Here is a 57,671-nt window from a genome sequence, read left to right on the forward strand (position 1 = left end):
GAAGATTTAACTGACCTGTAGTGCGCGAAGAGTGTGACGGAGTGCGCGATAACTGTGGCGGAGTGCGCGATAACGCAAAAACCACTCTCATTATCAAAATAACGGAACCCGGCTAAGCGCCGGGTTCCGTTATTTAATCCAATAGTATCCATTTGGATCATTGGTGGTTGAAGGATAGGTAAATGGTTGCAGCAGCCGGCGGCATGTATGTCGGGAGCTCACGCCTAGGTATACTCTCGCTTCGCGGTTGGATATACGGGGACCGAACATTAGTTTATAATCTGTTAAAGCAAAAGCGTGAGCAAGCTTATGCCGCCCGCCACAATGCGGACAATGCCAATTTTTTCTGGTACGATGCATCTTTTGCTTTCCGCAGTAAGGACAGTTCACACCGGAGATGATGTCGTTTTGTGTGATGCCATGTACAGCTGTATAGTTGTAGTTTGACGTTTGGTTATGGATATGCAAAAGTTGGATTTCTTTTTGTAAGTCGCAGGTGGAATTTTGTGGTGATGCATCAGTAGTTAGTAGGTGCCGGAGCTGGCGGGGCAATGTGTCACGAGTGAGCAGATTACGATATAGGGAATTGGTTGGAAGTGGGTGAAGCTTTACGTGACGGTGACTAAAGACAACGAGTGGATGAATTGAAAGCGGCGGGAACCCTTGATCAGCGCGCCAATGTTGGAATTGAGCGGCCTGTTCTTCTGCTTGATGAAGCGGATTGGAAAATAGTTGTTCTTTATGCTCGTAACTTCGTAGCACGGGGCCGTCAGGAGAAGAAAAGTGAAGGTCTCCACGCCAATGCTTAATTTCAATAATGATGGCACATGTGTCGGTTAATAGCAGCACATCCATTTGCACATGCTCGCCGCGAACCGGCAGGCGCACATTTTGAAACACGTAAGCTTGATCGGCAAAACGCGCTAGCAAGCGGGTCAAAGACATTTCACCATAATAACCGGCTTGGCAGCGTCCGTGCTCCGCTTCAATTTCGTCGTAGGCAGGGTGTGAGCGGGGTAGTCGTCGGTGCAATGCTTCTAATTGCAGCAAATCACGAGGTTTAAACAATGTTTTCTGAAACATGCGAGGCCTCCTTGAAAGTGGTTAGTGATCCGAGGAATACTGAAATTTTAGCATAAGCAAAAATAAAAGTCTCTTTATACCACTTGGCTGAAAGAAGGGGGGACAGTTGGAGTGCGCGAAGAGTGTGACAGAGTGCGCGAAGAGTGTGACAGAGTGCGCGAAGAGTGTGACAGAGTGCGCGAAGAGTGTGACAGAGTGCGCGAAGAGTGTGACAGAGTGCGCGAAGAGTGTGACAGAGTGCGCGAAGAGTGTGACAGAGTGCGCGAAGAGTGTGACAGAGTGCGCGAAGAGTGTGACGGAGTGCGCGATAACTGTGACGGAGTGCGCGATAACTGTGGCGGAGTGCGCGATAACTGTGACGAAGTGCGCGATAAAGTAGATCACTCGACACCACCTTCCAACATTCCTTATTGACCAGAAAAAGGAATCCGAGTAAAATTAAAATTGTTAGAATTTTTAAACAAAAAATCGATTGAATAAGCAGGTTGAAAGCGTTTGGGGGTGAGCACGTGAGCATGTTGGACGGGGTAAAGGTGCTTGATTTCACGTCGCTTCTGCCAGGGCCGTTTGCGACAAAGTTTCTCGCGGATTGGGGTGCGGAGGTGGTGCGGATTGAATCGCCACACCGTACGGATCTTTTAAAAGAGGTGCCGCCGAAAGTTGATGGCACGTCGGTCTTCTATCAGGAGATGAATCGCTCCAAGACCTTGGCGTATCTCGATTTTACGAAAGAGTCGGACCTAGACGTGATTAAGCGCTGGGCTGCGGATGCAGATGTGGTTATCGAGCAGTTCCGGCCGGGGGTGATGGCGAAGTATGGGCTCGATTATGAATCTTTGAAACAAATCAATTCAGCTGTTATCTATTGTTCGCTTACCGGTTACGGTCAAACCGGCCCGGAGCGTGATACCGCGGGTCATGATATTAATTACATCGCTCGCTCTGGTCTTGCATCGTACAGCGGAACGAAACAAAGCGGTCCGATGCTTTCCGGCACGCCGTGGGCTGATGTGGCCGGCGGGGCGCACCATAGTGTGATGGCGATTTTAATGGCGCTCTATCAACGGACCGTTTCCGGCGAAGGCGATTATTTGGACATCAGCATGACTGATGCGGTGTTTAGCATGCAGCCGCTTGCCAACCAGCGCTACCTGCATGAGCAAACGTTACCCGGTTACGAATCAGAGCCGCTAAACGGCGGAAGTTTTTATCAGTTTTATGAAACGAGCGACGAAAGGTATATGGCCGTCGGAAGCCTGGAGGGCGTCTTTTTCAAGCGGCTTTGCGAAACCATCGGACGTGAAGATTTACTCGATACGTCTACCAGCACAGAAGCGATCACCGAAGCGTTGACAGAAGTTTTTCAAACGAAGTCACTGGTGGCGTGGAAGGAGATTTTTGCTGAAGTTGATGCGTGTGTAGAACCTGTAGCAACGCTTGCTGAAGCGCATGAGGATCCGCTCTTTCAGGCGCGCGGTATGTTTGTCGAAGTTACTGATCCTGATTCAAGCCATGCACAAACCCAAGTTGCAAATGCGGTCCAATCAAAGCATCATGAGCCGGTCTACCGCTTTATCGGTGGGACGCAAACCATTGCGCAGCCTGAAAGCGTTCAGTCGCCGTTTCAAAACAACAATAATTTTGAAAGCGCTAACAAAAAGTGAGGTTTTTCGATGTATAACGAAGAGCATGACATGTTTCGTAAAAGTTTCCGCCGCTTTTTAGAAAAAGAAGCTGTACCTTTTTTTGAGCAATGGGAGAAAGACGGCATCATTCCCCGCGCGTTTTGGGAGAAGGCCGGCGCGCAAGGATTTTTATGTCCGTGGGCGGACGAAGCGTATGGTGGCTCCGGCGCTGACTTTTTATATTCAGCTGTGATCTCTGAAGAAATTGAACGCGTTGGCACAGGACTGATGGGGCTCAACTTACATAACGACATTGCAGCCCCGTATCTCAAGCATTACGGCACAGAAGCACAGAAAGCGAAGTGGCTCCCGGCCTGCGTGACCGGCAAGGCAGTTACAGCCATTGCGATGACAGAGCCCCATACCGGTTCGGACCTTGCCTCCATTCAAACGAAGGCTGAAAAAGCAGGCGACCATTATATCATCAATGGCGAGAAAACGTTCATTACAAACGGCATTCACGCTGATCTCATCATTGTCGTCTGCCGGACAAACCCGGAGGCTGCAGCGCCGCATAAAGGGATCAGTCTTTTCGTCGTTGAAAGAGATACACCTGGATTTAAACGCGGCAAAAAACTGGATAAAGTCGGGCTGCACAGCCAGGATACCGCCGAGCTCATTTTTGAAGATGCTAAAGTGCCGGCGGAAAATATGCTTGGTCATGAGAACGAAGGCTTCTATTATTTAATGAAGCAGTTGCAGCAGGAGCGGTTAATTCTTGCGATTGGATCGATTGCCGGGAGCCGGCGGATGCTGGAGTTGACGCAAAGTTATGTCAAGGAACGGAAAGCTTTCGGGCAGTCGTTGTCCTCGTTTCAGCACGTGCAGTTTCAGCTGGCGGAGCTGCATACAGAAATTACGATCGGTGAGACGTTTGTGAACAACGTAATTGCACGGCACGCAGCCGGTGAGCAGTTAACTGAAGAAGTCTCGATGGCGAAATGGTGGATCACAGCCCTTGCTAAGCGGACAGCGGATACGTGCATGCAGCTGCACGGCGGCTATGGATTTATTGAAGAATACGAGATTGCCCGCAGGTACCGGGATGTGCCGGTGCAGACCATTTATGCCGGCAGCAATGAAATGATGAAACAGATTATTGCAAAAGAGATGAATTTATAAACAAAGTAAAAAGGAGGAATCGTGCGTGCAGGTTCATAATAAACATATCATCGTAACAGGTGGTGCGTCCGGGCTTGGCGGGGCGTGTGCCGCGCTCTTTCAATCTCACGGCGCAAACGTTACTGTGTTTGATCAAAAGCCGGAAGCAGAGGTCGAAGCAAAACGCGGGCAGTTGTACAAGCAGGTAGATATAACGAAGGAAGCTGAAGTGGCAGAAGCTTTACTTGAGGCAGAAGAGACAAACGGTGATCTCTATGGGTTGGTGAACTGTGCCGGGATCGGCAGTGCGAAAAAAGTGCTGAGCAGCAAGGGACCGCACGATTTAGAGACGTTTCAAAAGGTGATCGAAGTTAATCTTGTCGGCACGTTTAATATGCTGCGGCTTGCTGCTGAAAAGATGAAATCTCATGAGCCGGAAGAAACAGGCGAGCGCGGGGTGATCATTAATACAGCGTCGATCGCAGCTTACGACGGTCAAATCGGACAAGCAGCTTATAGTGCATCGAAAGGAGGGATTGCATCACTCACATTACCAGCAGCAAGGGAGCTTGCAACAGCAGGCATACGGGTGGTAGCCGTTGCCCCCGGTGTGTTTGAGACGCCGCTCTTTGCTTCTGTACCTGAAGAAGCAAGACAGCAGTTAGAAGCGTTAACGCCGTTTCCAAAACGGCTCGGAGACCCGCAGGAGTTTGCGGAGCTCGCTTTGCATATTTTCCAAAATACGATGATGAACGGAGAGACGATCCGGCTTGACGGCGCGATCCGCATGCCGTAAAAACAACCATTCTTGAGGAGGTTATGCACGATGATGAATGTACCTTTGAATGTCCCGGCCATGATGGAGCGGGCGGCTGAATTATATAGCAAAAAAGAAGTCGTTTCACGAACGCTGACCGGTGTGCAGCGCTTGAATTACGAAGAAATTGCAGGGCGCACTAAAAAGCTGGCCGGACAGCTTCAAGCTCTCGGCGTCCGGCAGGGAGACCGTGTCGGGACCATCGCTTGGAATCATCACCGCCATTTAGAAAGCTACTTCGCGATCCCGGGTGCAGGCGGTGTACTTCATACCATTAACTTGCGACTTTCACCGGAGCATTTACGTTACGTCATTAACCACGCTGAAGATAAGCTGCTCCTTATTGATGAAGACCTGCTCCCATTAATTGAGCCGATTCAAGACCAGCTCTCTACCGTAGAAGGCTATATCGTCATGTCTGACACAAAAGAATACAGCACGACCCTTTCACCTGTGTATGATTACGAAACACTGATCGAAAACGGTGATGCTCATTTCTCTTTATTAACGGATGTCAGTGAGGAAGCGCCGGCCGGCATCTGCTACACGTCAGCAACGACAGGAAACCCAAAAGGGGTTGTTTACTCTCATCGCGCGATCGCTTTGCACAGTTATGCGTTAGGCTTGGCCGATACGGCGGCTCTTTCAGAAAGGGACCGGTGCATGCCGGTTGTGCCGATGTTTCACGCCAATGCGTGGGGTCTTCCGTTTGCAGCCACTTGGTTTGGCACAACGCAAGTCCTTCCGGGACCACAGTTTACCCCGGATTTACTTGCAGAGCTGATTGAACAGGAGAATGTCACGTTAACAGCCGGCGTGCCGACGATCTGGATGGGACTGCTGCAGGCGTGGGAGAAAGGCAACTATGATACAAGCTCACTGCGCGCAGTGTTGTGCGGTGGTTCAGCAGCGCCGGCGGCGATGATCGAAGCGTTTGAAGTGAAGTATAACGTACCATTTTTACACGCCTACGGGATGACAGAAACGAGCCCGCTTGCGTCTGTGGCTACACTGAAGAGTTATCAATATGACTTGCCGAAAGAAGAACAGCTTGAAATTCGAGCCACACAAGGGCTGCCGGCACCTGGCGTAGAGATGAAAGTTGTCAATGCAGACGGAGATGTTGCGTGGGGCAGCGGTGAGATGGGAGAACTCCTCATCCGCGGGCCGTGGATCGCTGATGAATATGATCAGGATGAACGAAGTGCAGAAGCTTTCCAGGATGGCTGGCTGTATACAGGGGATGTGGCTACCCGGGATGAAGAAGGGAACATCCGCTTGGTCGACCGTACGAAAGACCTTGTTAAAAGCGGTGGCGAGTGGATTTCTTCAGTCGACTTGGAAAACGCCATTATGGCACACGACGGCGTACTAGAAGCAGCAGTGATTGCGGTACCGCACCCTGACTGGCAGGAGCGTCCAGTCGCCTGTGTTGTAAAAAAAGAAGGCTTTGAGGCGTTACGTGACCAGGATATTCTCGATTCGATCCGTCCACAGTTTGCCAAATGGTGGCTCCCGGATGACGTCGTCTTTCTTGATGAACTACCAAAAACATCGGTCGGAAAATTTCTCAAACGCTCCCTGCGTGAACAATTCAGCGAACATTTGATGAAAGCTTAGGCCCGCTGAAGAGATGAGCCGCTCCATTGTACCTTAAAGACTTTCTCTGAAATCAATGAATGAAAGGTGACTCCGGCAGGAATGCGGAGTCATCTTTTTGTATTTTCATAGTTCGTTACATACGTATACACCCATTTACCGATGACTGCCATGTTCTTATCAGCTTATGATAAATCTTGCTTCGATCTATGACATTTCAAGGTTTTAACACGTTCGAGCAGGGAAAAGCCTAATAAAGGACGGAGCGATAAAAAAGGAGACGATAGATATGAAGCGAGAACTGATCGGGGTTGGAGCAGTAAGCACCCTCTTACTTTTCGGCGGTGCAGCTGCGGCTGGTGCTGCGTTTGATGATGTGAATGATGATCACTGGGCAGCTGATGAGATTGAAGAATTAACAGAAGCCGGGTACATCGAAGGCTACGGAAATGGAGCGTTTGCGCCGAATGAAGCAATCACCCGTGCAGAGGCATCCGCTATGCTTGCTCGCGGATTTGGACTTGAAGGTGGTTATGAACAAGCATCCAGCTACACAGACGTGGACCCTGAACATCCGCTGAAAAATTACATATCCGCAGTCACGGAAGTAGAGATGTTTGAAGGAACAGGGGATCAGCAGTTTGAACCAGAGCGCGAGATTACCCGTGCCGAAGTTGCAACGAGTCTTGAGCGAGAGGTTAACTTTGATGTGAATGAGACAGCCACATTCAATGACACAACCGGTCATTGGGCAGAGCCAAGCGTCGAGGTACTAGCCGGCAATAATATCATTACAGGTTATGATGAAGATACATTTGCGCCTAATGATGCTGTCACCCGTGCTGAATTTGCAGCAATGCTCTCCCGTACGCTTAACCATATGGAAAGCAATGGCGATGATCAACTGCCGGAAAAAGAACTTGAAACACTTGTGGTGGAAGAAGACGGAGCAGAAGTAACCCTTGAGGAAAATACCGATGCTGTAGAAGTACTTGCTGATGATGTCACCTTGCAGGGCGGACATTTGCATCAGCTTGAAGTAAGTGAAGATATCGACAGTCTTGCAATTGACGGAGTACTCATAGAAGATCCAGTGAAGTTCTCTGGAGGCGCGTTAACACTCTCTAACGGCACAGTACTGCAGGAGCTCATTTATGATCGTGACGTTGGTGTCTATCTCGATGATACCATTACTGAAGACGAACTTACCCTTACGCCCGCTTCTGAAGAGGCTGTTGTTGAAGTGATTGATGAGTAAGTATAAGTTTATAGCAGGGTGTGGTGTAAGTCGCACGTAGGGTAATGCGCATGCTTACTCCCTCACTCATTAAACAAATTTATCCAAAAGTGTGTTTTATCACCTGAAAAAGTGGTAATATAAAAGAAATAAAGCTTGATGTTATACATCACGCACGGAAAAGAGAGATGAGCCGCTGGAGATAATCGTTCTCCGGCGGCTTTTAATATATCAAGGTGGTTTTTGCGTTACTGACTTACTGATCAAGTGTGACACTTGTTCTTATTAAGTAAACATTGTTCGTTTGTTTTAAACAACATCTTTTTGCGAAAGAATAGTTTTTTTGTTGAAGGGAAATGAATATTCATTCATAGTTTGGCAAACTCGTTGTTTGGCGGTACAAACTTCATGTTTCTGAAGCAAAAGTGAACTTTTGCCTATAACATTATTCTCATGTTTAACTATAAGTAAGCCCCGCCGGCCCGGTTGCCTGCATTTTGACTGAATGCAGCCCGGCGCTGCCTTTGACTTCAAAAAAATGAGTGGCTTTGGCTGATAAATGACCCCGGCCAAAGTCATTTCAAATAATCATGAGGCGAAAAATCTATGAAAATGTATCTTTTTATTAAAATTGCGAAAATAAATCGTTTATCTTAAAATAAAATGGGAATAATGAAGGAGGAACAATTATTCAAGTCTCAAAGTTTTGATGTTTGACCTGGAGGAGGAGCACATATGTGTGGACGATTTACACTGCACACGGATTTAGCTGCACTGGAGACACAGTTCGGCTTGCGGATTCCACCGGTAACTGCCAGATATAATATTTCACCGACCCAGTACGTCCTCGCCGCTGTCAGCGGAGACGGTAAACGCTGGGCGGGATTTTTTCATTGGGGTTTAATTCCTTCTGAAGCAGATGATATGCGGGTTGGCGCGCGTATGATCAACGTAGAAGCTGAAAAGTTGGAAGACAACCCTGCATTTGTGAAGCTGCTGCGCCGGCAGCGCTGCATTATCGCAGCGGATGGTTTTTATAAGTGGGGAATGGAAAACGGGGTAAAGCAGCCTTATTATATGCAGCTTGCATCAGGTGAACCGTTTGCCTTTGCTGGATTGTGGGATCAATGGCAGAGTAGAGATGAAACGATTTTATCGTGTACGATCATAACGACGAAAGCCAACCGGTTGATTGCGCCAATCCATGACCGGATGCCTGTACTATTGAATGATACGGCCCAGCAAGCCTGGTTAGACCAGAATTTAACGGGGTACAAAGAGCTCGCACCTTTATTAACACCGTACCCATCGGAAGAAATGAAAGTCCGTCCGGTAACTTCTGATGTGAACAGCCCGATGAATGATCATAAGGCGCTGCTTGCAAAAGTATAACCGAGCGGCAAATGCGTCCTTTTTTGTAAGGGCGTGTTTTTTGTTTGACCGAAAATCAAAAGTAAGCTATACTCACGAACAGATAGAATGTGTAGCAACTAATTTTGGGGGCATTGGATTGAATCTCCGTCTGGAAGATTATATCAGCATTTTTATTCATGAAACGGACCTTACGCTGACAAGTGAGATTAAAAAAAAGCTTGAGCCGCACAATTTAGCACCGGAGCAGAATTTAGTCATGATGGTTCTTTGGGAGTCGGATGGCTGGACACAGAATGAGATTGCTGCCCGTTTGAATAAAGATAAAACGAATGTAGCCCGGATGGCGGCAAACCTTGCGGATAAGGGTTTTTTAACCAGGGTGCCGCGTACTGAAGACCGGCGTTCGCTGCAGTTGTTTTTAACGGAGAAAGGCCGGGAGCTAGGTGAGGAAGTGGTGCCGCTTGCTGAGCGGTTTCATAATCAGGTCGTATCCGGGATTACTGAAGAAGAGCAGGCTGTTGTGCGACAGGTGCTACAGCGTATGCAGAGGAATGTGCAATAGTTCCTTTGTTTCCAGAAGTTGCTACGACAACTAATTTCCAAAACACACCAAATTACTGAAGGAGGACCACCCAATGGCAAATGTACTTTTTATTAAAGCGAATGGACGGCCGGATGATCAGGCGGTCAGCCTGCAGCTTTTCAATACATTTAAAGCGCAGTACGTTGAGAATCACCCGGAAGATCACATTGAGGAGATTGACTTATTTGCGGAGAACCTGCCGTATTACGATAATGATAAAATTACGGCGATGTTTAAAGCGGGTAAAGGCATGGAGCTGACAGAGGAAGAAGAAAAGGAAGCAGCATATGTTAAAAGTTATGTAGATCAATTTATGCGCGCTGACAAAATCGTTCTTGCTTTCCCACTCTGGAACTTCAGCGTGCCGGCCGTACTGCACACGTACTTTGATTACTTGTGCCAAGCTGGAACAACCTTCCGTTATACAGCCAACGGTCCAGAAGGTTTGCTGAATGGCAAGCAGGCTTTCCTATTGAATGCCCGTGGTGGCGTTTATTCAGAAGGACCGGCAGCCGGTATGGAAATGGCCGTAACGTACGTGACAAAAATTATGAACTTCCTCGGCATCGAGGATACGCAGGAAGTCATTGTGGAAGGACACAACCAGTTCCCGGATAAAGCCGAAGAAATTATCGAAGCCGGGCTCGAAGAAGCAAAAGAAGCCGCAGTTACATTTTAATAACCTAAGCAGCCGTCCGCCAAGCGCGGGCGGTTTTTTTGTGTGGTGGAGAGGATTTGTGCGCGGAGGCAGATTTGAACAAAGTATATGAACGGTTGAAAGTATTCGGTGCATTTTTGGCTCGAGCGCAGAGTTTAACAACATGTTTGATATTCGTGCGCGAATATCACGCTAATAAATTCGGGGTTGAAACAATTTCAGATTTAGCTGATTATAATATTAATGAAGAGTTGCTTCACTGCGTTTCGATGCTGATTTTTACTCATAGGATGATAGCTTAAGTGGTTAGGAAAGTTGTTATGGCTTTGCAAACTATTGCAGAATGAACGACGAAGTGGATGTGGAGCATCTGAGCGCTACAGGAGTCACGCGGGAGTGGTTGAGTGAGAAAGGTAGAATGGAGTAAGTGAATGATAAAGAGGTGACATCATGAAGTTAAAGTTAGCACAAACCCAGCCGGTACTTGGAGATCCGGCGCGAAACGCTGAGCGGGTGGTAGAAGATCTTTACCGCTTGGATGAACATGTGGAGCTGCTTGTTTATCCGGAATTGTCGTTGACGGGCTATGTATTGAAAGATCAAGTGTTTGATGTAGCTTTGACACTTAAATCCCCGGAAATTGAGCGCATACGACACGCTACAGCCGATACAGGCAAAAGTGTAATGTTCGGCTTTGTGGAAGAGCATTCAATTGACCGGGTGTATAATGCCGCTGTTTATATGAAAGCCGGCGAAGTGCAGATGGTACAGCGAAAAATTTACCCAACGACTTATGGTATGTTCGAAGAAGGGAAATATTTTTCCGGTGCTCGTGTTGTGAAATCAGGCTTTGCAGGCGATTTTAAGAGCACAATGCTGATTTGTAATGACATGTGGCATCCATCGCTTACGCATATTGCGGCTCATCAACAGACAACACTTCTAATCGGCATGATAAACAGCCCATCAGCCGGCTTAGGAGAGTATTATTCGAGTGCTGCCGGCTGGGAACGTGTAGGTCGATTTTACGCTGAAATCTACGGCTCATATGTAGCGCTTGCCAACCGTGTAGGTATAGAAGAAGGCGTCCCGTTTTTCGGCGGATCAAAAATCATTAATCCGTACGGCGAAGTGATCGCAGAAGCGCCGCTTGATAAGGAAGCAGAAATTGAAGCTGAACTAGACTTAGCACTAGTGAAGCGCCGACGCCGTGAACTGCCAATTATGCGAGATGAAAACTTGGATGTGACTGTGCGGCATTTAGAAGCAGCTGCTCTGGAACAAAATAATAGTCACGAGTAGGATAACTTTAAAGCTCCTTTCTTATCTAGAAGAAACCGTCCGTCGCGTGCGGGCGGTTTTTTGCGCGGTTGATGCGCGGCAGGAAAGGATTGATGCGCGGGAAGGTGCGATTGGTGCGCGGCGGTGAGCGGTTAGTGCGCGGGAAGGTGCGATTGATGCGCGGGAAGGTGCGATTGGTGCGCGGCGGTGAGCGGTTAGTGCGCGGGAAGGTGCGATTGGTGCGCGGGAAGGTGCGATTCGTGCGCGGGCTGGTGCGATTAGTGCGCGGCAGGGAGCGATTAGTGCGCGGCAGGGAGCGATTAGTGCGCGGGCAGGTGCGATTAATGCGCGGGCAGGAGCGATTAATGCGCGGCAGGGAGCGATTGGTGCGCGGCAGGGAGCGATTGGTGCGCGGCAGGGAGCGATTAGTGCGCGGCCACTACCGATTTATTAACAGCACATATAAGGATTAATTTGTAAAATATCAACTTCTTTTTAACCATAAATAAATTCAGAAAAATTTAAGTATTGAAATATGGTTATCATATTGTATACTTGTATTACAAATTTGATAACGGTTACATAAAGCCCGTTAAACAGAGGAGGTACACCTTATGGAATTTACAGCTTGGAGCCTTGTCAACGACGTAGCGATCATTTCAGCGTTGTTGTTGGTCGGCACCATTTTACGTGCAAAAGTAAGGGCCATTCAATCATTGTTTCTACCTGCAAGTATGATCGCCGGCTTTCTCGGTTTAATGCTCGGACCGCAGGTATTAGGACTTCTGCCATTTTCAGAGCAGGCAGCTACCTATCCTGGCGTGTTAATTGCTGTTATTTTTGCGGCGATTCCGCTCGGTGCAAAAGCAGTTCCGTGGAAACAGATGGCAACCCGGGTTCGAAATATGTGGTCTTACGCTATGATTTTAACAGTGTTGATGTGGGGCGGCGGTTCTTTATTTGCACTTTTAACATTAAATCAATTTCTGCCTGAACTCCACTTAGGTTTCGGATTGGTACTTGGTGCCGGCTTTCTCGGCGGTCACGGTACAGCTGCAGCCATTGGTGAAAGTTTCGAAATGTATGGTTGGGAAGATGCCATGAGCCTTGGTATGACAGCTGCGACGATCGGCTTGTTAGTGGCTGTACTAGTTGGTCTTTTGCTCATTAAACACGCAACAGAAAAAGGCCATACGTCTTTCATTTCAGACTTTAAAAGCCTGCCGAATGAGCTGAAAACGGGCATGGTGAAATCAGAAAATCGAAAGTCGATGGGGGACGATACGGTTTCAAACATTTCGGTGGACCCTCTCATTTTACACCTTGCCTTAGTGGCGGCGGTTGTAGGTGGAGGTTATTACTTAACCGAAATTGGAAACGATCTCATTCCGCATGTAGCTCTTCCATTGTTTAGTATTGCCTTTTTAGTCGCGCTTTTTGCTAAATTTGTCATGCGTAAAACAGGCGCAGAGGACTACATTGACGGCCGGATCATCGGGCGGATCGGCGGCGGTGCTACAGATTTTCTCGTTGCCTTTGGTATCGCAACGATTAACTTGTCCATTGTAGCTGATTACTTAACGCCGCTTGCAATTCTACTTGTCTTCGGCTTGTTCTGGGCTTGGTTTATTTACCGGTTTATCGGGCCGCGCATGTTCCGTGAATACTGGATGGAGCGCAGCTTATTCGGCTGGGGCTGGAGTACAGGAACCGTGGCAATGGGACTTGCACTGCTACGGATTGTGGATCCTAAGATGGAGAGTAAAACAGCTGAAGACTATGCGATCGCTTATATCGGGATGGTTCCGCCTGAACTCATTATCGTAACGTTTGCGCCGCTTCTGATGGTCAGCGGGCTGCATTGGGTATTTCCACTGGCAACGCTGGGTGTAGGCTTAATCATCATCATCGTTTACGTGAAAAAAGGCTGGTGGGTGTCAGACGGCGAGATGAAACAGCGGCATAGCGCCTAAGGCACGTCCTAAATGAAGTACGATGATGCAGCTTCGAGCAGCAAGAAAACGAGCATTGGTGGATAAGGCATAAAAGCATAGCATTGGCGAGCCGATACCCAAAAATGCGAACTTTTATGAAGTGCCCTGTTTATGCAGGGTGCTTTTTTGCGAGCATGTGCTTCCCGGGTGCGCCGGAGCCTGTGTTATAATACAAGCATACAAATTTATGAGACGCAGCAATGTCAGGAGGACCTTTGCATGATTGAACGCCGGAAAGTGTCGCACCAAGTGCTCGATGAAATTAAAAAGCGGATTAAATCTGGGGAGTTTCCGGTGAATGAAAAGCTTCCATCGGAAACTGAGCTGGCCGAAATATTCGGAGTGAGCCGTTCACCCGTCCGTGAAGCGTTAAGTGTACTTGCAGCAACAGGTGTAGTCGAATCTAAGCAAGGTGGTGGCAGCTGGGTGCGCCCGCTTCAAATCACCGACTTTCTAGAAAAAACAACGCTTGAAGTGATGACACCGGCTGAAATGATTCAACTACTTGAAACACGGATGATTTTAGAAACAGAAGCGGCTGCTTTGGCTGCTGAGCGGGCAACAGAGGCAGAGCGTAAAGCGATGGCTGAAGCGCAGAAAGATTTAGAAAAACTCATTGATGATGATGAACAGATCGGTGACGAGGCGGATTTTGCTTTTCATCAAGCGGTGATGAAAGGTGCGAAGAACCCGATTCTGCTTTCGACATTTACAAATATCTCAGACTTATATAATAAGGCTATGAAAATCTCATTAGAAATTAACCGGATGATCCGCGGGAAGAAACAACAAGTGTATGATGAACATAACAAAGTATATGAAGCCATCGTTGCTGGTGATCCAGAAGCTGCCAGAGAAGCGATGCATATTCATTTATCAAATAGTAAAGAAAAGCTTGAGACCTTGCTCGTCTAAAAACGACGGCTTTTCTTCTAGTTTCATCCGGTATAAATTAGGAAATCAATCTGCAGCACTTCATTAGTCAAAGCTGCAGATTTTTTTGTGGCTTAAATTGTCTGAAGGTTATTGCAAAAATTTTGTCATGTTGTATACTTGTATTACAAGTTAACTACAGCGCTTTCATTACGAAATTTCGAGGAGGAACATTACAATGAGAGAAGAAAATGTTCAGTTTTATAGCGAAGGACACAAGCTGCAGGCAACCATTTATTACCCGGATGAAATGACACCAGGTGAGAAGTATCCGGCGATCGTGCCGAATTCAGGTTACCAAGGGTTTAACGAGTTTTATCCACGGATGTTTGCAAAAACGTGTACGGATGCCGGCTACATATGCCTCGGTTTTGATTACCGCGGTTTTGCAGAAAGCGAAGGCATGAAAGGGCACGTCATTTTAGATGAGCAGGTTGCTGACATTTATAATGCCGTTACGTTTATTTCCGCACAAAACGAAGTCGACGAAGACCGTGTTGCATTGATCGGCTGGGGCATGGGCGCTTCAAATGTGATCCGCGAAGCAGCCAATGATACCCGGGTTAAAGCCGTAGGCGCTTTAAACGGATTTTACGACGGTGAACGCTGGCTGCGGGCGATTCACACGTATCCGCAGTTTGTAGAACTTTGCGAAATGGTGGAAGCTGACCGGACCGAGCGCGTCTTAACAGGCGAATCAAAAAAAGAAGATCCATTTATTCATTACCCGCTGGACCCAGCCACTGCTGACTACGTGAAAAACGAGCTTGAAGCAATTGACGGTTTTGGCAACTTAACGACGCTGCAGTTTACTGAATCTATCTTACGGACAAATGCTGAAGTCGAAGCGCTTGAGCTTGAAGATACCCCGGTATTTGTCGGTCACGGAAAAGATAATTTGCTGCACCCTGTAGAAGAAGCACTCTCTCTTTACGAAGTACTCCCGGGTCCTGCGAAGTTATCAATCATTGACGGTAAGCATAACGACTTTATGTACCAGGAGCATCCCGTGTACACCGCTTTAATGGAAGAACTTTTAAGTTTCTTTGCAGAAGCATTGGCCGATGAAAAAACAGTCACTGCCCATTCGCGCCTGCGCTAGGAGGTTTGTCGATGAAAACAACGTATCCGTTTTTACAAGGCGGCTTTGAACTTCACGTGCATAGTGCACCAAGTTTATTTCCAAGAGTGCAAAACGACTGGGAACTGCTTGAAGATGCCCGCGAAGCAGGAATGGCCGGGGTCGTGATTAAGTCGCACGAAGCGCAAACGTATGACCGGGCTTCGATTGTGCAGGCGAAAACACCGGACCTTGCTGTGCGCGGCGGGGTGGCGTTAAACGAATCCAACGGCGGTTTGTCGCCTGCGGTTGTTGATATGGCGCTGCGCCTCGGAGCTGCTGTCATTTGGATGCCGACCACATCTGCCGCCCAGCATAAACATTATTACAATCAAGGTGCGATGCAGCTGGGCCCTGGTGCACGCCCGCTTGCTGAGTCTGATGAAGGTTTAACGATTCTTGATGAACATGACCGGGTGAAGCCTGAAGTGTATACAATTTTAGAATTGATTGCCCAGCAGGATGCGGTACTTGCGACAGGTCACCTCTCTTTTCATGAAGTTGAGCGATTAGTTGAAGCGGCTCAAGGGAAAGGAGTAAAAAAGATTTTAATTCAACATACGGACCTTGGCATTGCACGGGTACCGAAAGATTTAGAAGCTACGCTTGTGAAAAAAGGCTGCTGGGTGGAAAAGTGTTATTTAGCTGCGAGCCCTGACTTTCAAGACACGACAGTTGAAGCGATGGCAGCTTCAATTCAAGATCTCGGTCGTGATAATTGTGTGCTTGTAACAGATTACGGGCAGGCGCATAATCTGCCGCCGGTAAAAGCGTTAGGTGAATTTACAAACGCTTTACACACTGCCGGGGTTCCTGAACAAGATATTGAGCACATGATGAAACATAACCCGCGTCACTTGCTAGGGTTATCATAGAAAGGAAGATGCTGTATGGCGGAAGCATATGTCGAAGCGCTGCGCGGCATTGTACCGGATGAGCGGCTGCGGGTGGATTTAGCGGAACGCTACTCCTACAGCTTCGACGCTTCATTTGGTGAGTATTTGCCGGATGTTGTCGTGCGGCCGGACAGTGATGAAGAAGTTAGTGAGATTGTCAAACTAGCAAATGAATACAACGTGCCCGTTTATCCACGTGGATCAGCAACATCGTTAAGCGGCGGTCCACTTCCGGTTCACGGCGGAATTGTTCTGGATATGTCTCAATTTAAACATAAGCTTGAAATTGATAAAGAAAATATGATTGCCATCGTTTCACCTGGAGTTTTAACATCAGACATTCACGAAGCAGCAGCTGAATATGGGCTGTTTTATCCGCCTGATCCAAGCAGTGCCCACGTTTCAACGATTGGCGGCAACATTCTTGAGAACTCAAGTGGACCTAAAGGTTTGAAATACGGCACAACGAAAGAGTACGTCATTGGTATGAACGTTGTTACGCCTACAGGTGAGAGGGTGCGGACCGGAGGCCGTACCGTTAAAAATGTCACCGGCTTTGATTTAACCCGGCTGATCGTCGGTTCGGAAGGGATGCTTGGGATTGTGACCGAAGTGACACTCCGGTTAATTCCAGAGGTGAAGGCACGCAAGACGATGCTTGCAACGTTTGAAACGAGTGTGGACTGCGGCCGGGCGATTACAAATGTGCTCTCAAAAGGCATCCTGCCGGCAGCGATGGAATTTATGGACAACGCCTGCATCCGGGCGGTCGAACACTTTAAGCCGGTCGGCCTGCCGGTGGATGCCGGTGCACTCTTAATTTTAGAAGTAGATGGTCATCCCTACAGTGTGGATGATGAAATGAAAGAAGCAAGCGAAGTGTGTGAGTCCGCCGGGGCGATGACGGTGGAAGTGGCAGAAACGGAAGAGCAGCGGGCAAATATTTGGAAGTCGCGGAAAATGGTATCACCGGCCGTAACGGAAATGGGGCCGACCAAGATTTCTGAGGATGCGACTGTACCTAGAGGTAAAATCCCGGATATGATGGAGCGTCTTGCTGAGATTCGTGAGAAGTACAATTTAAACTTGGTCGTCTTTGGTCATGCAGGTGACGGCAATCTGCACCCAAACATTATTACCGATAAGCGCAACACTGAGGAAATGAAGCGGGCTGAAGATGCAGTGAGCGAGATTTTTGAAGCTGCCGTTGAGCTTGGCGGCACACTTTCAGGTGAGCACGGCATCGGTACGTTGAAAGCGCCGTATATGGTGATGGAATACGGTGAGGCCGGCGTTGAATTGATGAAAACGATTAAAGCGGCGTGGGATCCAAACAACATCTTGAACCCTGGAAAAATGTTTGCTGAAAACGGGCAGACGAAGGTGGAATTAACATGACGCACACAACAGGAGCAGAGCGGCTTTATGAAATGAGCTATGATGCGACCAATCAGTGCATTCAGTGCGGTTATTGTCTTCCCGCATGTCCGACGTATTTTTCGATGGGGTCAGAAACTCACTCGCCGCGCGGCCGGATTAACTTAGTGAAGATGGCGGCAGAAGGAAAAATTGATCTGCAAAGTGATCTGCAGGAGCCAATTGATTTTTGTCTCGGCTGCCGGGCTTGTGAAACGGCCTGTCCCGTGGATGTGCCGTATGGTGAAATTTTAGAAGCAGCCAAAGAAACATTGGCTGAAGAAGTACCGCCGGTCAATAAGCGTGCTGCGGCTTTTAAATCATTTATGCTGCGGAAGGTGTTTACCCGTCCCGGCTTGATGCGTGCCGGTGGTTCAATGACTTGGCTGTATCAAAAAACGGGTATGGGTAAAGCGGCACGTAAGCTGAAATTGATTCATAAAGTTTCTGAGCCGCTCGGTAACTTAGAAGCAGTGATGCCGCCGGTAGAACGTCCTGGACGCCGCCCGTCGCGGGGGACGGTACTTGCGCCTTATATTGAGAAGCAGGCAACTGTCGCATTTTTTACCGGTTGTATTAGTGATGCAGTTATGAACCGGACGAACCGTCTTACTGTTGAGCTTTTGCGTCACGTTGGCTGCGAAGTTGTCATTCCAAAGCAGCAAAACTGCTGCGGTGCGCTGCACTCACACCAAGGAGATGCAAAAACATCGAAGAGCCTTGCTCAAGAAAACATTGCAGCTTTTGAAGCAACCGGGGCAGATTATTACGTGAACAATGCCGGCGGGTGTGGTGCCAGCTTAAAAGAGTACCCGCACATTTTAGCAGGAGACCCGGCGTGGAAAGAGCGCGCCAAACATTTCAGCGCTTCTTCAAAAGATATAAGTGAACTGCTCGTATTATTCGGTCCCCTTCCGTTTACGAAAGAAGGACCGGCTGTGGTTACGTATCAGCCATCCTGCCACTTACGCAACGTTCAGCTGATCAGTGAAGCACCGCGTGAGCTGCTCCGTTCAATACCAGGTTCGACGTATATTGAGATGGAGAACAGCGAGGACTGCTGTGCTTCCGGTGGAATTTATAATATTCTGCATCACGAAGAAGCAAACAAAATCTTGGATGAAAAGATGAAGTATGCAGAAAAGACTGAAGCGAAAGTGATGACCGCAAGCAACCCCGGCTGTCTTTTGCAGATGCGGCTTGGCATACAGCGCGCTGGTCTTGAAGACGAAATGGAAGGCAAGCATTTGATTGATGTACTCGCAGAAGCTTGCGGCATCGAATAATAAGTAAAAAGATCCGGTCATCGAATCTCGATGACCGGATCTTTTTATATCGTTAAAGGAAAGTGCACTAACAAGAGCCCCCGGCACATACCGGAGGCTCCTGCTGGAGATATAATTATTTGAGGCAATTTACCGGGCGAAGCGGTGGTTGCCGATTTGGGTGACGGTTGGTTTATTCATAAAGAAACTTGTGCGTGTCACGTTCGGGTTGTGGAAATAAAGTGCGTTTCCTGCCGGTGCTGCACCTGTTAATGCTTCGCGGGCAGCCTCTTGAGAGCGCTGGCTTGCCGGTTGGTTAATTGCGCCGGTCATTGCCGGTGTAAACTGACCAGATTGATGAACGACACCTGAAACTGAATTCGGGTACTGTCCTGCATCAACACGGTTCATAATGACGTTACCGACCGCTACTTTTCCATCAAACGGCTCACCTTGCGCTTCCTGGTGAATTAAACGGGCAAGTAGATCCTGCTCTGCTGCATCCACTTGTGGTTCAGGTGCCTGCTCCACAGAAGTTGTTTCTTCAGCTGAAGGTGCAGGTTCGTAAGTTAAATCCTCCGCCACCGCGCGTGGTACGACGGTGCGAATTTGTGTGCCAGGTGAGATCACTTCGGAGTCGAGTTGATTCAACGTTTTAAGGTCTGAAACATCTTCACCCACCGTAGAAGCAATAGCCCTTAATGATTCACCTTGTTGTACCTCATGCAGTTCCTTTGCTTCCAGGTGAACGGTACTGCCATCCCAAACGACCTCACTATGTGCAAGTTCAGCGACGTGGCGCAGGGGCAGGTACGTCCGGTCCATGTCTGCGTCAATTTGCGGAGGCACATCCAAACCGTAAGCTGCGCCATTAATAGAAACTTCCGGTTCATCGATGTGCAGATTCAACTCATCCCCGTGTATGGTATGAACTGTAACTTTGTCGTTGGATGCATCCCAGCGTACGTCTGCACCGAGCGCTTCACTAATAAAGCGGACAGGTACAAGGGTGCGGTCTTCTTCAATCTTTGGCGGCGCCGGCATCGATACTTGTTCATTTTCCACTAGAATGTCAGGGGATCCAGCCGCAGCTTGGGAAGCACTAAAGAGAAGGCCGAACCCTGCAGCTGCGATAAATGCTGTTCTTATACGTTTGAACATTATGGTTGCGGGCGTCTTTTTCATCCGCCCGCTGTCACCTGCCTTTATATATTTTTTTCATGATGTTTGTTGATATGTCCGGTGACTATTATAGCGAAAGTTTCGCCTCAAGAAAGAGTTGTTACGCTATTTTAATCAAACCGTAATCTCACTCGTTTAATTACGACAGCAGGACGCATGAAAATCTAAAAAATATTTTCGGTCACCTTTGAGTCAAAACATAATGGGTGCAAAAACCTATCAATATCAACATTTTACATATTTACCCTTTAATACTAAAAAGCGTTTAAGCTTTAACTTACGCTCTTGAAGGGCTTTTTCATTGCGATGTATGATTATTCTGAATAATTTTCAAAATGAAAAGGAGTGAAATGATGAGTGTCTTAGGTGCAAGAAAACAATTTGAGGAAATTGCAGTTTATTCACCTGGTAAACCGATTGAAGAGTTAAAACGGGAGATGGGGATTACTGAAGTTGTGAAAATGGCTTCTAACGAAAACCCTTTTGGTGCGTCTCCGAAAGCGCTTGAAGCGATGAAGGAAGAACTTACACAGCTGCATTACTATCCTGAAATCACTTCACCACTTGTAAGAGAAAAGTTAGCAAACCGGCTTGGGATATCTCCTGACGCTGTTGTTGTAGGAAATGGATCCGATGAGGTAATCCGGATGCTTACACGGACGTACTTAAGCCCGGGGGAAGAAGTTGTTATGGCAAGCGTAACGTTTCCGCGTTACAAAACAAATGTGATTATCGAAGGCGGCATACCTGTAGATGTCGCAATGAAAGACGGAGCTCACGACCTTGAAGCGATGTTGCAGGCAATTACATCTCGTACAAAAATGGTGTTTGTATGTAACCCAAACAATCCGACAGGCACAATTGTAGATAAACAAGAACTGCAGATGTTTATCGAACGTGTTCCAAAAGACGTCATGGTCATCCTTGATGAAGCCTATTATGAGTTTATTCGCGGAGATAATGATCCGAACAGCTTAGCATTGCTTGATAAGCACACCAATCTTGTAATTCTTCGGACGTTTTCAAAGATTTATGGTCTTGCTTCAGCACGCATTGGTTATGGGATCATGCATCCGGAGATGGTCGCAGAGCTTTTGAAAAGCAAGGAACCTTTTAATGTGAACCGGATGGCGCAGGCAGGCGCACTAGCAGCGCTTGACGATGAAGCCTTTTTGCATATGACGCTTGAAGAAAACAACCGGGGGCGTATGTATTTGGAGGAAGAGGCAGAAGCGCTTGGGTTAAGTTATTTTGACACACACACCAACTTTATCATGATTGATGTCAAGATGGATGCTGAACTTGTTTACAACCGCTTACTAGAACAAGGTGTGATTATCAGGCCGGGGCACATGATGGGGTATCCGACGATGCTTCGCGTCACCATTGGAACGAAAGAACAAAACGAAAAATTTGTTGAATCTCTGAAAAAGGCATTGGCAGTGTCATAACTTTTCAGAATTTATTTTAAATTAATTTGTATGCGCTTTCAAAACAAACTGTAATGGGGGTTGAAAATGGAAAATACCCGGGCAACTTTTTCAGGGTCGTTGATCGTTTTTCTTACAAGCATTGTCGTGATTGGTGTTAGTATTTTGTACTTTGAAGCCATGCCGCACATTCCCATCATTTTAGCGGCTGTTGTCGTCTGCCTGTACGGAATGAAGCTGAAGTATACGTGGAAAGAGCTTGAAAACCAGATGGTGAGAGGAATTAGTTACGGGATTCCAGCCATTCTGATTTTAATTTTAATCGGGATGTTGATCGGCGTTTGGGTGTTAAACGGTACAGTACCGACAATTACGTTTTATGGTCTTGAAATTTTGTCACCGACCTACTTTTTAGCTTCAGCCGTGCTGATTACAGCAATTGTGGCGATCATGACAGGAAGCTCATTAAGTGCGATTGGTACGATCGGTGTAGCACTTGTCGGGGTGGCCTACGGCATGGGGATCTCACCAGAGATGACAGCTGGTGCGATCATTAGTGGTGCGATCTTCGGTGATAAGCTTTCACCAATTTCTGATACGACAAACTTAACCGCAGCCACCGCAAAGGTTGATGTGTTTGCCCATATCCGGCACATGCTCTGGACGACGATACCAGCGCTTGTGATCGCTTTAATCATTTTTGGGGCGATTGGTTTTTTCAACCTGCAAGGGTCAGCCGATGTGTCCCAAATCCAGGAGATGTCTTCGACGTTGCAGCAGGAGTTTAATATTACGCTGTTAACCTTGTTGTCGCCGCTTGTCATTGTCATTTTAGCTGCTAGAAAAGTGAAACCAGTGCCGACGTTAACTATGGGTCTTCTTGTAGCGGTTTTAACAACACTATTTACAAACCCGCAGATCGGGGCTGGCGAAATTATGGCTTCAGCATTCTCTGGTTATGTAGCTGAAACCGGGGTTGAATCAATTGACAGTCTTCTTTCTCTCGGCGGTTTGGAAAGTATGTTGTTCGGGGTCTCCTTAATTATTGTAGCGCTTGCTTTTGGCGGCGTGTTTCGCGGGATTGGTATCGCAGACGCTTTACTCGGTAAATTAAAAAGCGCTCTGCAAAAGAAAGGCAATGTCATCAGCTCGACCCTTGCTTCCTGTTTTGGTGTGAACTTTGTGGTCGGTGAGCAGTATCTATCGATTATCCTGCCGGGCAAAGTGCTTGAGAGCTCTTACCGGGCGAACAACCTTCACCCGAAAAACTTGTCACGGACGCTTGAGGATGGAGGGTCTATTCTGCACCCGCTCATCCCGTGGGGGATTATCGGTGCCTTTACGATGACGACGCTTGATGTAGGAATGAGTTATGTGCTCTTTACCTTCTTGAGCCTTGTTACACCGTTCATTGCGCTTTTCTATGCTTACACCGGTTGGACGTTAACACCGCTTGATGAAGACCGTGAAAGCATTTTGGATTATGAGGATAAAGACGACGATGATTCAAATACAGATGATGCTGCCGGCTTGAAGACGTACGAAGATGAATATCAAACGCATGCCAACTAAACTTCAGAACTTGAAAAGAAAGGTGAATGAAGAATGATCAATGATTTTCCTATGCAGCAGTTGATCGATCAAGATGGAAACGTTCTCGACCATGAGCGGATGCAGGAAATCAGTATTGAAAAGGTAAAAGACATGTATTATTTCATGCACCGGGCCCGGCTGCTTGATAAAAAGTGTGTCAATTTGCAGCGGCAGGGCCGGATCGGAACGTATGTGCAGTATGAAGGACAGGAGGGGGCGCAGGTTGGAAGCGCCCTGGCACTTGAAGAAGGAGACTGGATGTTTCCGACGTATCGGGATCATGCAGCGACGCTCACATACGGTCAGACGATGAAAAACCTGCTGCTCAACTGGCGGGGAAGAATTGAAGGAGGTATCGCGCCGGAAGGGATACACATTTTCCCGCCGGCGGTGCCGATTGCCTCGCAGCTGCCGCAAGCTGCAGGCGCTGCACTAGCTGAAAAGAAAAAAGGCACTGACCGGGTATCGCTCGTTTATTTCGGTGATGGTGCCACATCTGAAGGGGATTTTCACGAAGGACTGAACTTTGCGAGCGTCTTTCAAACGCCGACTGTGTTTTTTAACCAAAACAACGGCTATGCCATTAGTGTACCGGTGGAAAAACAGATGAACTCCGAAACCATCGCCCAAAAAGGGCTCGGCTATGATATGAACTGCCTGCGTATTGATGGCAATGATGTCATCGGTGTGTACTGTGCTGTTAAAGATGCAGTGCATAAAGCGCGCTCCGGTGCAGGACCTACGTTAATTGAAGCTGTCACTTGGCGGTACGGTGCGCATACGACGGCAGATGATCCTTCAAAATACCGCGATCAGTCCGAAAGTGAAGTCCGGCGGCAGACGACAGATCCGCTGCTGCGTGTAGAGAAGTACTTGAAAGCGCAAGACGCGTGGCAGGAGCAGTGGAAGCAGGAAATTGAAGCACAAATCGAGTCGGAAATTGAGACGGCGCTTGAAGAAATGGAAAGCTACCCGGAGCCGGAAATGAATCAGCTGTTTGATTATGTATTTGAGACGCCGACATGGACCATTCAACAACAAATTGATGAGCATTTAGCGGTTAAAGGAGGAAAAACTTCATGAGTGTAGCTGTTGAAACGAAAAAACTCACGATGATTCAAGGGATCAATGATGCGTTATCTACAGCACTTAACGAAGATGAGCGGACGTTAATTTTAGGCGAAGACGTTGGTGTGAACGGCGGCGTTTTCCGGGCGACTGAAGGATTGCAGGAGAAGTATGGAAGCGGGCGTGTGATTGATACGCCCCTTGCTGAATCAGGCATTATGGGGACATCCATTGGCTTGGCGGCTAACGGCTTCCGCCCGATTGCAGAAATGCAGTTTCTTGGCTTTGTTTATCCGGCGTTTAATCAAATCATGACGCATGCAACCCGTTTGCGGCAGCGCACGCTCGGTAGATATACTTCGCCGCTTGTCATTCGTGCGCCTTACGGTGCCGGGGTGCGTGCACCGGAAATTCATTCAGACAGCGTAGAGGCGCTGTTTACGCACATGCCGGGCATTAAAGTTGTTGTTCCTTCGAACGCCTATGACGCCAAGGGTTTGCTGCTTGAAAGTATCGCTGATCCAGACCCGGTCATTTTTCTCGAGCCGATGCGGTGTTACCGCTCTTCTAAAACGGAGGTACCTGAAGAAAAATATAAAATTGAGCTTGGTAAAGCAGCCACATTAAAAGAAGGAGAAGACGTTTCAATTTTCACGTGGGGGGCGATGACCATTGAAACGATGAAGGCTGTTGAACAGCTTGAAGCAGAGAAAGAGATCTCTTGTGAAGTTATCGACTTACGTACACTCTATCCACTGGACCGTGATGCGATTGCGGCTTCTGTCCAAAAAACAACCCGCGCCGTTGTTGTGCAGGAGGCACCTTTAACCGGCGGGGTGAGCAGCGAAGTGTTATCAGTCATTCAAGATACATCATTTTTATATTTGCGTTCGCCGGTAAAGCAGGTGGGAGGACTTGACGTGCCTGTACCTGTGTATTCGCTTGAGAATGAATATTTGCCAAGTGTAGATAAAATCAAATATGCCGTTGAGCAGACTGTGTCGTTTTAGCAAAAGAGGAGGCACTTAACAATGATTGAAGTCAAACTTAGTGATATCGGCGAAGGGATGCATGAAGCTGAAGTTTTGGATTTCTTAGTGGAACCTGGTGATGTGGTCAAAAACGATGAACCGCTCGTTGAAATTCAAACAGATAAAATGGCGGCTGAAATTTCAGCGCCCGGATCTGGCAAAGTGGCTGAATTTAAAGCCAAAGTTGGCGATGTGATTGAAGTTGGGGACACGATTATCGTCATTGATGACGGCTCCGCTGAAAAAGCGCAGCCTGAGTCTTCATCGTCAGAAAAGAGCGGCGATAATCAAACCGAAAAGCAGGAGGCAAGCTTACAAACATCGACGATGGCTTTTTCAAAAGGCCGGCGGGTGCTCGCTGCACCTTACACGCGTAAAATTGCCCGGGAAAACGATGTGGATATTGAACAAATTCAAGGCAGTGGTCCGGCTGGGCGGGTGACTGAAGAAGATGTATATCAAGCCATGCATCAAGAAAGTGAGACGGCAGCGGCTGTTGAGACTGAAGTGAAGCAGGAGTCAGTAGTGAAAGAGAGCCTGCAGTCAGTAGATGCCGCCCCTTGGCTGAGCACATATTTCACATCAAAGGCAGACATTCAATTGGACCGTTTAGAAACGCTTGGTGTGATTTCCGCCGAAGATCCGGAAGCAACGTTAACAAATGTGGCGGTTTTATTGAAAGCTTTTACCCTTTCAGCCCGCAGACAGCCGTTTCAAAAAGCAGGTGCTTCAAACGAAGCGGTGAACGCTGCGGTGTTAAAAGAAAGTGAACGGCCAGAGAATGTCGCTGTTTTAAAGCATGTGGATCAGTTGTCCGTTCGTGAAACAGCTGAACAATTGAAACGTCTCGCTCCGGAACAGGAAGAGATGAAAGAAAGGCCAGTGTTTACCATGCAGATCCCGGATGCTTTACACAATAATCTCCCAGACCGGACCGGCTATGCTGCAGGCATGATGGTGAACATTCATAAGATCACGAAAAAGCCGGTTGTCGTTGAGGATGAAGTGAAAGTTCGAAGTGTGCTCGAAGTTACTTTCACATATGACAGCCGTGAGGTGGACGCAGCGATGGCACCGGTATTTATTCAAGATGCGGTTCAGCTGCTTGAACATCCGCAGCACTTGTTGATGGAGTTGGTGTAAATGGTAGTTGGCGATTTTGCAGAAGAAAAAGATGTCATTGTGATCGGCGGCGGCCCGGGCGGTTACCATGCAGCGATCCGGGCTGCGCAGCTTGGCCGGGAAGTTACGTTGATTGAATCCAAAGACGTAGGCGGCGCCTGTTTAAATGAAAGCTGTGTACCTTCTAAAGTATATACCGAGGCAGCTTCACAGCTGAAAGCAATGAAGAAAGCACCTCAATACGGCTTGGACGCTGTTTTACCTGAACGTGTGGATTTTTCGCAGCTGCAGGAGAAAAAACATCAAGTGGTCAACGGTTCAGCTAAAGGGGTTCACGACTTACTTAAAAATTATCAAATTGAAGTTGTTGAAGGAAGCGCTTCGTTTTTATCATCCACACAACTCGGAGTCGAGAAAAACGATGCTTTTGAAAAATTTAAATTCGAAAATGCCGTCATCGCAACTGGATCCTCCCGGTATTGGCCGGGTGAAGGGAAGATGTCGACAAACCGGCAATTATGCGGCAGCGAGATTTATCAACTTCATGAGATCCCTGGCGAGTTGTTGATTGTAGGAAGTGACTACATCAGTTTAGAAGTGGCGCACGCTTTTCATGCGCTTGGTACGAACGTAACGCTTTGTATTGAAGAAAAAAATCCGCTAGCTTTTGACACAGCGGTAAATAAAGAATTACTTCGCCTGTTGAAAAAAGAAAAAATCAAAGTACACACCGAGGTTACGATTCAACACGTAAATGAAACAGACACCTCAATTGTTGTGGATTTTCAAAGCAAAAAGGGGGCTGAACAATGGGAGGGCGCCTGCTTTTATCGGCCCGGCATGCCCCGCCCCCGTACAGATACGCTGCATTTAGAAGCAGCAGGTATTGAAGTGGATGAGCAGGGCTTTATTCCAATTAATCAAGCAGTGCAGACGAATCAATCTCATATATTTGCTGTCGGTGATGTTACATCATCTCCAAAATTAGCTGCAATTGCGTTGAAGCAGGGTAAAGTAGCTGGTGAAGTAATCGGGGGTATGAAAAGTGAGTGGGATCCTTTTGCTTACCCGGTGATTTCGCGGACATTTCAGCCGGTTGCTTCAGCCGGGCTTACAAAAGAAGAAGCGTTGCAGGAAGGTTATGCTGTGAAAGAAAGCACATTTCCAATGACCGGGAACGGTTATGCAGCGATTGCTGGCGAAAAAGAAGGGCTCGTGAAAGTTGTGAGTGAAGCAGAAACCGGAGTGCTGCTCGGCTTTCACAGTATCGGTCCTGGTGCTGTTGAAATGATCAGTGCCGCTGTGCAGGTATTAGAGATGGGTGGGAGAGTGGAGGATGCCGCTTATCCGTATTATCCGCATCCAAGCTTTAATGAAGCGTGGATGGAAGCTGTAGAAGGACTAGAGGAGAAAGCGATTCATCTTCGTTAAAAGCCTTCAAATAAGAAAGCGAGGTGATGATGTTGAGTAAACTGCAGAGAAGCTCTTTAACAGTAGAGGGGGTCGAGCGGACGTATGCTTATGTCATCCCTGAAAACTTGAATTTGTCGCAGCCGCGCGCGATTCACTTCAGCTTTCACGGAGCAGGAAGTGATGCAGATTACCATAGCCGGCTGACGAAATTTCATGAGTTAGCTATTGAAGACGGACATGTGGTGGTTTATCCAGAAGCTATACGGACAGATAGAGATGGGAAAGAAGTGAAGCAGTGGCATGATGGGACAAAAAGTAACCGGGCGCGTAAAGCCGGTGTAGATGATGCAGCGTTTGTTTTGGCGCTCATTGAAGTGTTCGCCGAAAAGTTTGCGCTCGACCGTGGACAAATTTATGCCTCTGGTTTTTCCAACGGAGGCGCTTTCAGCTTGCGGCTCGCGGTTGAATATGCGGACACTTTTGCGGCTGTTGGAAGTGTAGGAGCGCTGCTTGCGCATGATACGGCGCAGACAGCCAGTACAAACGCTGCGCCGGCTGTGGTTATCATGGGAGATAAGGATCCGGTTGTTCCTTATGATCACGCTTATGCACGCGCCGGCGTTCAGTACGAAGTAACAGAGATGCTCGGTGCTGAAGCCACAATGACTGGGCTCGTTTCAAACGTGGCTGAAACCGTAGAAAAACGTCTCTCACCGCTTGATTTAACGGACCCTACCAGGGTCATTGCAAAAGAATATTATAATGAAGAAATTCAGCCGGTGGCCTGGCTCTACACGGTGAAAGGCGGCGGGCATACGTGGCCTGGTGGCCCGAAAGTTCAACCCGCATATTTTGGCAGAGTAAGTCAGCAGCTTGAGGCAAGCCGCGTGCTTTGGCAGCAAATGAAACTCTTAAACCGTGAAAGTAAAGTGATGCAGTCATAATGGCTGGGACTCGTTAGGCTGAAACTTGCCAGCTCCTCAGATGCGTGGATCAATAATAAACAGCCCTCACAAAGCGTGAGGGCTCCAGACTGTCGACAAAGTACAAAACCTAAGATTCACGGACGACTTACTGCCCGGAGGTCCGCGGTCTCCCCCCTATTAAGAGGAGAAAACTGGATCATGAACGTAACCTTCACTTCAGACGGACGCTTTCCCGAGGGCTTGGCTTCAGCTAACTTGTTCGATTGATTTCCAATCGAACAAGTGGATCTTCAGCCTGCGCTGAATCCTCTGGGAGTCGCCGTCTTTCGTTTCGGTCACTTGTCAATTTAAAGATCAGTAAGCATTTCCCATGTATATGGTTCGTTGGATTACTCATAAAGCGTCGTTATGAAATGGATTTATGAAATGAATTCATGTAGTTATTACATGATCAAAAGGATCTCTACAATTCATTACCGTCAAATAACACAAGGCTGACAAGCATCGGCGGCGACGCCTACGGGAACAGTACGAGCCGAAAATCCCGCAGGCAGCGGTTTTCTGCCGAGGAAGTTGAGGCCGTACCCGAGGCAAGCGTCCGCCGAAAAGCGACGTCAGCCTTAGCTTTTTCAAGAGTTTGTCTACACGCTGCAGCCCTCACAAAGCGTGAGGGCTGCAGCGTTTGTTTCTATTTATAACGCGCGTGGATGTTATTTTTCTTGTAAGTTGTTCGTTGAAATTCTTCAAGTTCAAAGGAGAGTGCAAAGGGGTGTTTAGCAAAAACGTCAGCAAAGTAATCGGTCATTAAGGCAAATATTTCATCAGAAACTTTCTGCTTTTCCGCCTCTGAGCGACCTTGGCCGATCTTCAGCTTCGCGTGAATGAAGGTATCATCTTCACAGCTTCCATCGGCAACGACATAGTCTTCAAGCTTAATCGCCCGTGAGCGGATGCCCCCAGTAGGAAAGCATCCTTGGGCAATGATCGTTTCATTTACTTGCTGAAGAAAACGGTGCAAGTCAAGATCCTCATTCAAATTATCGGTGTATTCAACTATGAAATGTGGCATCGTCGACTCCTTTCCTTACGCCTTTTGAAAGGTTTGATCACTCGCGATGTAATTTCGCAGACTGCCGATGGATTCAATTTCAGTAATAACTTCATCACCTGGGTGAACGCCGGTAGTTCCTTTAGGTGTGCCTGTTAAAATAATGTCGTTCTCGTTTAACGTCATGAAACTGCTAAAATAAGCAATTAAATCTGAAACGTCGAAAATCATGTCCTTTGTACTGCCTTCTTGAACAGTCTTACCATTGATTTGTGTACGAATCGACAAGTTCATCGGGTCCTTTATATCATCGCGGTCAACAAGCCACGGACCGATCGGGGTGCACGTATCCCGGTTTTTAACGCGCAGGTTCGGCCGGTAGTAGTTTTCAAGATAGTCCCGGATCGCATAGTCGTTTGCGACAGTGTAACCTTTTACGTATTCATAGGCATTTTCTTTTGCAACATCTTTAGCTTCTTTTCCGATCACAACACCGAGTTCGCATTCGTAGTGCATCAGTTCCACTTCTTCCGGTCGTTTCGTAGACGCATTGTGACCGATTAACGTGTTAGGTCCTTTTAAAAATGCGAGTGGCTCTTTTGGTGCTTGAAACGAAAGTTCTGAAGCGTGATCGGCATAATTCAGCCCAAGTGCAAAAATCGTTCTCGGCTCGACAGGGGAGAGCCACGTCACTTCTGTTTCAGTAAAGGTGCGTCCGTCTGGCAGTTGAACACGGCCATCATCGGTGGCACTAGCTTGATGAACAGCACCACCTGCAGCAACAATTGCATGTTTCACGGTTGAGTTCCTCCTTTAATTTAAATCGTTAAGATTCAGACGTTATTGTATTGGTTAAAGAGCCAACCTCCTGCACGTGAACGGTGACTTCATCACCTGCTTGAGCAGTAGGTGCGTTATCAGGCACGCCGACGATCAAGGTGTCACCTGCATAAAACGTCATAAAGGCTGTAATATCAGCGATGAGCTGAGGAATGCTGCGGACGAGGTTGCTCGTTGAATGAGACATCTTTAATTCGCCATTAATATACACATAGATATCAAGGTCGTCAGGGTTGTTGATTTGATCTGCTTGGATAAGCCAAGGGCCTGCTGGACAAAATTTGTCGCGCGCTTTTTCTTTAATCGCCGGCCGGTGCACGCTTTCATGGGGAATACTGAGATCATTGATGACGGTGTAGCCTTTAATGTAATTGAAAGCTTCCTCTTTTGTTACCTGAGTTGCCGTTTCGTTAAAAACAACGCCGAGCGAAGGGCCGGTTTGTAAATACGATTCATGGTTTGGCAACGGAATCGATGCCTTTTCAGCTGTAATCGTATTGATTGGCTTAATGTACATCACCGGTGCTTCAGGTGGTGCTTTATACGGTTCTTGTTCAAATGCATGCTTATAATTTTCTAACGTATCTTTAAAATTTAAAGCAGCGCCGTAAACCGTCCCGCTAATGGGTGCATTGAACGTAACATCATGTTTTTTATAACGATCATTTTGATAAATTAGCTCGTTTTGATCAGGATCTACGTTGACTTGCACAGGTATCTTTGAATCACTGAAATAGGCTTTGCTTTTCATCATAAATTATGCAGCTCCTAACGTACGAGGTAGATTATACTATTAATTATATATGATATTATATATGATTTCTGATACAACTTCAAACGAATTTTCTAAATTTTCAACTGTTAATATGAGTGGTCCTGAGATGATTGAAAAGCTAAACCTAATCAATAGAGGTGTCACAGCTAAAATGACATGTGGGAATAGAAAAAGCTCCCCATGACGTTAAAAAGACTTTAACTGTCTATCTTTAGGGGAGCGTATTAATACCGGTATTTCTAAATGTAAGTCACGAGTTCTTCAAGGGGCAGCCGGCTTTTCTCCCGCGGCGGATCTTCGGCACGGTAGCCAAAAGCTGCCATAACGGATACATCGTAGCGATTAGGATCCATGAGGGAGGTTTCTATCAGCCACTGTCTAACACGGTCATAATCAAACCCTTCAATTGGACAAGAGTCGATGCCGATCTGCGCGGCGGCTGTCATCATGTTGCCGAGAGCAATATACGTTTGTTTTTGCGACCAGTCCAGCAGACGTACCTTATCTGTTAAGATGTTGATCATATCTCCTTGAAACATTTCGTACGCCGGAACCATGTGCTCATCGAACGTCTCCTCTGGCATTCCTTTCACTTCGGTATACATCGATTTAAAATAATCAGAATCAAATCGTACGTCGCGTCTTGAAAGAATAATGACGAAATGGCTGGCGGTTTTCAGCTGCTCGGCTCCCCCTGGGGTCATGTCAATTAAAGCGTCGCGCATGTCTTCATTTTGAATAATGAGAAAGCGCCAAGGCTCTAACCCAACGGAACTTGGCGACAGCCGGCCGGTTTCAAGAATGAACTGAAAATCACTTTCTGAGATTAATTCGTCTGAAGAAAATGCTTTTGTAGCATGACGAAAGTGAAATGCCTTCAAGATTTCTGCTTTTTGTACATCTTTTGTATCCATCGTTTCACCCCTTACGTGTTGTTCCATGATCTATCGTAGGTGAGCTGGATTCATGCAGCAACAATAACGACTCGAGCATTCCTCTATAACGTAAACGACCCCCACCTCAATGTGATCAGGTGGGGGTTGCGAATATGAATAATGAAAAAAACGGGACTGGCTTTTAAGACGATAAAAACCGAAAAATGAACGTGACCTTCACTTCAGACGGACGCTTTCCCGAGGGCTTGGCTTCAGCTAACTTGTTCGAATTGATTTCCATTCGAACAAGTGGATCTTCAGCCTGCGCTTCATCCTCTGGGAGTCGCCGTCTTTCGTTTCGGTCACTTGTCAATTTAAAGATCAGTAAGCATTTTTCATGTATATGGTTCGTTGCATTACTCATAAAGCGTCGTTATGAAATGGATTTATGAAATGAATTCATGTAGTTATTGCTTGATAAAAAGGATCTCTACAATTCATGACCAGCAAATGACGCAAGGCTGACAAGCATCGGCGGCGACGCCTACGGGAACAGTACGAGCCGAAAATCCCACAGGCAGCGGTTGTCTGCCGAGGAAGTTGAGGAGGTACAAGAGGCTAAGAAGACACGGTGCGATCAAGCGTTAGCGCAGATCAAACCGATGTCGCACTTGTGCCCTCCGGGTGCAAGCGTCCGCCGAAAAGCGACGTCAGCCTTCGCTTTTCTTTAAAGTTTGTCGATAGTTTGAAACGGATTTAGTCAGTTAATTGCGTTTTTTTGTAAGCTTCAAGCGTGTTTAACTTATGCTTACGGGTATGTTCTTCAATCTCCTGGGTTGAGGCACCTGCTTCTAAAAGTGAAACGAGCTTTGCGTGCTCTTCAATTGAAGCTGGTGCACGCATCGGAAATAATGTAAATGCAGTGTGACGCACCGTATCGAGCCTGGCCCATGACTCTTTAATATCCGTAATCAGCAGTTGGTTCGGGCAGAGGTCGTAAATGAGAAAGTGAAACTGTTTGTTCAACGCACTAAGGGTTTGAAAGTCATATTCACTTAAAGCGGTCTGCATCGCTTCATTTAAACGCTTGAGTTCCCCGATGTCTTTTTCAGTCATATGCGAGGCACTCAGTGCAGTGGCATAGCCTTCTAACACGGCTAAAAGCTCCAGGGTCTGCATATATATTTTTTCATCAATCGAATGAACGACAGGACCTGTATTTGGTTTATACTCAATCAGTTTGTCTGCCTCTAAGCGGCGGATCGCTTCACGGACAGGGATGACACTTGAACCGACCTCCTTTGCAATTTGATCGAGTATAATTCTTTGTCCGGCAGCGTATGTGCCATCAAGAATACGGCTTTTAATGACATCGTAAGCATGTTTGGTTTTATTGATTTTTTCGTTTGTCATACAAAACATTATATATGAATTCATATATGTTCACAATGCACTCCGGTACAACCGCCCAGGGGGGTGTTGGCTGGTTATGAAAAGCATTTAGTCTAGTTCATTTTAATATCAAGTCACTTCAAAACGCTGAAGCAGCTGTTCGGCTGCTTTCGTTAAATATTGATCTTTTTTCCATATGAAACCGAGATCTGCTTCAAACGCAATGTCTTCTAGGTGGAAGGAGCGAATGTTTGGGTAAGCAAAACCTGCAAGCGAAGCCTTTGGTATAATCGTCGCGCCCACCCCGGCATTTACCAATGATAAAAGCATCGAAGCATCCGGGCACTCACAAATAATGTTCGGCTTAAATCCGTGACGTTCACATTCCTGCACAATTAACTCAAACTGTCCAGCGCCGCTCACACGGTGTAAAAGCATTAAAGGGGTATTCTTTAATTCACTTAAAGATAAGGTATGCCGATCCTCAGCGGTACTTTCCCACGAGGCTGGAATTACAGCAACATACGGTTCTGAAGGAAGGGGCAGCATCGAAAACTTGGTGGTATCTGCAGGCAGACGGACAAGAGCCAGCTCAATTTCACGTTGTAACAACATTTCAGACAGCGTATAAGTATCACCTTCGCGCAGCTGATAAGTAAGGTTTGGGTGATTTTCCCGGAGTGCAAGCAGCTGCGGCGGCAGGTGGGAAAAGCAGGATTTATTTGAGCCGATAGAGAGCTTACCGCGGATCCCTTCGCTTGTTTCTTTCACTTCAGTGATCGTATCCTCCAAATCTTCAAGCAGCCCTTTAGCCCGCTCGTATAGCACCTCACCTACCGGAGTTAACACCATTTTTCGTTCATCTTTTTCAAACAATGTACAATTAAAAGATTCTTCAAGCCGTTTCAGCTGCTGACTTAGCGGCGGCTGCGCCATGTGCAGTTTCTTTGCAGCCTTGGTCACTTGTCCCTCTTCCGCAACGGTACAAAAATAACGCATTTGTTTGAAGTCCATTTTTGACCTCCTGACTATGTATATCAAAAATATATACAATAGATACTTTTTTAATATTTTTAATATATTATAGCCCGTGCTATATTTGAGTTGCAAATAATTCAGACAATTTAATAATTTTTCGTATTTTTTATTACGCTTAAAAGAAAGCGCTATCAAAAGGAGGATAAGGATATGAGTTCGAACAGCGTGTCGGTTGTGAATCAAACGAGAGAAGAAGTGAAAAATGCTGTGAAAGACATTCAGCTTTATATTGATGGTCAATTTGTAAATGCAAAAAGCCATGATCCTTTCGTAAACTATGACCCTTTTAAAAATGAGGAAATTAATCAGGTGGCGCACGGAGGAAAAGAAGACATTGATCAAGCGGTAGCTGCGGCTCGTAAAGCCTTTAAAGGTGAGTGGGGGCGCATGCCATTAAAAGAGCGGTTAAGCTATATTCATAAAATTGCAGATCTTGTAGATGAGCATATTGAAGAAATCGCACCGCTTGAGTCATTTGATACAGGGCTGCCGATCAGTCAAACGCGCAAGATGGTTGCCCGGGCGGCAAATAACTTTCGTTTCTATGCGGAGATGGTTTCCTCCCGCCTTGTCGGTGAAGTGTATCCAGTTGATGATGAATTCATTAACTACACGGTGTATAACCCGGTGGGTGTTGCTGGTTTAATCACACCGTGGAATGCGCCGTTTATGTTGGAGACGTGGAAAATCGCACCGGCCCTTGCCACAGGAAACACGGTCGTTTTAAAGCCGGCAGAATGGTCGCCGCTTACAGCGAACCGTCTAGCAGAAATTATTGATAAGGCAGGGCTTCCGGATGGGGTGTTTAACGTCGTTCACGGTCACGGTGAAACCGCAGGTGCCTCCCTGGTCGCTCACCCGGATGTAGAGTTGATTTCATTCACGGGTGAAACAAAAACTGGTTCGGAAATCATGAAAAACGGTGCCGACTCCTTAAAAGACTTTTCGATGGAACTCGGCGGAAAATCACCAATCATCGTGTTTGATGATGCGGATGTAGAACGGGCACTCGATGCTTGCACGTGGGGGATCTTCTCCTTTAACGGTGAGAGATGTACAGCCAACTCCCGCTTGTATGTTCATGAAAACATTGCAGAGGAGTTTATCGCCGCGTTGAAAGAACGGGTCGCAAATATTGTGGTTGGAGATCCGATGAATGACAACACACAGGTAGGTCCGCTCATTCATCGTGAACACTATGAGAATGTGCAAAGCTATTTGAAGCTGGCTGAACAAGAAGGCTGTGAGGTCGTAAGCGGACATGTCCCAGAAGGATGTAGCTCTGGAAACTTTATTGCGCCGACAGTGCTTCTGCACGCGAATAATCAAATGCAGGTCGTGCAGGAAGAAATCTTCGGTCCGGTGCTTGCTGCGATGACGTTCACAAATGAAGAAGAAGTGATTGAAAAAGCAAACGATGTCAAATACGGTCTCGCCGGTTATGTGTGGACAAATGATATTAAACGCGGTCACCGCGTGGCGCAGGCGGTAGAAAGCGGTATGTTGTGGGTGAATTCTCAGAATGTACGCGATCTACGTACACCGTTTGGCGGATCAAAGCATAGCGGTATCGGGCGTGAAGGCGGTCATTATGCGTTTGAATTTTATACCGAGCCGAAAATCATCCACGTTGCTATGAGTGACCACTATATCCCGCAGTTTGGCAAGAAATAATCCATCAATCGAAGAGGAGGAATTCTTATGCCTGCAAAGACAGGAACAGAATACAAAGAGCGTCTCCGTCAGGCGCAGAACAATGTTTATATTCACGGTGAGCGTGTCGATGATCCAACAACGCACCCAGCGTTTAAAAATGTCATTGATTCGATGGCTGATCTATATGATTTGCAGTATGAAAAGCCTGAAAAGATGCTTTACACATCGCCGACGACCGGCCAAAAAGTTGGCATGACGTTCATGCAGCCAAAAACGATTGAGGACCTTGTGAAGCGTCGTGAAGCAATTCAAGAGTGGGCAAAGACCTCCGGTGGTATGATGGGGCGTTCGCCGGATTATTTGAACTCAGAAGTTATGGCGATGGGGATTGCCAATGATCTCTTTGCTGAAGATGATCCGATGTTTGCTGAAAACGCGAGAAAATACTACGAGTACGCCCGTGAAAATGATATTAGCCTCACCCATACGTTAATTCACCCGCAGGTAAACCGGGCAAAAGCGCAGGCACAGCAGGACGACGCGAATGTGGCGCTGCATCTGAAAGAAAAGCGTGAAGACGGTATTATTGTCGATGGTGTGCGGCTGCTTGCAACTCAAGGTGGTATTACGGATGAAATTCTCGTTTTCCCGTCCACGGTTAAGCCGGCTGGAGAAGAAGACGATCCGTATTCCCTCGCTTTTGTTGTACCAAATAATGCACCTGGCTTAAAGTATATCAGCCGCGAAGCGTTTGATTACGGACGCAGCGAGTGGGACCACCCAATGAGTAGTCGTTTTGAAGAGGGAGATGCTGTTGTTCATTTTGACAACGTATTTGTACCTTGGGATAAAGTCTTTATTTGCGGCAACTCCTCCATCTGTAACCGCACGTTCCGGGAGACAAATGCTGTGGTGCACATGTCCCATCAAGTTGTGGCTAAAAATGTCGTAAAAACGGAATTCATGCTCGGCATTATCTTAAACTTGATGGATTCCATCGGTATTGATCAGTTCCAGCACGTTAAAGACAAAGGCACTGAAGTGATGCTGATGCTTGAAACGATGAAATCCCACCTATATCGTGCGGAACAGAACGCACAGCTTGATAAGTGGGGAACGATGACACCGGATTATGAGGCTTTAGATGCTGCGCGTAACTGGTATCCGCGTGTATACCCGCGGATTGTTGAAATTCTTCGTATTCTCGGTGCTTCCGGCTTGATGGGCATACCAACAGAGGCTGATTTTGCCCATGAAGAAATCGGTCCGATCATTAACCGTGGTCTGCAGGCGAAAAACTTGGAAGGTTACGAGCGGGTTAAGTTGTTCCGTCTTGCCTGGGATGTGACAATGAGTGCCTTCGGTTCAAGGCAGATGCATTATGAGTACTATTTCTTCGGGGATCCGATTAAGATGGGGATGACGTATTTTGATAACTATGAGAAACAGCCTTACAAAGATTTTGTAAACGATTTTCTTGATCAAGTGCAGGGAAGCTACGATTTAACGCTTTCTTAACATAAAACAAGGGGGCAGTACTTCATGGATTTCAATATTATTCGGGCAGGGCGCACCATTCTCCACGTGACGGATCTGGAAAAATCGAGAGCATTTTACGATGCGCTCGGTTTTATTGAAACAGCATCTGATCATGAAAATATTTTTTATCGCAGCATTGAGGATCACACCCATCACTGCTTGTGGTTAAAGAAGAAAGAAGAACCTGCGGTGGAAGCGGTCAGTTACAAAGTGACTTCAGAAGCGGATTTAGATCAACTCGAAGCGCATTTTAAAAAGCAAGGCTTAAGAACAATATGGATGGAAAAAGGTTCACAGCCGGCGATTGGACGCACTTTACGCGTGCAGGATGTTTCAGGGCTTCCGGTGGAGTTTTTCGCAGAGATAGAAAAAGCAGAACGTATGCTGCAGAAATTTCACCTTCATAAAGGGGCAAAAGTGCAGCGAATCGACCACTTCAACTGTATGGTACCAGATGTGGGGAAAGCATACGACGATTACATGAACAATCTCGGCTTTTCCTGCTCAGAGTACACAGCAAACGAAGAGGAGCAGGTCTGGGCCGCGTGGCTGCACCGAAAGCCAAGTGTGCATGATGTTGCGTTTATGAACGGTAAGGGGCCGCGGCTGCATCACATCGGTTTCTGGTTGAAAGATCCGCTTTCGCTCATCGATGCATGCGATGTGCTTGCATCAATGGGGCTTGGCGCAAATATTGAACGAGGTCCCGGCCGCCACGGCCTCTCCAATGCGTTTTTCTTGTATTTAAGAGATCCGGATGGCCACCGGATTGAGCTTTACAACGGGGACTACTTAACAAGTGACCCTGATTTTGAGCCTGTCCGCTGGGATTTGGATGATCCGATGCGTCAAACATTCTGGGGCCACGAAGCGCCTGACAGCTGGTTTAACGAAGCGTCTCGCGTCCTGGATATTGAAACAGGTGCCCAAATTGCACTTGAAGAGCCGAAGCTTGAGAAGAAGAAGCCGACATTTGTCATCTAAGAACGGTGGACATTAAAAACAAAACGACGGAGAGAGTTCTGCACAATCTATCGGCAAAGTACAAAACCAAAAATTCACGCACAGCTTACTGCTCTGAGCTCCGCGGGCTGTTGTATTAAGAGGATAAAATCGCACAATGAACGTAACCAAAACTACCGACGGACGCTTTCCCGAGAGCTGCGCTTCATCCTCTGGGAGTCGCCGTCTTTCGGTTCGGTTACTTTTATATTCGTATATGGTTCGTTGGATTATTCATAAAGCGTCGTTATGAAATTGATTTGTGTAGGTATTACTTGATCAAAAGGATCACCACCATTCATGACCATCAAATAACGAAAGGCTAACGAGCATCGACAGCGATGCCACCAGGAAAAGCGCGAGCCGAAACTCCTGCAGGCAGTGGTTGTCTACCGAGGAAGTTGAGTCCGTAACCGAGGCAAGCGTCCGCCGAAAAGCGGTATAAGAGTTCGTTTTTTCAAAAGTTTGTTTATATGCTGAGCGGAGCGTTATGTTCCGCTTGTTTCCGATTAGAACGCATAATGATTGATTAAAGGAGGTTCTCATCATGGAAGACAGGTTATTTCGAACAGCGATGGGTAAATTTGCAACAGGTGTAACTGTTATTACAACTGAAGTAGACGGCGAAGTTTATGGCATGACCGCAAATGCATTTATGTCTGTCTCGATGGACCCAAAGCTTGTATTAATTTCAGTTGCAAACAAAGCAAAAATGCTGAGCTGGGTTCAAGAATCAGGCGAATACTGTGTAAACATTTTGTCTCAAGATCAGCAGGAGGTATCTATGCAGTTTGCGGGTCAGCTGCGCGAAGGTATTGAAGTCAATTTTGAGGATTTTGAAGGTCAACCGGCAATTGCTGATTCCATTGTAACGATCCCGTGTAAAGTCTATCAAACGCACGAAGCAGGCGATCACACATTATTTGTTGGTGAAGTGCAGAATATTAAACTCGAAGATGGCGAGCCGCTCTTGTACTTTGAAGGCGGATATAAAGAGTTTAAAGCTTGATTTATTGAGGAGGAAACAAGATGCAGACAATCCGGGTGAGTTATCCGATACAAAAGTCCGTTCAGCTGCAAAGTGAACCGTGTGTGATGGCCCTCGGCTTTTTTGATGGTGTTCACCTTGGGCATCAAGAGATTATTAAAACCGCACGCGCAGAAGCAGAGAGAAAAGGGCTAAAGCTTGCGGTAATGACGTTTTCTCCGCACCCAAGTGTCGTTATTAAAAAAGGAAAGCAGATTAACGAATATATCACACCGATCTTTGAAAAAGAGAAAATCTTTGAAAAGCTGCGGGTGGACTTTTTGTACGTTGTTGATTTTAACGAAGAGGTAGCGCGGATTCCTCACCAGGATTTTGTAGATGATTTCCTCTGCGGATTACAGTGTGAGCATGCGGTTGCAGGGTTTGACTATACGTACGGCTTTAAAGGGCAGGGGACGATGGATCAGTTAAAAGTAGATGCGAAAGCACGGTTTGCTGTCACTGTTGTAAGCAAGAAAGAAAAAAACCAGCAGAAAATCAGCTCTACATTACTTCGTGAACTGATTACGTCAGGTCGGGTTGAACGTGTACCTTCTTATTTAGGCAAGTCATATAAAATCGAAGGTGAACTTTACAACGACGGCAATAAAACATTTATAGAAGTCGTTGATGACTACCTTCTCCCATGCAGCGGTACTTATGAAGTTTCAGTACGGCGGGGGATCTTCCATGAAAAAGCAGTTTGCGAAGTGACAAAATTAGGTCAAAAACGATGCCTGGAAGTTTACGGCTTACAATCAGAAGCTGTTTTCACTGGTGAAACGGTCCACCTGCAATGGCATAACTTTATTGCAGATCCGCAAAATTATCCATTCCACGTGCAATCAACAATTGATGAGTTCGAAGCATTAAGCGTAAGTGTATAAAAGACCGAGTGACATTATAATTGATATCATATATGATATCGTATACAATAACATAAAATAGAAACTATTTAGAAAATTCAGTTAGGAGGTTGTTTCATTGGCAAAGGATTATGCTGAAATTAAACAAAAATTAAGAGGTTCGGTATGTCCGGTTGTTACGCCGTTTACATCTGATCATGCAATTGATTTTCAAGCCCAGTCGGAATTGATCGAGTTTCAGCTTGAAAACGGAACGCACGCAATTTCGGTTACAGGCACATCTGGTGAACCGAGTTCTTTAACGACAGAAGAACGGGTGCAGGTGATGGAAAATGCAATGAAGACCATTAACGGCCGCGTACCGTTTGCTCCGGGAACAGGATCCGTCAATCATGACGAAACCATGTATTTAACAAAAAAGGCAGAAGAAATGGGTGCAGACGCGGCCATGGTTATAGTGCCGTACTACAATAAGCCAAACCAGCATGCGCTGTATAAACACTTTAAGACCGTGGCAGATGCCGTTGATATCCCGATTATTATTTACAACATCCCCGGTCGTACAGCGCAGAACATGGAAGTGAAAACCATGGCGCGCTTAGCAGCGGACTGCCCAAACATTGTTGGTGCTAAAGAATCCAATAAAGACTTTGAACATATTAACCGTGTCATGCTCAACTGCGGCCGTGACTTCTTGTTGTACTCCGGCATCGAATTACTCTGCTATCCAATGCTTGCGATCGGTGGTGCTGGTTCGATCAGTGCAACAGCCAACGTTGAGCCGAAAAAAGTAGCTGAGATGCATGATGCCTGGGCAGCAGGTGACGTGAAAAAAGCACAGGATCTGCACTTTGAATTAATGAATTTAAACGATGTATTGTTTAAAGATACAAATCCAGCACCAGTAAAAGCAGCGCTCGGTATGATGGGTAAAATTCACCCAGATCTGCGTCTGCCGATGGACCTTCCTTCCAAGGAACTGCAAGATGAAATCCGCCGGACGTTACAAGACTATAAGATTGAAGCAGTTAGTTACGCGTAAGCGAGTAATTGGTAAAGGAAAAGAACATGGACCGTGACGTGCTGACAACTAGAAAGGGGAGATACAGCTCTCCTCTTTTTTTTATACAAAATGTAAACGCTTTAAAATGTTAAAGGGGTGAGGGCAAGTGTTGAAAACATTTGATAAGAAGTGGTCATATGCTGTTGTACTTTCAGCTGCGATGTTCAGTCTGACAGCATGTGGGGGAGACACCGATGTGGAAGGTGAAACGAGCGGAGGAGAGAATGAGGGAGGAGAAGCTGGGGAGTTTTCATATGACTTTTCCCATATGTTCCCTTCAAGTCATGTGATGGAGACAGATGTTGTTACTCCTTTCATTGAAGATGTTAACGAAGCTACAAATGGAGGGGTGGATATTACGTCTTACCCAGGTGCTCAGCTTGCTGAGCCGGATGCGCAGTACGAAGCAGCAGCGACAAGTGTTGCAGATATGGGATTTAGTGTACACAGCTATACACCAGGTCAGTTCCCATTAACGTCTGTCATGGAGCAGCCGTTTATGGCGAGCACAGGTGCAGAAGGTTCTGACATTCTTTGGGACCTTTACGAAGAATTCCCGGAAATTCAAGCAGAATATGATGATGTAGAAGTGCTTTGGATCGGAACATCTGAGCCGGGCCAAATTTATACAGTAGATCAACAAGTAACAAGTGTTGAGGATCTTGAAGGAATGAGAATGCGTTCACCTTCGCCGGAAGTGAATAAATGGCTTGAAGCTGCCGGAGCGACGCCGGTGACAATGTCAATGAATGAAACATATGAAGCGCTTGAGCGCGGCACTGTTGACGGGACTGTGGGCCCGTATCACACTTTGCTCGATTACAGTCTTCAAGAAGTGATTGATTATGTTACCGTCGGTGATTTCTATATGACAACGTTTTTTGCAGTGATGAATCAAGGAGCTTGGGATGAAATGGATGAAGAAACCCAAGGACAAGTAGAAGACGTTGCTAAACGGGAAATGTCAGTTCATTTAGGCGAAATGATGGATGAGCGCGGAGAAGAAGCGATTGAAGCAGCGGAAGAAGCTGGGGCGGAGTTTTATGAGCTTGACGAAGCCGATCAGGAAGAATGGGAAGAGTACCTGCTTACAGGTGTTGAGGAATGGATTAAAGAACGAGAAGCTGAAGGGCTGCCGGCACAAGAAGTATATGACTACGCGGAATCACTAGGTGATGAGTAGAAAAGGCAGGCGTTTTAATTATGGAAAGCTTGATTTCATCGTTAGATAAAGTTGCTCAAATATTGAGTTCTTTGCTGCATTACCTATCAAACACCATTTTACTTTTTATGACTTTCCTAATCACGTTTAATGTGATTGGACGATACTTCTTTAATCAACCTATTTTGGGGGCTTTTGAACTGACGGAACAAAGTTCGGCCCTCCTTGTCTTTTTTGCTTTAGCTGTTACGCATCAATATAAGGAGCATATCGCAATTGGTTTTCTCGTCGATAAGTTATCCGTGAAACTAAGGCATAGCATAGAAGGGATTATTGAGGTTGTCATCTTTATCGTTGTGCTTGTGATGAGCTGGGCTGTACTGCAGGAAGCATTTCGCATGATGAACCGTGGTGTTACAACAAGTGATTTAAGTCTTGTTGTTTATCCGTTTATTATCGTTGCTTCTGCAGGTTTGCTCATTTTTGCTTTAACCGCCTTCACGAATAGTCTTAAGCATTTCGTAAAGGTGGTGAGCACTCATGAGTCTTGAGTTCATAGGTGCATTAGGTATAGCTGTATTACTACTATTGTTTTTGATAAAAGTTCCTGTCAGTATCTCATTAATTATTGTAGGCACGGTGGGGTACGGGCTTATACGCGGGTTTGAAACTGGTTTGGTTCAGCTTGGTAATACCCCGTTTGCAACAGCAAGTTCTTATGCTTTAAGTGTGATTCCCCTATTCATTCTAATGGGGATGCTCTTGTCGTTCAGTAACTTTGGCAGAGATTTGTTCCGAGCTGTTGATGCATGGATCGGTCATTTTCGAGGCGGCATGGCATTAACGACGATCGGCACGAGCGCAATATTTTCTTCGATATCCGGCTCGGTCAATGCGACGACAGCTTCGATGGCACGAGTGACGCTGCCTGAAATGCGTCATTACAATTACAGCCCGACACTTTCAACAGCATGTGTTGCGGCCGGCGGGACGCTCGGCATCTTAATTCCGCCTAGTGTTATTTTAATTTTGTATGGTGTGTTAACGATGGAGCCGATTGATCAGCTCCTGGTAGCTGGACTGATACCGGGGGTTGTCCAGATGCTTTTATTTATGGGGGTTGTCTATCTCTGGGTGAAAAAAGACCCTGAGGCCGGACCGCCGTCCCAGCGTTCCCCATGGATCGAAAAGTTCAAATCATTATCGAAGGTGTGGCCGTTTCTACTATTGTTTATTGTCTCTATTGGGGGAATTTATTTAGGAGTGTTCACGCCTACGGAGGCAGGAGCCATAGGCTCATTTGGCGCGCTGATGCTAGCGCTCGTTACGAGACGTTTAGATTTTAAAACATTAAAGCAGGCGCTTGGAGAAACGACCCGTCTCTCGGCAATGATATTTTTAATCTTAATCGGTGCTGATATTTTCAGTCAGTTTTTAGCAATCAGCACAATCCCGGCTCAAGTTACGCAATTTGTGGAAGGACTCGGCTGGCATCCAATACTTATCATGGGGGCAATCCTTCTTGTTTACTTTGTACTCGGTTTGTTTCTCGAAGGCATTGCGATTCTTGTGTTAACGCTCCCTGTGATTCATCCGCTTGTGACAGGGCTAGGGTTTGATGGGGTCTGGTTCGGTGTCATTATGGTGATGGTCATGAACATGGGCTTAATTACGCCGCCGCTTGGAATCAGTGTATATATCATTAGCGGGGTCGTAAAAGATATTCCAATTGAACGCATTTTTAAAGGCGTTGTCCCCATGCTGCTTGCGATGGTTGCGGCGATTGTCATTTTCTTAATCTTTCCGGAGCTTGTTACCATTTTACCTGAGCTCATGAGAAGCGGTTAAAGTTAAGGCTGAATTTCTATTCTAGTTTAGAAAAAGCTCTCACCTAAAGGCGGTCAGACTGTCGACATAGTACAAAATCTAAAATTCATGCACAGCTTACTGCTCCGGTTCGCGGGCTGCACTTTAAAACCGAACCATGAACGTAACCTTCACGCCAGACGAACGCTTTCCCGAGGGCTTGGCTTCAGCTAACTTGTTCGATTTGATTGCCAATCGAACAAGTGGATCTTCAGCCTGCGCTTGATCCTCTGGGAGTCGCCGTCTTTCGTTTCGGTCACTTGTAAACTTAACGATCAGCAAGCATTTCCAATGTATAGGGTTTGTTTGATTACTCATGAAGCATCATGATGAAATTGATACATGTAGATATTGCTTGATCAATAGGAGGACTACCAATTATAACCATAAAATAACGCAAGGCTGACAAGCATCGGCAGCGACGTCTACCGGGAACAGTACGAGCCGAAAATCCCGCAGGCAGCGGTTTTCTGCCGAGGAAGATGAAGCGGTACAAGAGGCTAAGAAGACAAGGTGCGACCAAGCGCCCGCCGAAAAGCGACGTCAGCCTTCACTTTTTTAAAAAGTTTGTCAGCACGCTCTCGCCTACAGGCGGGGGCTTTTTAAAAATGAACTTCGTTTTTTTACGATAAAACTTGTACAATGGGGTAAAAGCACGTAGGAGGTAGCGTATGCCGGAGCGAAATGAACCTTGTCCATGTGGCAGTGGTAAAAAATATAAAAAGTGTTGTGCAAGAAAAGAGTCACTAGCTTTTGATCAACAGGTGATCAATGACATCGGAATGTTGTTTCAAGAATACACTGACATGATGGCTGAACAAGTGGATAAGGATGAAAGTACAGTTTCAAGTTTTCAGCAGGAAATGATGCGGGTCGAGGCGAATGGGCTTGAATTTGAAGGGAATGAAGGGTTTTTCAGCCTCGTATTTATGTTGGATCACGGTTTTGTGAAGAATCAAGACAAATGGCAGAGATTTATTGATGAAGAAAAAAAGAAATTCAACCGGGCCAAGACGAAACACGCCCTCGAGCCGTTGAAAAACCCCTCCGTATTTTTAGCAGAGATTACGGGTGTTAATGGTGACACAGCGTTAATTACAGAGGTTACCGAACAAGAAAAGAAGCCGCTCTACACCCTTGAATCATGGAAAGAGACAGCAAAACACCCGGTAGGAACAAGGTATATCGGGCTCGGTGTACCGTTTATGGACGGCCTGCTTGCGCTGCCGGCAGTTTTTCATGCAGGAGCAAGTGAGGATAATAACATTGAACGACTTTCAGAAAAAATGCGAGTACTAGGATTTAGCGAATGGTCTGTATTTTTAAACGCAAGCATTTTGGATCGGTCAATCGATATTTTAGCACCTGACAATATGCTTCCACGGTCTTCTGCAAACTATGATTTTCGAGCGCAAGATCAACAAGCCTTGACACAGTTAACAGACTTTTTTGATCAAATGCTGCCACCAATGCTGCGCTGGATGGGTGAAGAAGTTGAGGACAGACTTGCGGTATTCCTAGGTGAAGAAAAACCGCAGATGCGTAAGCCGGCCATTTACGCGGCCGGAGCGGCAGCTGGAGCAAAAGAGATATTTCCACTTCGGGCGGAAAAAATGGAACATGGCGGGTTTACCATCAAAGAGCTCGCGGAACATTTTGGCTGCTCGCCTGACTCAGTGAGTAAAGCCGCAGATCGTATCATTGATAATGATCCGGATTCTTGGGATCAGCTTGATGAACAAGCATCCAAATTTTTGGCAGAGCAAGCAAGTAGAAGCATGTCAGGGACGCCGAAAATCTCAACGAATTCAGGTTTTTATCCGGCAGCAACAGAGGCATTGATGTGGAAAATGCAGCGGCTGATCCTGCGCGGTGAGTTGGATCCAAATCATATCGATGCTTTTGCTGGGGAACTCTTTGTACCCAAAACCCCTGAAGAATCCCAGCAGTTGCAGGTTTATGATGCTTACGAAGCATTTGAAAAAGTCGGTGAGGAAGAGGCTGCAGCCTTATGTCGCCCTGCTGAAATCATGAACGTGGAAGAGCCGGTGGCGGACTTATACAATTTGAAAGGCTTGCTCGCGAAAGATCCTGAAGAAAAAGAAGCTTACTTTAGACAGGCTGTCGATATCGTTGAAAAAGAATTAGCAGAAATTCCACCAGAGGAGCGGCCGGATAATGCTTGGAGCGATGTTACTTTTCGGCCGTATTTGCGGGCGCTAATTAATGAAGCGGCATCTTTTTGTGATCGTCAAGCATTTCAAGAGGCGATAAAGCAACTGGCGTTTATGCTAAAAATAAATCCAGATGATAATCAAGGTTTACGCTTTTGGCTTCATGCCCTTTATATTTGCGAAGGGTCCTGGGAGAAAGAGAAGGAGCTTTTAGCAACGTATCCTGATGAGGAAGATAACTCCATTTATTGGGCGAATCAGTTGTTAAAAGCATTCCTTCGTAAAGATCAGGAGCTCGTTGATGAAGCAATGAGTGAGTTAGCAGAACATAATCATGAGCTGATGGATCATATGGTGCTTCGTAAGCCAAAACCTGAACACCCGCCTTTGGCAGTCTCAGCAGGTGAACAAAGTGAAGTTGAGTATTATGCTTATATTGCTACAGGCATTTGGGAAGATATGTTTGAGCGACTTGGCAGCGATTTGTTAACACTACTTGATACCGAGGATTAAGGAAAAAGCGGCGTTGTAAAAGTACAGCGCCGCTTTTTTAGTAGCGTGTGTCTTTCATCCAGCGCTCTAATTCATCGCGGTCAATTAAAGTAACACCGGCAGCTGAAGCAAGCGTGTGCGCGGCTTTTGTGTAGTAACTGTTTGAAACGACCCATGCCATGTCCGCTTCATAATACGGCATGGCGGTATACACCTCTTGGACCGCCCGAACACCGATGGTTGAGTTGTAGCGTTTTGCCTGCAGCACGATACGGGTCTCTGCGGTATCAATCACTAAGTCAGCACCAAAGTCACTGCTTCCCTGAGTGACGGATACGTGTTTATAGCCGCTCGCTTTAAGCAGTTCTGCAATATAACTTTCAAACGCGTAACCATCGAGCCTGTCAACATAGCCGAGCCCGGTACGCCGCTTTTTAATGAAGCGGTAAAGCCAAAACGAAAAGAGCAGGATAGTGGCAAACAGCGCTGCCCAGCCGGCAGTTCTCATATCGTCTGTTTGCACATAAACAGGAACGCCGGCAGAGGCGCCTATAATCACGAGCCAAAGTAATTTTGTTTTCATGTTTTCCAAAACTCCTCAAAGTATAGCTGGTTTGAAGTATGAGCCAATCCGCGGATTATTCCTATTGTAGCACGTATGTTCGTTTTTGGTTGTATTCTTTAACTTCCCCCTTTTCTATAACAGTAAATCGATGTAGTATAATAGATAGAAAGGTGAGAATCATCTGAAAAATACGACCTGCACAGAGGAGGAGCTAGTATGCATGTACCTTTAGTTGTGACAGATTTTTTAGACCGTGCCGTGCAGCTTTACGCACAGAAAACAGCCGTTATTGATGGAAATTGGCGCTTAACCTACACCGACGTTTACCACCGGGTTCAGCAATTATCGCGAGGTTTGAAAGCGCTTCAAATTGAAAAAGGTGATAAGGTCGCTTATCTCGCGCCGAACTCGACGGAAATGTACGAAGGGTTTTATGGTGTTTTTCAAGTAGGCGGGGTGATGACGCCGCTAAACACACGTCTAACCCCGGATGACTATATTTTTATTTTAAATCACAGCGAATCAAAAGTGCTGTTTGTCGATATCACGCTGTACGAACGGGTGAAAGAAATCCGTGATCAACTCGAAACGGTGCATACCATCATTGTGCACGGGATGGATGAAGACCGTGGACAGGATATCGCATATGAGCCGTGGCTTGCCTCGTTTTCAGAAGAAGAGATCGAGCGTGAGCCTTTAGAAGAAACAGATATTGCAAGCCTCTTATATACAAGCGGGACGACCGGAAATCCGAAAGGTGTCATGCTAAGCCACCGGAGCAACTACTTACACGCCCTTACAACGATGCATCATTTACGTGTAAGTGACCAAGATACATTAATTCACATTTTACCAATGTTTCACGTCAACGGCTGGGGATCACCGTTTTACTACACCGCTAACGGTGCAACCCAGGTAATGCAGCGGCAGATGGATCCAGCAGAAATTTTCAAAAAGATTGAAGCTGAAGGTGTGACGGTGGCACATATGGCACCGACTGTGTTGAATATGCTGCTTGAGCATGATGCGCTTAGTGACGCGCCACTCAAGCTCACGCAGGATGTGCGCGTCGTTATCGCAGGTTCTGCCCCGCCGCCGGCTTTTGTGAAACGAGTGGAGGAAGATTTAGGATGGGAGTTTATTCAAGTTTATGGAATGACTGAAATCTCACCTTTGATCACAACCTCACAAATCAACACCGAAGTCGCTGACAAATCAAAGGAAGAAAAACAACGGCTGAAAGCAAAAACCGGTTATGCGATGATCGGGTCGAACGTGCGCGTAGTGGATGAAGACGGCAGTGACGTGCCATGGGACGGAGCGTCCATTGGGGAGATTGTTACCCGATCCAACAATGTGATGGAAGGGTATTGGAAAAATCCTGAAGCGACGAATGAAACAATTAAAAATGGTTACTTGCATACAGGGGATATGGCTAATGTTGACTCAGATGGCTATATTGAAATTGTTGACCGGAAAAAAGATGTGATTATTAGCGGTGGAGAAAACATTTCTTCCATTGAAGTTGAAGGCTGCTTGTATGAACATCCCGATGTCAGAGAAGCTGCCGTGATTTCGGCACCTCATGAAAAATGGGGCGAAGTGCCGCACGCGATTGTCGTGCTGCGCGAAGGTAGTGAAGTGACTGAAGAAGATTTGATGAACTTTGCAAGAGAAAACATGGCAAAGTTTAAAGCGCCAAAAGGTATTAGCTTTATGGAAGAGCTTCCAAAAACAGCGTCCGGCAAAATCCAGAAAGTCCAGCTGCGCAAACCTTTCTGGGAAGAAAGCGGGCGAATGGTGAACTAAAACTAAGCAAGGTCAGAGGGCCCCATAAGATACTAAAAATGCTAGGTATGAAAATATACTTGCTTCCACCAATCGCACAAGTGAGACATCTACTCATTTAGCACTTACACTTGTTTTCGTTGTGTCTGCTTTTCCACAAGGCAACGCTTTAACTTATGCGTGAAAAAACCGCTTATTTTGAGGTCTTCGTCTGCTGATATTCCCAGTAGTGTTCAAGAGAGCTGTGCGTAAAAACAAAAATACAAAGGCGGTTCGCGCGTGAAAGGACTACTCTTTAAGTTGCCGTTACAGTTATCATGACGGTTTAATAACACCATATCTTCGTTAAAAGGCTGAACCTTATGATTTTCGACTTTCACCTATGTGGATATTGCTTAATAACGGTCTATATGATGTTTCATGACGATATAATAGCTTAAGTCTGACAAGCATCGGCGGCGACGCCTTCGGGAACAGTACGAGCCGAAAATCCCGCAGGCAGAGGTTTTCTGCCGAGGAAGTTGAGGCCGTACCCGAGGCAAGCGTCCGCCGAAAAGCGACGTCAGTCATAGTTCATCTTGAAAATTTATCTAAACGCTGACCAGCATCGGGACGACCGGTGCTGTTTTTTTGTATTGTTAAATCTTTGTGCGAATTAGCCCGAAAGTTCGTAGACAGGCTTGTAAAAGGTATATTATGATAATTGAAGGATTTTTCAAACAATCTATGAAAATAACTTACATATATGGAGGTTTCTATGAAAATATTGAAACGGTTAAACGGCTTTCATTGGTCTGCTGCACTCATTGCAGCTGCGCTTGCCGGCGGCGCTGCTCATGCCGGTGCCGCAACAAACGGGGAATTAACTGATCATGAGACGTTAGCCGATGTTGATGTAGCCGAGGCATTCAGTGATGTCAATGAAGGTGCTTATTACGAGCGTCCGGTTCATGTGATGGCAGAGGCCGGTATGATTGCAGGGACAGGTGAAAACACCTTTACCCCGGACCGGGCATTAACCCGTGGTGAAGCAGCAACATTATTCAGCCGTGCGCTTGCTTGGAGCGGCGGAGAAGATGTGCCGTTCCCTGATGTTGAAGAAGGTAAGTTTTATTACGAAGCGGTAGGAGAAGCTGTGGCGCGCGATGTGATTAGCGGCTACCCTGATGGCACATTTCAGCCGGACAATGACATAACCCGTGCAGAAATGGCACTTGTTATGGAGCGTGCGTTTGATTTACCAGTCGCAGAAGAAGCGCACGACTTTGCTGATGTGGATGGACATTTTGCCGAAGAAGCCATTGCTTCGCTTCAAGAAGCCGGATTTACTGAAGGATATGAAGATGGCACTTACCGGCCGGAAGAAGATGTCTCACGGGCAGAATTTGCAGTGTTCTTATCTCGCTCAACTGAGGTTCAGGAACGCTTAGTTGAAGTGCTTGTACCGGATTTTGGCCTTGAAGGACTCGAGCCAGCTGAAAATATAGCGCCCCATGACGAGCTTAAACTTAAGTTTAACGCACCAGTTGCAGAAGAAAGCGCAGCCGATGGCGTGGAGCTGACAGATGCAGCTGGGAATTCGATCGCGGTAAACGTTTCTCAACAAGATGATCGGACACTTACGCTTCAGCCTGTTGTTGAGCTTGATCCGGAAACAACATATGACGTGACAGTAACAGCAGATGTTACGGCTCGTGACGGCCGCGAAGCAGAAGAAGAGACGCTTTCGTTTACAACAATCCAGCCAAGTTTTGAAGTTGCAGAAGTTTTACCGGAAGAACACAGCGATGTCGCTGTGGACACATCGTGGACGATACATTTTGATGAGGTGCTTGACCCGGAAACAGATGTAAGTCAATGGGCGACCATTGAAGATCATGAAGGAAACGCACATGATGTCGATGTACAGCCACATGCGACTGAGGCGGACGCTGTAGAAGTGACTCCGCTAACGTTTTATGATAGTGACAGTGAATATGAACTTGTGATTGCCGAGGACGCAAAATCAGCGGATGGCATCACCTTAGAAGAGGAAGTACGTATCCCGTTTATGACAGAAGCAGACACAAGCTTTGAAGTCGCTTCGCTCCAAAATGGTGAATGGCAGACAGTTGCAGAATACGATTCTTACAATGATGCGCTATATGCAGCATCTGGGGATCAAGTGGTGCGATACGCAGATGAGGTGCTTTGGACAGAAAGTGGTGTAGCTCAGACGAATTCAGGTGGGATTGTGAACGTCTTTTCATCAGCAGAAATGCGTGCAGGAGAAAGCATAACGTATATTGAGCCGCAAACTCACATGGAAATCCTAGCGGTACATGAAGACGCTGTTGAAGTAGCGATTTCGGGTGCCCAAGGCTATGTCGCTCATGCTGATATCACATTGCTTCCGGAAAGCCTCGATCCGGATCGTTCTTACTACGAAAATGTTGATGGGGAGCTTTATCACCGGGTAGCGCGCAATTACGGATATGAAAGTTACCGTTACGGTCCGGCGCCTGACTTTCTAGCTGAAGGTGAAACGGCGGAAAGTTTAGATGGGATCTCATTTGAGGAAGGTACGTATGAGCATCCATACACTTTCAAGGATATGAAGGAACCGACAGAATTTGATGAAGAAGACTTTGAAGAGATGTTTGAAGAGCATCGTCCGGATGCCCGGCTGCGCGAAGCGATTCCATACTTCTTTAAAGCAGAGGAAGAACATGGTGTGAATGCGCAGTATGTGCTTGCAGTTGCAGCCCACGAAAGCAGCTGGGGAGAAAGTGATATCGCCCGGGATAAAGATAACTACTTTGGGATCGGTGCGGTTGATGGCGATGCGTACGAAGCCGCCAATGAGTATGAAGATATGGAAACAGGAATTATTGAAGGTGCCGCCTTCATCAAAGAATACTTCAATGAGAATGATTGGCGTTACAATGGCCCTTTTCCAGGTAATAAAGGTGAGGGGATGAATGTGAATTATGCTTCTGATCCATTTTGGGGACAGAAAAACGCAGGGTATATGTACCGTTTAAGTGAAAGTATAGGCGAAGAATAAAACAAAAGCGTGGGCAGCAAAGACTGTCCACGCACTTTTTTGAACACGTAGAAAGCCCCTGCCGGTTAACCGGCAGGGGCTTTAAAAAGCAGGTTTACTGCTTTTGAACGTTTGCAGCTTGTGGGCCGCGTTGGCCTTCTTGAATTTCAAAAGAAACAGTTTGGCCTTCTTCAAGTGTTTTGAATCCTTCTTCTTGGATGGCAGAGAAGTGAACAAATACGTCGTCTTGACCTTCTACCTCGATGAAACCGAATCCTTTTTCTGCGTTAAACCATTTTACGTTACCTTCAACCATGGTAATGCCTCCTGCGCGGGATTTTCCCGCAAATATATTACTATTTCGCTCTCTGCAACTTCCATCCAGATCCAACCTTGAAAGGCCACGGTCCAGCTCATTACGTCGAACCTCAATAGCTTATGTTTATTATAGCACAGGCACCTAAGAAATGATACATCAAATTTAAAAAAAGTTGCTGAAAAAATTTTGGCGGCTGAAGCCGGTACTTTCAGCCATGTGAATATAGGGTATACACTGTATTTTAAAATGAATTCCTATATAATAAAGAAAAATCATCACCAGGGGGCGAAGGCAGTGAAAAAAGCAGGGTTATTATGCGGACTTGCAACCGTAGTGTTAAGCTTAATGGTATCAGAAACGAGTTATGCTGAACATAGTGAACCGGTTTACGGTTATATGGATCATGAAGCGAACCGGTCGCTTGTGCCGCTTAGATTTGTCAGTGAAACTTTCGGTGCTGACGTGCGGTGGGAAAACGATACGCGCACAGCGGTCGTGCAACATGAAGGTACACGGGTGGATCTGCCGGTGGATGGACGCGAAGCTGTAGTAAATGGTGAAACAAGGGCACTTGAAACCTCACCTGCAATTACGAATAATCGTACATATATTCCGCTCCGGTTTATGAATGATATGCTCGGCTATACCACAACTTGGGATGGTGATCGTTACATAGCTAATGTAGTACATAACGATGATACCGTTGAAGTTACCATTGATTTAGGTCGCTCAACACAAGCTGGACATGGAGCAATCGCCGGGGTTCAAACATCTTACCGGATGATTGACCTTACCAACCGTCACTTAGATGTAGATGTAGGCTTGGCGCACGGTCGGGTGGGGGCCACCGCACCTCTAGCTCATATTGCAGCAGCTGGTGGTGCGGATTATGCAGTTAACGGGACTTTCTTTGATGCCTACACAGCAAACACTGATCCGTATGGTATGATTCAAACAGATGGTGAGCTTGCTCATATTGGTCGCGGTAAAACAGCGATCGGTTTTACTCCGACAAATGAAATCTTAATGGATGTCCTCTCACCGGAGGTTGAAGGTTATGTCGCAGGCGGTGAGCGTTGGGATGAAACGTGGTATGCGACGTGGATGAATCGTGAGGCTGCGGAAAGTGGGAGTGAGTCGATCTTGTATACACGCGCTTTTGGCAGTGAAGTGACGCATAATACCGGCACGCATATTGTTGTGGAAAACGATATTGTGCGTGAGGTAACATCTGAAACGACAGCTATCCCTGCAGACGGGTTTGTACTTTATTTGAACGGCTCGGCGGAAAGTCAGATGGCCGAACGTTTCAACGTCGGTGAGCCGGCCGGTTATGAGATCAATTATGAGGCAGAAACGAGCAGCGATGAACGCTGGCACGAGGCAGAGACGATCCTAGGTGCCGGACCGCGCCTCGTGCGTGATGGTGTCATAGATGTAGGCACGACTGCTGAGGAATTCCACGATCCAGCGGTTACCCAGCGCTCCGCTTCGCGCTCTGCCATCGGGGTTACCGAAGACCGCCGGCTCATTGTTTTGACCGCTTCTGGAGCTACAATGGAGCAGCTTGCTCGCGCGATGCAGTCACTTGGTGCTGAGCAGGCGATGAATTTAGACGGGGGTGCGTCAAGTGGCTTATATGAAGGTGGTTCTTATATTGCACCACCTGGACGCGAGCTCTCCAATGCGTTGTTATTCCGCATGAACTAAAGCGGGTTGGGACGCACAAATTCGGCGTGCAGCCCGCTGAGCGCCGGCTATATTACGGGACACCGGCCCGAGCTCCAGCTCTGCTAACGGCCCCATCACATAGAGGCCTTGGTGCCAAGCGAGGTTTTCACTGTCGACGATTGGATACCCGCACGGCGCTGTGGAAAGGTCGCAGTCGTCAATCAGCGGCTGAAGCCAAGACTTCCCGGGCATTTTTTGTTGAAAACCGGTCGCGAGTAAAAGGTGGTCAGCTTCAAGCGCTTCTCCGTCGGCCAGCTCAAGCTGCCAGCTTTGAGTTTGAGAAGCGTTAGTTACCCGCTGTTCAGACAGTGTGATTCGTCCGTCTTTTATATGTTGCTTTAACATTTGATAAAACTTACGCGGCATTGATCCTCGGTGTCGCGCCTTCGTTAAGATATCACGGCGTACCGTGGTATCTTTTTCTTTGTTGAAAGCCTTCATATATTTTGGGCCGAGCCATCCAGGGTCGGAATCAAAGCGTTGAATTTGTAAATCTTTCCCCGAAGCAAGCGTGACGTGTGCAGCACTGCCTTGTGAAGCCGCAAGCGCAGCTTGAGCTCCTGTAATGCCGCCCCCGATAACAGCAACCTGTCCTGTTAATTTTGGGATGCTCGGCATTTCTTGTGAAAACACATGATAACACCCGCTTGCTCGATCGGGCTTAAGAAAATTCGGGATGTTGGGTGCTTCGCTTGCGCCAATGGCGAGAATAACCTGCCGGGCGTGAATACCGTGCTTACTATTCAAAAGAACAAACCAGCCATTTTCAGATGTACGTTGAAGTTTCACGACATTCCCTTGTACCCAAGACTCCCGCCAGTTTAGGTCTTCAAGGGTAGCGTCTGCATGCATATCGAAAGCTTCAAGTGATGGGTGTTTGTAGTGACCGGAAAACGGCGCCCGCTCAAACAGGTGACGGTTTTCTTTGGCGTAATGAATAAACGAAAACGGTGTAGTATCGATGTGATGAACGCCTGGGGAACGCAAATCTGTCATGTGAACGGCAGATGTACACCGCTTCCAGACGGCGAGCGGTTCTTCAGCCGGGTCAACCCAGGCAATTTGAGATGCTTTGACACCTAACATTTTTCGAAGGTGTGTAAACATTGTACTGCCATGAATCCCTCCGCCAATAATTAACCACTCAACCATGTGAGATTTCGCCCCTTCCATCTATAAAACGTAATAATTACAATTTATATTGACTTGGTCCATCATACTAAATTATAATTCTGTTGTAAATCGTAATAATTACATTTTTAAAGGCAGGTTATAAATTTATGGCACAGGATCAACGTATTCCCGTTACCGTACTTAGCGGCTATCTTGGCGCAGGAAAGACAACGTTATTAAATCATATTTTAAACGAACAGACGGGGCAGAAAGTGGCAGTCATTGTAAATGATTTTAGTGAGATTAATATTGACGCAGCAGCAGTGCAGCAAGGGAGCACATTATCGCAGCAAGATGATCAGCTTGTTGAAATGTCCAACGGCTGTATTTGCTGTACGCTGCGGGAAGACTTGTTAATTGAAGTGAAACGTTTAGCAGAGGAAGGCGAATTTGATTACATTTTAATTGAATCGACGGGCATTTCAGAGCCGGTGCCAGTTGCACAAACCTTTTCATATGTAGATGAGGAAGCAGGGATTGATTTAACGACGTGGTGCCGCCTTGATACGATGGTTACCGTCGTTGATGCGCTTAACTTTTGGCACGACTACCGGGCAGGAGAAACGCTTTTAGACCGGGCGCAAGGGGCAGATGATGAAGACGAACGTGACATTGCTGATTTACTGATTGAGCAGGTCGAATGCTGTGATGTTTTAGTCGTAAATAAATCAGACCAACTTGAAGAAGCACAGCTTGTGGAACTTGAAAACGTCTTGCATAAGCTGCAGCCGCGTGCGGAAATGATTCGGGCCGTATATGGGCAGGTGGATTTGTCGCAAGTTGTCCATACGAACCGTTTTGATTTTGAAGCAGCCAGCCAATCAGCAGGCTGGTTGAAAGAGCTGCAGGTTGAAGCCCATGAGCCAGAGACGGAGGAGTATGGCATTTCTTCATTCGTTTACCGCCGGCAGGATCGTCCTTTTCATCCAGCGCGGCTGCACGACTTTTTGGAGAACTGGCCAGCTGAAGTTGTCCGTGCCAAAGGCTTAATCTGGGTTGCCACACTTCATGATGTAGCGGTTGAATTAAGTCAGGCGGGTCAATCGATTCAAGTCGGTGCTTCCGGCTACTGGGAAGCAGCGCTGCCGGAAGAAGAACGCGAAGTGGAGGAAGATGAGAAAGCCGGATGGGACCCGTTATATGGCGACCGGATCACCGAGCTTGTTCTCATTGGTATAAAAATAAAACACGAGGAACTAGAACGTGCACTTGATGCGTGTCTCTTAACAGATGACGAGATGGCGGGCAATTGGCGGTCGTTTGAAGATCCGATGTTTCGTGAGATGATTTTAGAAGAGGCATAATGTTGGCAGACTGCAATAAAAACAAGGGTAGCCGCTTTTTTGGCTACCCTTGTTTGGCTTCAATATTTTCTTGTAGTGTGTCGACGATTTGATCAAGGGAGCAAGTGAGCTGCTCGAACTCTTCGCTTGTAGAAAGTTGTTGTT

51 protein-coding genes (2 of these 51 cut by a window edge) are annotated in these 57,671 nt (G+C 46.7%); 39 read left to right on the top strand and 12 right to left on the bottom strand.

The window, feature by feature from the left end:
• Nucleotides 1–21: the end of a hypothetical protein gene (locus B0H94_RS15405; protein ID WP_282432529.1), read on the top strand. It extends 102 nt beyond the left edge of the window; the window shows 21 of its 123 coding nt (coding positions 103–123); its start codon lies beyond the left edge, outside the window; it ends in the stop codon at nt 19–21.
• 108 nt (nt 22–129) lie between these two features.
• Here the strand turns inward: B0H94_RS15405 and B0H94_RS04250 are convergent, their stop codons facing one another.
• Nucleotides 130–1,083, bottom strand: coding sequence for an NERD domain-containing protein (locus B0H94_RS04250; RefSeq protein WP_106588012.1), 954 nt, complete (start codon nt 1,081–1,083; stop codon nt 130–132).
• A 111-nt stretch (nt 1,084–1,194) separates the two neighbouring features.
• On the opposite strand from B0H94_RS04250, the gene B0H94_RS04255 reads away from it, so the two are divergent.
• The 17 genes from B0H94_RS04255 (at nt 1,195) to B0H94_RS04340 (ending at nt 19,063) form a co-directional block, all read left to right on the top strand.
• Nucleotides 1,195–1,497 carry a hypothetical protein gene (locus tag B0H94_RS04255; protein WP_146139913.1) on the top strand — a complete coding sequence of 101 codons (303 nt, stop codon included), beginning with the start codon at nt 1,195–1,197 and terminating at the stop codon, nt 1,495–1,497.
• Nucleotides 1,498–1,598: 101 nt separating this feature from the next.
• A complete protein-coding gene (locus B0H94_RS04260; protein WP_245893909.1) occupies nt 1,599–2,747 on the top strand; it encodes a CaiB/BaiF CoA transferase family protein in 1,149 nt (382 codons plus the stop codon).
• A 9-nt stretch (nt 2,748–2,756) separates the two neighbouring features.
• Nucleotides 2,757–3,890, top strand: a complete 1,134-nt coding sequence (locus tag B0H94_RS04265) for an acyl-CoA dehydrogenase family protein (protein ID WP_106588015.1) — start codon at nt 2,757–2,759, stop codon at nt 3,888–3,890.
• 25 nt (nt 3,891–3,915) lie between these two features.
• The gene (locus B0H94_RS04270) at nt 3,916–4,665 is read left to right on the top strand and encodes an SDR family NAD(P)-dependent oxidoreductase (protein WP_106588016.1); all 750 of its coding nucleotides are present in this window, start codon (nt 3,916–3,918) and stop codon (nt 4,663–4,665) included.
• A gap of 30 nt (nt 4,666–4,695) precedes the next feature.
• On the top strand, nt 4,696–6,306 hold the full coding sequence (locus tag B0H94_RS04275) for a long-chain fatty acid--CoA ligase (protein WP_106588017.1): 1,611 nt from the start codon (nt 4,696–4,698) through the stop codon (nt 6,304–6,306).
• A 268-nt stretch (nt 6,307–6,574) separates the two neighbouring features.
• A complete protein-coding gene (locus B0H94_RS04280; protein WP_106588018.1) occupies nt 6,575–7,543 on the top strand; it encodes an S-layer homology domain-containing protein in 969 nt (322 codons plus the stop codon).
• A gap of 714 nt (nt 7,544–8,257) precedes the next feature.
• Nucleotides 8,258–8,914 carry an SOS response-associated peptidase gene (locus B0H94_RS04285; RefSeq protein WP_106588019.1) on the top strand — a complete coding sequence of 219 codons (657 nt, stop codon included), beginning with the start codon at nt 8,258–8,260 and terminating at the stop codon, nt 8,912–8,914.
• Nucleotides 8,915–9,032: 118 nt separating this feature from the next.
• Entirely contained in the window at nt 9,033–9,458 is a 426-nt protein-coding gene (locus tag B0H94_RS04290) for a MarR family winged helix-turn-helix transcriptional regulator (protein WP_245893898.1), read from the top strand.
• Between the two features lie 73 nt (nt 9,459–9,531).
• Nucleotides 9,532–10,158 (top strand): FMN-dependent NADH-azoreductase, encoded by a 627-nt coding sequence (locus B0H94_RS04295; protein ID WP_106588021.1) that lies wholly within the window; start codon nt 9,532–9,534, stop codon nt 10,156–10,158.
• Between the two features lie 429 nt (nt 10,159–10,587).
• The gene (locus B0H94_RS04305) at nt 10,588–11,439 is read left to right on the top strand and encodes a nitrilase-related carbon-nitrogen hydrolase (protein WP_106588023.1); all 852 of its coding nucleotides are present in this window, start codon (nt 10,588–10,590) and stop codon (nt 11,437–11,439) included.
• 92 nt (nt 11,440–11,531) lie between these two features.
• Nucleotides 11,532–11,891 carry a pseudouridine synthase gene (locus B0H94_RS04310; protein ID WP_106588024.1) on the top strand — a complete coding sequence of 120 codons (360 nt, stop codon included), beginning with the start codon at nt 11,532–11,534 and terminating at the stop codon, nt 11,889–11,891.
• A 141-nt stretch (nt 11,892–12,032) separates the two neighbouring features.
• Nucleotides 12,033–13,391, top strand: coding sequence for a sodium/glutamate symporter (locus B0H94_RS04315; RefSeq protein ID WP_106588025.1), 1,359 nt, complete (start codon nt 12,033–12,035; stop codon nt 13,389–13,391).
• 240 nt (nt 13,392–13,631) lie between these two features.
• The gene (locus B0H94_RS04320; protein WP_106588026.1) at nt 13,632–14,327 is read left to right on the top strand and encodes a FadR/GntR family transcriptional regulator; all 696 of its coding nucleotides are present in this window, start codon (nt 13,632–13,634) and stop codon (nt 14,325–14,327) included.
• A gap of 196 nt (nt 14,328–14,523) precedes the next feature.
• On the top strand, nt 14,524–15,447 hold the full coding sequence (locus tag B0H94_RS04325) for an alpha/beta hydrolase (protein WP_106588027.1): 924 nt from the start codon (nt 14,524–14,526) through the stop codon (nt 15,445–15,447).
• Nucleotides 15,448–15,458: 11 nt separating this feature from the next.
• A complete protein-coding gene (locus B0H94_RS04330; RefSeq protein ID WP_106588028.1) occupies nt 15,459–16,340 on the top strand; it encodes a DUF6282 family protein in 882 nt (293 codons plus the stop codon).
• Nucleotides 16,341–16,355: 15 nt separating this feature from the next.
• A complete protein-coding gene (locus B0H94_RS04335; protein WP_106588029.1) occupies nt 16,356–17,759 on the top strand; it encodes an FAD-binding oxidoreductase in 1,404 nt (467 codons plus the stop codon).
• Nucleotides 17,756–19,063 carry a (Fe-S)-binding protein gene (locus B0H94_RS04340; protein ID WP_106588030.1) on the top strand — a complete coding sequence of 436 codons (1,308 nt, stop codon included), beginning with the start codon at nt 17,756–17,758 and terminating at the stop codon, nt 19,061–19,063. Before B0H94_RS04335 ends, B0H94_RS04340 begins: the two co-directional genes overlap by 4 nt.
• 129 nt (nt 19,064–19,192) lie before the next feature.
• Here B0H94_RS04340 and B0H94_RS04345 read toward each other — a convergent pair whose 3' ends face one another.
• Nucleotides 19,193–20,227 carry a cell wall hydrolase gene (locus B0H94_RS04345; RefSeq protein ID WP_106588031.1) on the bottom strand — a complete coding sequence of 345 codons (1,035 nt, stop codon included), beginning with the start codon at nt 20,225–20,227 and terminating at the stop codon, nt 19,193–19,195.
• 350 nt (nt 20,228–20,577) lie between these two features.
• On the opposite strand from B0H94_RS04345, the gene hisC reads away from it, so the two are divergent.
• From hisC to B0H94_RS04380, 7 genes are all read left to right on the top strand, one after another.
• The gene (gene hisC / locus B0H94_RS04350; RefSeq protein WP_106588032.1) at nt 20,578–21,675 is read left to right on the top strand and encodes a histidinol-phosphate transaminase; all 1,098 of its coding nucleotides are present in this window, start codon (nt 20,578–20,580) and stop codon (nt 21,673–21,675) included.
• Between the two features lie 66 nt (nt 21,676–21,741).
• Nucleotides 21,742–23,226, top strand: coding sequence for a Na+/H+ antiporter NhaC (gene nhaC, locus B0H94_RS04355; protein ID WP_106588033.1), 1,485 nt, complete (start codon nt 21,742–21,744; stop codon nt 23,224–23,226).
• A 33-nt stretch (nt 23,227–23,259) separates the two neighbouring features.
• A complete protein-coding gene (gene pdhA, locus B0H94_RS04360) occupies nt 23,260–24,330 on the top strand; it encodes a pyruvate dehydrogenase (acetyl-transferring) E1 component subunit alpha (RefSeq protein WP_106588034.1) in 1,071 nt (356 codons plus the stop codon).
• Complete coding sequence (locus tag B0H94_RS04365) at nt 24,327–25,325, top strand: alpha-ketoacid dehydrogenase subunit beta (protein WP_106588035.1); 999 nt, start codon at nt 24,327–24,329, stop codon at nt 25,323–25,325. The genes pdhA and B0H94_RS04365 overlap by 4 nt, the downstream gene beginning before the upstream one ends.
• Before the next feature lie 21 nt (nt 25,326–25,346).
• Nucleotides 25,347–26,489, top strand: coding sequence for a biotin/lipoyl-containing protein (locus B0H94_RS04370; protein WP_106588036.1), 1,143 nt, complete (start codon nt 25,347–25,349; stop codon nt 26,487–26,489).
• Nucleotides 26,490–27,899, top strand: a complete 1,410-nt coding sequence (locus B0H94_RS04375; protein WP_106588037.1) for a dihydrolipoyl dehydrogenase family protein — start codon at nt 26,490–26,492, stop codon at nt 27,897–27,899.
• 32 nt (nt 27,900–27,931) lie between these two features.
• The gene (locus tag B0H94_RS04380; protein WP_181315251.1) at nt 27,932–28,825 is read left to right on the top strand and encodes a CE1 family esterase; all 894 of its coding nucleotides are present in this window, start codon (nt 27,932–27,934) and stop codon (nt 28,823–28,825) included.
• 670 nt (nt 28,826–29,495) lie between these two features.
• On the opposite strand, the gene B0H94_RS04385 is transcribed toward B0H94_RS04380, so the two are convergent.
• The 6 genes from B0H94_RS04385 to B0H94_RS04410 form a co-directional block, all read right to left on the bottom strand.
• On the bottom strand, nt 29,496–29,876 hold the full coding sequence (locus B0H94_RS04385) for a 5-carboxymethyl-2-hydroxymuconate Delta-isomerase (protein ID WP_106588039.1): 381 nt from the start codon (nt 29,874–29,876) through the stop codon (nt 29,496–29,498).
• A 15-nt stretch (nt 29,877–29,891) separates the two neighbouring features.
• The gene (locus tag B0H94_RS04390; protein ID WP_106588040.1) at nt 29,892–30,653 is read right to left on the bottom strand and encodes a fumarylacetoacetate hydrolase family protein; all 762 of its coding nucleotides are present in this window, start codon (nt 30,651–30,653) and stop codon (nt 29,892–29,894) included.
• Nucleotides 30,654–30,681: 28 nt separating this feature from the next.
• Entirely contained in the window at nt 30,682–31,449 is a 768-nt protein-coding gene (locus B0H94_RS04395; protein WP_106588041.1) for a fumarylacetoacetate hydrolase family protein, read from the bottom strand.
• Nucleotides 31,450–31,709: 260 nt separating this feature from the next.
• A complete protein-coding gene (locus B0H94_RS04400; protein ID WP_106588042.1) occupies nt 31,710–32,384 on the bottom strand; it encodes an NAD(P)H-dependent oxidoreductase in 675 nt (224 codons plus the stop codon).
• Between the two features lie 717 nt (nt 32,385–33,101).
• Nucleotides 33,102–33,758, bottom strand: coding sequence for a GntR family transcriptional regulator (locus B0H94_RS04405; RefSeq protein WP_106588187.1), 657 nt, complete (start codon nt 33,756–33,758; stop codon nt 33,102–33,104).
• Between the two features lie 108 nt (nt 33,759–33,866).
• On the bottom strand, nt 33,867–34,751 hold the full coding sequence (locus tag B0H94_RS04410; protein ID WP_106588043.1) for a LysR family transcriptional regulator: 885 nt from the start codon (nt 34,749–34,751) through the stop codon (nt 33,867–33,869).
• 174 nt (nt 34,752–34,925) lie between these two features.
• On the opposite strand from B0H94_RS04410, the gene hpaE reads away from it, so the two are divergent.
• The 10 genes from hpaE to B0H94_RS04460 all read left to right on the top strand — a co-directional run bounded on the left by hpaE (nt 34,926) and on the right by B0H94_RS04460 (nt 47,643).
• Nucleotides 34,926–36,449 carry a 5-carboxymethyl-2-hydroxymuconate semialdehyde dehydrogenase gene (gene hpaE, locus B0H94_RS04415; RefSeq protein ID WP_106588044.1) on the top strand — a complete coding sequence of 508 codons (1,524 nt, stop codon included), beginning with the start codon at nt 34,926–34,928 and terminating at the stop codon, nt 36,447–36,449.
• A 27-nt stretch (nt 36,450–36,476) separates the two neighbouring features.
• A complete protein-coding gene (hpaB, locus tag B0H94_RS04420) occupies nt 36,477–37,949 on the top strand; it encodes a 4-hydroxyphenylacetate 3-monooxygenase, oxygenase component (RefSeq protein WP_106588045.1) in 1,473 nt (490 codons plus the stop codon).
• Between the two features lie 24 nt (nt 37,950–37,973).
• Entirely contained in the window at nt 37,974–38,954 is a 981-nt protein-coding gene (hpaD, locus tag B0H94_RS04425) for a 3,4-dihydroxyphenylacetate 2,3-dioxygenase (RefSeq protein WP_106588046.1), read from the top strand.
• A gap of 565 nt (nt 38,955–39,519) precedes the next feature.
• Entirely contained in the window at nt 39,520–39,981 is a 462-nt protein-coding gene (locus B0H94_RS04430; RefSeq protein ID WP_106588047.1) for a flavin reductase family protein, read from the top strand.
• A gap of 20 nt (nt 39,982–40,001) precedes the next feature.
• Nucleotides 40,002–40,886, top strand: a complete 885-nt coding sequence (locus tag B0H94_RS04435; protein WP_106588048.1) for an FAD synthetase family protein — start codon at nt 40,002–40,004, stop codon at nt 40,884–40,886.
• 97 nt (nt 40,887–40,983) lie between these two features.
• The gene (gene hpaI / locus B0H94_RS04440; protein ID WP_106588049.1) at nt 40,984–41,907 is read left to right on the top strand and encodes a 2,4-dihydroxyhept-2-ene-1,7-dioic acid aldolase; all 924 of its coding nucleotides are present in this window, start codon (nt 40,984–40,986) and stop codon (nt 41,905–41,907) included.
• A gap of 127 nt (nt 41,908–42,034) precedes the next feature.
• Entirely contained in the window at nt 42,035–43,111 is a 1,077-nt protein-coding gene (locus B0H94_RS04445) for a TRAP transporter substrate-binding protein (protein ID WP_245893899.1), read from the top strand.
• Nucleotides 43,112–43,131: 20 nt separating this feature from the next.
• Nucleotides 43,132–43,641, top strand: a complete 510-nt coding sequence (locus B0H94_RS04450; protein ID WP_106588050.1) for a TRAP transporter small permease — start codon at nt 43,132–43,134, stop codon at nt 43,639–43,641.
• Nucleotides 43,631–44,938, top strand: a complete 1,308-nt coding sequence (locus B0H94_RS04455) for a TRAP transporter large permease (RefSeq protein WP_106588051.1) — start codon at nt 43,631–43,633, stop codon at nt 44,936–44,938. Before B0H94_RS04450 ends, B0H94_RS04455 begins: the two co-directional genes overlap by 11 nt.
• A gap of 689 nt (nt 44,939–45,627) precedes the next feature.
• Nucleotides 45,628–47,643, top strand: coding sequence for an SEC-C metal-binding domain-containing protein (locus tag B0H94_RS04460; protein WP_106588052.1), 2,016 nt, complete (start codon nt 45,628–45,630; stop codon nt 47,641–47,643).
• 37 nt (nt 47,644–47,680) lie between these two features.
• Here B0H94_RS04460 and B0H94_RS04465 read toward each other — a convergent pair whose 3' ends face one another.
• Complete coding sequence (locus B0H94_RS04465; RefSeq protein WP_106588053.1) at nt 47,681–48,205, bottom strand: restriction endonuclease; 525 nt, start codon at nt 48,203–48,205, stop codon at nt 47,681–47,683.
• Nucleotides 48,206–48,403: 198 nt separating this feature from the next.
• Between B0H94_RS04465 and B0H94_RS04470 the strand changes: the two genes are divergently transcribed.
• Both B0H94_RS04470 and B0H94_RS04475 read left to right on the top strand, forming a co-directional pair.
• Nucleotides 48,404–49,996 carry a long-chain-fatty-acid--CoA ligase gene (locus tag B0H94_RS04470; protein ID WP_106588054.1) on the top strand — a complete coding sequence of 531 codons (1,593 nt, stop codon included), beginning with the start codon at nt 48,404–48,406 and terminating at the stop codon, nt 49,994–49,996.
• 736 nt (nt 49,997–50,732) lie between these two features.
• Nucleotides 50,733–53,021: an S-layer homology domain-containing protein gene (locus tag B0H94_RS04475; protein ID WP_181315252.1), complete on the top strand. Its 2,289-nt coding sequence runs from the start codon at nt 50,733–50,735 to the stop codon at nt 53,019–53,021.
• Between the two features lie 94 nt (nt 53,022–53,115).
• On the opposite strand, the gene B0H94_RS04480 is transcribed toward B0H94_RS04475, so the two are convergent.
• Nucleotides 53,116–53,316: a cold-shock protein gene (locus B0H94_RS04480; protein ID WP_106588056.1), complete on the bottom strand. Its 201-nt coding sequence runs from the start codon at nt 53,314–53,316 to the stop codon at nt 53,116–53,118.
• A gap of 297 nt (nt 53,317–53,613) precedes the next feature.
• On the opposite strand from B0H94_RS04480, the gene B0H94_RS04485 reads away from it, so the two are divergent.
• Nucleotides 53,614–55,029, top strand: a complete 1,416-nt coding sequence (locus B0H94_RS04485; RefSeq protein WP_181315253.1) for a phosphodiester glycosidase family protein — start codon at nt 53,614–53,616, stop codon at nt 55,027–55,029.
• Here B0H94_RS04485 and B0H94_RS04490 read toward each other — a convergent pair.
• Nucleotides 55,012–56,202 carry an FAD/NAD(P)-binding protein gene (locus B0H94_RS04490; RefSeq protein WP_181315254.1) on the bottom strand — a complete coding sequence of 397 codons (1,191 nt, stop codon included), beginning with the start codon at nt 56,200–56,202 and terminating at the stop codon, nt 55,012–55,014. The two genes, B0H94_RS04485 and B0H94_RS04490, sit on opposite strands and share 18 nt — an antisense overlap.
• A gap of 128 nt (nt 56,203–56,330) precedes the next feature.
• Between B0H94_RS04490 and B0H94_RS04495 the strand changes: the two genes are divergently transcribed.
• Nucleotides 56,331–57,527, top strand: coding sequence for a GTP-binding protein (locus B0H94_RS04495; protein ID WP_106588059.1), 1,197 nt, complete (start codon nt 56,331–56,333; stop codon nt 57,525–57,527).
• A gap of 43 nt (nt 57,528–57,570) precedes the next feature.
• Here B0H94_RS04495 and B0H94_RS04500 read toward each other — a convergent pair whose 3' ends face one another.
• A protein-coding gene (locus tag B0H94_RS04500; protein ID WP_181315255.1) for a methyl-accepting chemotaxis protein crosses the window boundary here: on the bottom strand, nt 57,571–57,671 show its end. Its footprint extends 1,426 nt past the window's final position; only the last 101 of its 1,527 coding nucleotides appear in the window; its start codon lies off the right edge, out of view; the stop codon is at nt 57,571–57,573.

The organism is Salsuginibacillus halophilus (genome assembly GCF_003014715.1).
GTDB classification, from domain to species: Bacteria; Bacillota; Bacilli; order Bacillales; family Marinococcaceae; genus Salsuginibacillus; species Salsuginibacillus halophilus.

What these genes read in the sequence shown, in the direction of transcription:
- B0H94_RS04250 (WP_106588012.1), bottom strand. Translation starts at nt 1,083, where the DNA reads ATGTTTCAGAAAACATTGTTTAAACCTCGTGATTTGCTGCAATTAGAA.
- B0H94_RS04260 (WP_245893909.1), top strand. Translation starts at nt 1,599, where the DNA reads ATGTTGGACGGGGTAAAGGTGCTTGATTTCACGTCGCTTCTGCCAGGG.
- B0H94_RS04265 (WP_106588015.1), top strand. Translation starts at nt 2,757, where the DNA reads ATGTATAACGAAGAGCATGACATGTTTCGTAAAAGTTTCCGCCGCTTT.
- B0H94_RS04275 (WP_106588017.1), top strand. Translation starts at nt 4,696, where the DNA reads ATGATGAATGTACCTTTGAATGTCCCGGCCATGATGGAGCGGGCGGCT.
- B0H94_RS04280 (WP_106588018.1), top strand. Translation starts at nt 6,575, where the DNA reads ATGAAGCGAGAACTGATCGGGGTTGGAGCAGTAAGCACCCTCTTACTT.
- B0H94_RS04285 (WP_106588019.1), top strand. Translation starts at nt 8,258, where the DNA reads ATGTGTGGACGATTTACACTGCACACGGATTTAGCTGCACTGGAGACA.
- B0H94_RS04295 (WP_106588021.1), top strand. Translation starts at nt 9,532, where the DNA reads ATGGCAAATGTACTTTTTATTAAAGCGAATGGACGGCCGGATGATCAG.
- B0H94_RS04305 (WP_106588023.1), top strand. Translation starts at nt 10,588, where the DNA reads ATGAAGTTAAAGTTAGCACAAACCCAGCCGGTACTTGGAGATCCGGCG.
- B0H94_RS04310 (WP_106588024.1), top strand. Translation starts at nt 11,532, where the DNA reads ATGCGCGGGAAGGTGCGATTGGTGCGCGGCGGTGAGCGGTTAGTGCGC.
- B0H94_RS04315 (WP_106588025.1), top strand. Translation starts at nt 12,033, where the DNA reads ATGGAATTTACAGCTTGGAGCCTTGTCAACGACGTAGCGATCATTTCA.
- B0H94_RS04320 (WP_106588026.1), top strand. Translation starts at nt 13,632, where the DNA reads ATGATTGAACGCCGGAAAGTGTCGCACCAAGTGCTCGATGAAATTAAA.
- B0H94_RS04325 (WP_106588027.1), top strand. Translation starts at nt 14,524, where the DNA reads ATGAGAGAAGAAAATGTTCAGTTTTATAGCGAAGGACACAAGCTGCAG.
- B0H94_RS04330 (WP_106588028.1), top strand. Translation starts at nt 15,459, where the DNA reads ATGAAAACAACGTATCCGTTTTTACAAGGCGGCTTTGAACTTCACGTG.
- B0H94_RS04335 (WP_106588029.1), top strand. Translation starts at nt 16,356, where the DNA reads ATGGCGGAAGCATATGTCGAAGCGCTGCGCGGCATTGTACCGGATGAG.
- B0H94_RS04340 (WP_106588030.1), top strand. Translation starts at nt 17,756, where the DNA reads ATGACGCACACAACAGGAGCAGAGCGGCTTTATGAAATGAGCTATGAT.
- B0H94_RS04345 (WP_106588031.1), bottom strand. Translation starts at nt 20,227, where the DNA reads ATGAAAAAGACGCCCGCAACCATAATGTTCAAACGTATAAGAACAGCA.
- hisC (WP_106588032.1), top strand. Translation starts at nt 20,578, where the DNA reads ATGAGTGTCTTAGGTGCAAGAAAACAATTTGAGGAAATTGCAGTTTAT.
- nhaC (WP_106588033.1), top strand. Translation starts at nt 21,742, where the DNA reads ATGGAAAATACCCGGGCAACTTTTTCAGGGTCGTTGATCGTTTTTCTT.
- pdhA (WP_106588034.1), top strand. Translation starts at nt 23,260, where the DNA reads ATGATCAATGATTTTCCTATGCAGCAGTTGATCGATCAAGATGGAAAC.
- B0H94_RS04365 (WP_106588035.1), top strand. Translation starts at nt 24,327, where the DNA reads ATGAGTGTAGCTGTTGAAACGAAAAAACTCACGATGATTCAAGGGATC.
- B0H94_RS04370 (WP_106588036.1), top strand. Translation starts at nt 25,347, where the DNA reads ATGATTGAAGTCAAACTTAGTGATATCGGCGAAGGGATGCATGAAGCT.
- B0H94_RS04375 (WP_106588037.1), top strand. Translation starts at nt 26,490, where the DNA reads ATGGTAGTTGGCGATTTTGCAGAAGAAAAAGATGTCATTGTGATCGGC.
- B0H94_RS04385 (WP_106588039.1), bottom strand. Translation starts at nt 29,876, where the DNA reads ATGCCACATTTCATAGTTGAATACACCGATAATTTGAATGAGGATCTT.
- B0H94_RS04395 (WP_106588041.1), bottom strand. Translation starts at nt 31,449, where the DNA reads ATGATGAAAAGCAAAGCCTATTTCAGTGATTCAAAGATACCTGTGCAA.
- B0H94_RS04400 (WP_106588042.1), bottom strand. Translation starts at nt 32,384, where the DNA reads ATGGATACAAAAGATGTACAAAAAGCAGAAATCTTGAAGGCATTTCAC.
- B0H94_RS04405 (WP_106588187.1), bottom strand. Translation starts at nt 33,758, where the DNA reads ATGACAAACGAAAAAATCAATAAAACCAAACATGCTTACGATGTCATT.
- B0H94_RS04410 (WP_106588043.1), bottom strand. Translation starts at nt 34,751, where the DNA reads ATGGACTTCAAACAAATGCGTTATTTTTGTACCGTTGCGGAAGAGGGA.
- hpaE (WP_106588044.1), top strand. Translation starts at nt 34,926, where the DNA reads ATGAGTTCGAACAGCGTGTCGGTTGTGAATCAAACGAGAGAAGAAGTG.
- hpaB (WP_106588045.1), top strand. Translation starts at nt 36,477, where the DNA reads ATGCCTGCAAAGACAGGAACAGAATACAAAGAGCGTCTCCGTCAGGCG.
- hpaD (WP_106588046.1), top strand. Translation starts at nt 37,974, where the DNA reads ATGGATTTCAATATTATTCGGGCAGGGCGCACCATTCTCCACGTGACG.
- B0H94_RS04430 (WP_106588047.1), top strand. Translation starts at nt 39,520, where the DNA reads ATGGAAGACAGGTTATTTCGAACAGCGATGGGTAAATTTGCAACAGGT.
- B0H94_RS04435 (WP_106588048.1), top strand. Translation starts at nt 40,002, where the DNA reads ATGCAGACAATCCGGGTGAGTTATCCGATACAAAAGTCCGTTCAGCTG.
- B0H94_RS04450 (WP_106588050.1), top strand. Translation starts at nt 43,132, where the DNA reads ATGGAAAGCTTGATTTCATCGTTAGATAAAGTTGCTCAAATATTGAGT.
- B0H94_RS04455 (WP_106588051.1), top strand. Translation starts at nt 43,631, where the DNA reads ATGAGTCTTGAGTTCATAGGTGCATTAGGTATAGCTGTATTACTACTA.
- B0H94_RS04460 (WP_106588052.1), top strand. Translation starts at nt 45,628, where the DNA reads ATGCCGGAGCGAAATGAACCTTGTCCATGTGGCAGTGGTAAAAAATAT.
- B0H94_RS04465 (WP_106588053.1), bottom strand. Translation starts at nt 48,205, where the DNA reads ATGAAAACAAAATTACTTTGGCTCGTGATTATAGGCGCCTCTGCCGGC.
- B0H94_RS04470 (WP_106588054.1), top strand. Translation starts at nt 48,404, where the DNA reads ATGCATGTACCTTTAGTTGTGACAGATTTTTTAGACCGTGCCGTGCAG.
- B0H94_RS04475 (WP_181315252.1), top strand. Translation starts at nt 50,733, where the DNA reads ATGAAAATATTGAAACGGTTAAACGGCTTTCATTGGTCTGCTGCACTC.
- B0H94_RS04480 (WP_106588056.1), bottom strand. Translation starts at nt 53,316, where the DNA reads ATGGTTGAAGGTAACGTAAAATGGTTTAACGCAGAAAAAGGATTCGGT.
- B0H94_RS04490 (WP_181315254.1), bottom strand. Translation starts at nt 56,202, where the DNA reads ATGGTTGAGTGGTTAATTATTGGCGGAGGGATTCATGGCAGTACAATG.
- B0H94_RS04495 (WP_106588059.1), top strand. Translation starts at nt 56,331, where the DNA reads ATGGCACAGGATCAACGTATTCCCGTTACCGTACTTAGCGGCTATCTT.